This is a genomic window from Bacillus sp. IT-79MI2 (assembly GCF_949768135.1).
Classification (GTDB): Bacteria; Bacillota; Bacilli; order Bacillales; family Bacillaceae_G; genus Bacillus_A; species Bacillus_A pseudomycoides.
On the sequence record NZ_CATKPV010000011.1, the window covers coordinates 1 to 57671 of the forward strand.

General features: G+C 36.0%; 59 protein-coding genes, 1 other RNA gene, 2 pseudogenes and 1 riboswitch (1 of these 63 running past the window's edge). Of the genes and pseudogenes, 55 read left to right on the forward strand and 7 right to left on the reverse strand.

The window, feature by feature from the left end; all coding sequences use genetic code 11:
* Positions 1-309 precede the first annotated feature (309 nt).
* The 12 genes from aroA (at position 310) to ACM6HU_RS00135 (ending at position 10263) form a co-directional block, all read left to right on the forward strand.
* A complete protein-coding gene (aroA, locus tag ACM6HU_RS00080) occupies positions 310-1593 on the forward strand; it encodes a 3-phosphoshikimate 1-carboxyvinyltransferase (RefSeq protein ID WP_375337741.1) in 1284 nt (427 codons plus the stop codon).
* Between the two features lie 95 nt (positions 1594-1688).
* Entirely contained in the window at positions 1689-2951 is a 1263-nt protein-coding gene (locus ACM6HU_RS00085) for a tetratricopeptide repeat protein (RefSeq protein WP_016114100.1), read from the forward strand.
* 73 nt (positions 2952-3024) lie between these two features.
* On the forward strand, positions 3025-3561 hold the full coding sequence (locus tag ACM6HU_RS00090) for a ReoY family proteolytic degradation factor (RefSeq protein WP_003206504.1): 537 nt from the start codon (positions 3025-3027) through the stop codon (positions 3559-3561).
* 164 nt (positions 3562-3725) lie between these two features.
* Positions 3726-4187, forward strand: coding sequence for a YpiF family protein (locus ACM6HU_RS00095; protein ID WP_033671035.1), 462 nt, complete (start codon positions 3726-3728; stop codon positions 4185-4187).
* 139 nt (positions 4188-4326) lie between these two features.
* Positions 4327-4839 (forward strand): menaquinol-cytochrome c reductase iron-sulfur subunit, encoded by a 513-nt coding sequence (qcrA, locus tag ACM6HU_RS00100; protein WP_003196349.1) that lies wholly within the window; start codon positions 4327-4329, stop codon positions 4837-4839.
* A complete protein-coding gene (qcrB, locus tag ACM6HU_RS00105; protein WP_000932700.1) occupies positions 4840-5514 on the forward strand; it encodes a menaquinol-cytochrome c reductase cytochrome b subunit in 675 nt (224 codons plus the stop codon).
* Positions 5515-5571: 57 nt separating this feature from the next.
* A complete protein-coding gene (gene qcrC, locus ACM6HU_RS00110) occupies positions 5572-6339 on the forward strand; it encodes a menaquinol-cytochrome c reductase cytochrome b/c subunit (protein ID WP_016114102.1) in 768 nt (255 codons plus the stop codon).
* 124 nt (positions 6340-6463) lie between these two features.
* Positions 6464-7054, forward strand: a complete 591-nt coding sequence (locus tag ACM6HU_RS00115) for a DUF1405 domain-containing protein (protein WP_033671036.1) — start codon at positions 6464-6466, stop codon at positions 7052-7054.
* A gap of 27 nt (positions 7055-7081) precedes the next feature.
* On the forward strand, positions 7082-7768 hold the full coding sequence (locus ACM6HU_RS00120; protein WP_016114104.1) for a TIGR01906 family membrane protein: 687 nt from the start codon (positions 7082-7084) through the stop codon (positions 7766-7768).
* 78 nt (positions 7769-7846) lie between these two features.
* Positions 7847-8635: a sporulation protein YpjB gene (ypjB, locus tag ACM6HU_RS00125; RefSeq protein WP_088094036.1), complete on the forward strand. Its 789-nt coding sequence runs from the start codon at positions 7847-7849 to the stop codon at positions 8633-8635.
* 104 nt (positions 8636-8739) lie between these two features.
* Complete coding sequence (locus ACM6HU_RS00130; RefSeq protein WP_016114106.1) at positions 8740-9423, forward strand: zinc metallopeptidase; 684 nt, start codon at positions 8740-8742, stop codon at positions 9421-9423.
* Between the two features lie 201 nt (positions 9424-9624).
* Positions 9625-10263: a uracil-DNA glycosylase gene (locus tag ACM6HU_RS00135; protein WP_016114107.1), complete on the forward strand. Its 639-nt coding sequence runs from the start codon at positions 9625-9627 to the stop codon at positions 10261-10263.
* 105 nt (positions 10264-10368) lie between these two features.
* Here the strand turns inward: ACM6HU_RS00135 and ACM6HU_RS00140 are convergent, their stop codons facing one another.
* Positions 10369-11250 (reverse strand): YitT family protein, encoded by an 882-nt coding sequence (locus tag ACM6HU_RS00140; RefSeq protein ID WP_088094037.1) that lies wholly within the window; start codon positions 11248-11250, stop codon positions 10369-10371.
* Positions 11251-11640: 390 nt separating this feature from the next.
* Here ACM6HU_RS00140 and ACM6HU_RS00145 point away from each other — a divergent pair, with 390 nt between their 5' ends.
* From ACM6HU_RS00145 to ACM6HU_RS00225, 17 genes are all read left to right on the forward strand, one after another.
* The gene (locus ACM6HU_RS00145) at positions 11641-11982 is read left to right on the forward strand and encodes a nucleotide pyrophosphohydrolase (protein WP_044880798.1); all 342 of its coding nucleotides are present in this window, start codon (positions 11641-11643) and stop codon (positions 11980-11982) included.
* Positions 11982-12782 carry a 4-hydroxy-tetrahydrodipicolinate reductase gene (dapB, locus tag ACM6HU_RS00150; protein WP_003206495.1) on the forward strand — a complete coding sequence of 267 codons (801 nt, stop codon included), beginning with the start codon at positions 11982-11984 and terminating at the stop codon, positions 12780-12782. Before ACM6HU_RS00145 ends, dapB begins: the two co-directional genes overlap by 1 nt.
* Before the next feature lie 14 nt (positions 12783-12796).
* Positions 12797-13192 (forward strand): methylglyoxal synthase, encoded by a 396-nt coding sequence (gene mgsA, locus ACM6HU_RS00155; RefSeq protein WP_414847941.1) that lies wholly within the window; start codon positions 12797-12799, stop codon positions 13190-13192.
* 11 nt (positions 13193-13203) lie between these two features.
* Positions 13204-13908, forward strand: a complete 705-nt coding sequence (gene bshB1 / locus ACM6HU_RS00160) for a bacillithiol biosynthesis deacetylase BshB1 (RefSeq protein WP_016114110.1) — start codon at positions 13204-13206, stop codon at positions 13906-13908.
* A complete protein-coding gene (gene bshA / locus ACM6HU_RS00165; protein WP_016114111.1) occupies positions 13905-15050 on the forward strand; it encodes an N-acetyl-alpha-D-glucosaminyl L-malate synthase BshA in 1146 nt (381 codons plus the stop codon). The genes bshB1 and bshA overlap by 4 nt, the downstream gene beginning before the upstream one ends.
* Complete coding sequence (locus ACM6HU_RS00170; protein ID WP_414847942.1) at positions 15037-16230, forward strand: CCA tRNA nucleotidyltransferase; 1194 nt, start codon at positions 15037-15039, stop codon at positions 16228-16230. The genes bshA and ACM6HU_RS00170 overlap by 14 nt, the downstream gene beginning before the upstream one ends.
* A complete protein-coding gene (locus tag ACM6HU_RS00175; protein ID WP_016114113.1) occupies positions 16215-17195 on the forward strand; it encodes a biotin--[acetyl-CoA-carboxylase] ligase in 981 nt (326 codons plus the stop codon). Before ACM6HU_RS00170 ends, ACM6HU_RS00175 begins: the two co-directional genes overlap by 16 nt.
* Positions 17196-17573: 378 nt before the next feature.
* Positions 17574-18410 (forward strand): 3-methyl-2-oxobutanoate hydroxymethyltransferase, encoded by an 837-nt coding sequence (gene panB, locus ACM6HU_RS00180; RefSeq protein WP_003196375.1) that lies wholly within the window; start codon positions 17574-17576, stop codon positions 18408-18410.
* Complete coding sequence (gene panC / locus ACM6HU_RS00185) at positions 18410-19258, forward strand: pantoate--beta-alanine ligase (protein ID WP_088094040.1); 849 nt, start codon at positions 18410-18412, stop codon at positions 19256-19258. The genes panB and panC overlap by 1 nt, the downstream gene beginning before the upstream one ends.
* Positions 19259-19271: 13 nt before the next feature.
* Entirely contained in the window at positions 19272-19655 is a 384-nt protein-coding gene (gene panD, locus ACM6HU_RS00190) for an aspartate 1-decarboxylase (RefSeq protein WP_006094314.1), read from the forward strand.
* A 370-nt stretch (positions 19656-20025) separates the two neighbouring features.
* Positions 20026-22818, forward strand: a complete 2793-nt coding sequence (gene dinG / locus ACM6HU_RS00195) for an ATP-dependent DNA helicase DinG (RefSeq protein ID WP_088094041.1) — start codon at positions 20026-20028, stop codon at positions 22816-22818.
* Between the two features lie 413 nt (positions 22819-23231).
* Positions 23232-23402, forward strand: coding sequence for a YpmA family protein (locus ACM6HU_RS00200; protein WP_000412180.1), 171 nt, complete (start codon positions 23232-23234; stop codon positions 23400-23402).
* Between the two features lie 7 nt (positions 23403-23409).
* Positions 23410-23886 carry a DUF5590 domain-containing protein gene (locus tag ACM6HU_RS00205; RefSeq protein ID WP_088094042.1) on the forward strand — a complete coding sequence of 159 codons (477 nt, stop codon included), beginning with the start codon at positions 23410-23412 and terminating at the stop codon, positions 23884-23886.
* Between the two features lie 19 nt (positions 23887-23905).
* On the forward strand, positions 23906-25093 hold the full coding sequence (gene aspB, locus ACM6HU_RS00210) for an aspartate transaminase AspB (RefSeq protein ID WP_003206480.1): 1188 nt from the start codon (positions 23906-23908) through the stop codon (positions 25091-25093).
* A 144-nt stretch (positions 25094-25237) separates the two neighbouring features.
* Positions 25238-25945 (forward strand): DNA replication protein DnaD, encoded by a 708-nt coding sequence (gene dnaD, locus ACM6HU_RS00215; protein ID WP_016114116.1) that lies wholly within the window; start codon positions 25238-25240, stop codon positions 25943-25945.
* A 15-nt stretch (positions 25946-25960) separates the two neighbouring features.
* The gene (gene nth, locus ACM6HU_RS00220) at positions 25961-26608 is read left to right on the forward strand and encodes an endonuclease III (RefSeq protein ID WP_088094044.1); all 648 of its coding nucleotides are present in this window, start codon (positions 25961-25963) and stop codon (positions 26606-26608) included.
* 4 nt (positions 26609-26612) lie between these two features.
* Positions 26613-27131, forward strand: a complete 519-nt coding sequence (locus ACM6HU_RS00225; RefSeq protein WP_088094045.1) for a YpoC family protein — start codon at positions 26613-26615, stop codon at positions 27129-27131.
* 23 nt (positions 27132-27154) lie between these two features.
* On the opposite strand, the gene ACM6HU_RS00230 is transcribed toward ACM6HU_RS00225, so the two are convergent.
* Both ACM6HU_RS00230 and recU read right to left on the reverse strand, forming a co-directional pair.
* Positions 27155-29830 carry a PBP1A family penicillin-binding protein gene (locus ACM6HU_RS00230; RefSeq protein WP_414847943.1) on the reverse strand — a complete coding sequence of 892 codons (2676 nt, stop codon included), beginning with the start codon at positions 29828-29830 and terminating at the stop codon, positions 27155-27157.
* A 65-nt stretch (positions 29831-29895) separates the two neighbouring features.
* Positions 29896-30498, reverse strand: coding sequence for a Holliday junction resolvase RecU (gene recU, locus ACM6HU_RS00235; protein WP_016114118.1), 603 nt, complete (start codon positions 30496-30498; stop codon positions 29896-29898).
* 103 nt (positions 30499-30601) lie between these two features.
* Between recU and ACM6HU_RS00240 the strand changes: the two genes are divergently transcribed.
* From ACM6HU_RS00240 to ACM6HU_RS00250, 3 genes are all read left to right on the forward strand, one after another.
* Complete coding sequence (locus tag ACM6HU_RS00240) at positions 30602-31627, forward strand: DUF2515 domain-containing protein (RefSeq protein WP_016114119.1); 1026 nt, start codon at positions 30602-30604, stop codon at positions 31625-31627.
* Between the two features lie 427 nt (positions 31628-32054).
* Positions 32055-32297 (forward strand): hypothetical protein, encoded by a 243-nt coding sequence (locus tag ACM6HU_RS00245; RefSeq protein ID WP_003206610.1) that lies wholly within the window; start codon positions 32055-32057, stop codon positions 32295-32297.
* A gap of 33 nt (positions 32298-32330) precedes the next feature.
* The gene (locus tag ACM6HU_RS00250; protein ID WP_375337749.1) at positions 32331-32657 is read left to right on the forward strand and encodes a YppE family protein; all 327 of its coding nucleotides are present in this window, start codon (positions 32331-32333) and stop codon (positions 32655-32657) included.
* Positions 32658-32680: 23 nt separating this feature from the next.
* On the opposite strand, the gene ACM6HU_RS00255 is transcribed toward ACM6HU_RS00250, so the two are convergent.
* Positions 32681-32872, reverse strand: a complete 192-nt coding sequence (locus tag ACM6HU_RS00255) for a YppF family protein (protein ID WP_006094322.1) — start codon at positions 32870-32872, stop codon at positions 32681-32683.
* 175 nt (positions 32873-33047) lie between these two features.
* On the opposite strand from ACM6HU_RS00255, the gene ACM6HU_RS00260 reads away from it, so the two are divergent.
* From ACM6HU_RS00260 to ACM6HU_RS00350, 19 genes and pseudogenes are all read left to right on the forward strand, one after another.
* Entirely contained in the window at positions 33048-33572 is a 525-nt protein-coding gene (locus ACM6HU_RS00260) for a YppG family protein (protein ID WP_016114122.1), read from the forward strand.
* Positions 33573-33722: 150 nt separating this feature from the next.
* Complete coding sequence (locus ACM6HU_RS00265; protein WP_414847944.1) at positions 33723-34217, forward strand: CotD family spore coat protein; 495 nt, start codon at positions 33723-33725, stop codon at positions 34215-34217.
* Between the two features lie 61 nt (positions 34218-34278).
* Positions 34279-34833 (forward strand): DUF1273 domain-containing protein, encoded by a 555-nt coding sequence (locus ACM6HU_RS00270; protein ID WP_016114125.1) that lies wholly within the window; start codon positions 34279-34281, stop codon positions 34831-34833.
* 97 nt (positions 34834-34930) lie between these two features.
* Positions 34931-35266, forward strand: coding sequence for a cell division regulator GpsB (gpsB, locus tag ACM6HU_RS00275; RefSeq protein WP_016114126.1), 336 nt, complete (start codon positions 34931-34933; stop codon positions 35264-35266).
* 87 nt (positions 35267-35353) lie between these two features.
* Positions 35354-35745, forward strand: an RNA gene (rnpB, locus tag ACM6HU_RS00280) — RNase P RNA component class B.
* A 180-nt stretch (positions 35746-35925) separates the two neighbouring features.
* Entirely contained in the window at positions 35926-37065 is a 1140-nt protein-coding gene (locus ACM6HU_RS00285) for a THUMP domain-containing class I SAM-dependent RNA methyltransferase (RefSeq protein ID WP_016114127.1), read from the forward strand.
* 62 nt (positions 37066-37127) lie between these two features.
* Entirely contained in the window at positions 37128-37313 is a 186-nt protein-coding gene (locus ACM6HU_RS00290) for a DUF3921 domain-containing protein (RefSeq protein WP_003196411.1), read from the forward strand.
* Between the two features lie 133 nt (positions 37314-37446).
* Positions 37447-39384, forward strand: coding sequence for an ATP-dependent DNA helicase (locus tag ACM6HU_RS00295; protein ID WP_016114128.1), 1938 nt, complete (start codon positions 37447-37449; stop codon positions 39382-39384).
* A 97-nt stretch (positions 39385-39481) separates the two neighbouring features.
* Positions 39482-40999 carry a carboxypeptidase M32 gene (locus ACM6HU_RS00300; protein ID WP_016114129.1) on the forward strand — a complete coding sequence of 506 codons (1518 nt, stop codon included), beginning with the start codon at positions 39482-39484 and terminating at the stop codon, positions 40997-40999.
* 79 nt (positions 41000-41078) lie between these two features.
* A pseudogene (locus tag ACM6HU_RS00305) lies at positions 41079-41556 on the forward strand (GNAT family N-acetyltransferase).
* Positions 41557-41657: 101 nt separating this feature from the next.
* Positions 41658-42008, forward strand: a complete 351-nt coding sequence (locus ACM6HU_RS00310; RefSeq protein ID WP_016114131.1) for an SMI1/KNR4 family protein — start codon at positions 41658-41660, stop codon at positions 42006-42008.
* Between the two features lie 289 nt (positions 42009-42297).
* Entirely contained in the window at positions 42298-42768 is a 471-nt protein-coding gene (locus ACM6HU_RS00315; RefSeq protein ID WP_016114132.1) for a DinB family protein, read from the forward strand.
* A gap of 226 nt (positions 42769-42994) precedes the next feature.
* Positions 42995-43150, forward strand: coding sequence for a hypothetical protein (locus ACM6HU_RS00320; protein ID WP_016114133.1), 156 nt, complete (start codon positions 42995-42997; stop codon positions 43148-43150).
* Positions 43151-43430: 280 nt separating this feature from the next.
* Positions 43431-43622, forward strand: coding sequence for a hypothetical protein (locus ACM6HU_RS00325; protein ID WP_016114134.1), 192 nt, complete (start codon positions 43431-43433; stop codon positions 43620-43622).
* Positions 43623-43920: 298 nt separating this feature from the next.
* The gene (locus ACM6HU_RS00330) at positions 43921-44601 is read left to right on the forward strand and encodes a transcriptional regulator (protein WP_016114135.1); all 681 of its coding nucleotides are present in this window, start codon (positions 43921-43923) and stop codon (positions 44599-44601) included.
* Positions 44602-44662: 61 nt separating this feature from the next.
* Positions 44663-45943, forward strand: a complete 1281-nt coding sequence (locus tag ACM6HU_RS00335; protein ID WP_016114136.1) for a serine dehydratase subunit alpha family protein — start codon at positions 44663-44665, stop codon at positions 45941-45943.
* Between the two features lie 2 nt (positions 45944-45945).
* Positions 45946-46161: pseudogene (locus ACM6HU_RS00340) on the forward strand (DDE-type integrase/transposase/recombinase); the annotation flags it as partial.
* 300 nt (positions 46162-46461) lie between these two features.
* Entirely contained in the window at positions 46462-47106 is a 645-nt protein-coding gene (locus ACM6HU_RS00345) for a hypothetical protein (protein WP_016114138.1), read from the forward strand.
* Positions 47107-47523: 417 nt separating this feature from the next.
* A complete protein-coding gene (locus ACM6HU_RS00350) occupies positions 47524-47703 on the forward strand; it encodes a hypothetical protein (RefSeq protein WP_229161506.1) in 180 nt (59 codons plus the stop codon).
* A 112-nt stretch (positions 47704-47815) separates the two neighbouring features.
* Here ACM6HU_RS00350 and ACM6HU_RS00355 read toward each other — a convergent pair whose 3' ends face one another.
* Positions 47816-49465: a b(o/a)3-type cytochrome-c oxidase subunit 1 gene (locus ACM6HU_RS00355; protein WP_016114140.1), complete on the reverse strand. Its 1650-nt coding sequence runs from the start codon at positions 49463-49465 to the stop codon at positions 47816-47818.
* Complete coding sequence (locus ACM6HU_RS00360; protein WP_016114141.1) at positions 49462-49935, reverse strand: cytochrome c oxidase subunit II; 474 nt, start codon at positions 49933-49935, stop codon at positions 49462-49464. The genes ACM6HU_RS00355 and ACM6HU_RS00360 overlap by 4 nt, the downstream gene beginning before the upstream one ends.
* A 439-nt stretch (positions 49936-50374) precedes the next feature.
* Here ACM6HU_RS00360 and ACM6HU_RS00365 point away from each other — a divergent pair, with 439 nt between their 5' ends.
* The 3 genes from ACM6HU_RS00365 (at position 50375) to pbuX (ending at position 53374) form a co-directional block, all read left to right on the forward strand.
* Complete coding sequence (locus ACM6HU_RS00365; protein ID WP_033671064.1) at positions 50375-51121, forward strand: type I methionyl aminopeptidase; 747 nt, start codon at positions 50375-50377, stop codon at positions 51119-51121.
* 126 nt (positions 51122-51247) lie between these two features.
* Positions 51248-51349, forward strand: a riboswitch (purine riboswitch).
* A 106-nt stretch (positions 51350-51455) separates the two neighbouring features.
* Positions 51456-52049 (forward strand): xanthine phosphoribosyltransferase, encoded by a 594-nt coding sequence (locus ACM6HU_RS00370; RefSeq protein WP_016114144.1) that lies wholly within the window; start codon positions 51456-51458, stop codon positions 52047-52049.
* Positions 52050-52051: 2 nt separating this feature from the next.
* Positions 52052-53374, forward strand: coding sequence for a xanthine permease PbuX (pbuX, locus tag ACM6HU_RS00375; protein ID WP_016114145.1), 1323 nt, complete (start codon positions 52052-52054; stop codon positions 53372-53374).
* 16 nt (positions 53375-53390) lie between these two features.
* On the opposite strand, the gene ACM6HU_RS00380 is transcribed toward pbuX, so the two are convergent.
* A complete protein-coding gene (locus ACM6HU_RS00380; protein ID WP_016114146.1) occupies positions 53391-54554 on the reverse strand; it encodes a DUF418 domain-containing protein in 1164 nt (387 codons plus the stop codon).
* 491 nt (positions 54555-55045) lie between these two features.
* Between ACM6HU_RS00380 and ACM6HU_RS00385 the strand changes: the two genes are divergently transcribed.
* Positions 55046-57671, forward strand: the 5' portion of a protein-coding gene (locus ACM6HU_RS00385; RefSeq protein ID WP_016132666.1) for a dynamin family protein. 1034 nt of this gene lie beyond the right edge of the window; only the first 2626 of its 3660 coding nucleotides appear in the window; the start codon lies at positions 55046-55048; its stop codon lies beyond the right edge, outside the window.

The following is a 57671-nucleotide window of genomic DNA, read 5'->3' on the forward strand; positions in this document are numbered from 1 at the left end:
TTATAGGAGTCGTTTTCTTTTAGATTATACATATTTGCGCGATGAAGAAGGAAAGCAGTACAATAAAGATATATACATACAAATTGGAAAACTGCCATAAACATTTCTTTTTAGGAGGGAGAGAGGATCCGGTCGTGCATAGAAGTGGTTAGAGCTTTTTTCAGTCCCATGCCAAGTGAAAACAAAGAGAGAAAATGAGTGGGGATCTTCTTTTGTTTTCATAGCCGCGACTTATATGTTGGAAAATCAAAATGGATATATAGAGATGATATAGGTGTACAAAAGTATATATTATTTTTAATAGGGGTGATAAAAATGAGGAGACTCATAAGGCGGAAAAATGGTTTGAATGGAACGATTGCTGTGCCTGGAGATAAATCTATTTCACACCGCGCTGTGATGTTTGGAGCGATAGCAGAGGGAACAACAAAAATTTCAAATTTTTTATTAGGAGAAGACTGTTTAAGTACGATTGCTTGCTTTCGGAAATTAGGAGTAATGATTGAGCAAGATGGTAACGATGTCATTGTATATGGAAAAGGATTAGCTGGATTACAGGAACCGAAAGAGGTGCTAGATGTAGGGAACTCAGGAACCACTATTCGTCTCATGCTCGGTATTTTAGCGAATGCTCCTTTCCATTGTACTATAATTGGGGATGAATCTATTGGAAAACGTCCTATGAAACGTGTTACAGCCCCTCTTCGTGAAATGGATGCACAAATTGAAGGTCGGGAAGATGGACAATATACGCCGTTGTCGATTCGTGGAGGAAACATAAAAGGTATACACTATCATTCTCCTGTAGCAAGTGCGCAGGTAAAATCAGCTATTTTACTTGCAGGATTGCAAGGAGAAGGGGTGACATCAGTAATAGAACCGTTACAATCTCGTGATCATACGGAAAGAATGCTGCGTGCATTTGGTTGTGAAGTGAATGTAGAAGGGCGAACTGTTTCTTTACAAGGGGGGCAATCGCTTGTAGGAATGGAAATAGAGGTTCCAGGTGATGTCTCTTCAGCTGCCTTTTTCTTAGTAGCGGGTGCAATTGTACCAAATAGTAAACTTGTATTGAAAAATGTTGGTTTAAATCCAACAAGAACAGGGATTCTGGATGTGTTATCAGAAATGGGAGCGCTTATTTCAATTCGTAATGTTCGAAATGAAGAGTTTGAACCATGTGGAGATATTACAATTGAAACTTCTGAACTGAAAGGAATTGAAATTGGCGGTTCACTTATTCCAAGGTTAATTGATGAAATTCCTATTATTGCTTTACTGGCGACACAGGCGACAGGAACAACAATTATTAAAGATGCAGAGGAGTTAAAAGTAAAAGAAACGAATCGCATCAATACGGTTGTTGATGAGCTTCGAAAACTGGGAGCGAAAATTGAAGCGACACCAGATGGTATGATTATTAATGGGAATCAGAAGTTACAAGGGAATATTGTTAATAGTCATGGGGACCATCGCATTGGCATGATGCTTGCAATTGCGTCTTGTATAGCAGAAGGAGAAGTGCAAATGGAAAACGGTGACGCAGTCGCTATATCTTATCCGAATTTTTTTGAGCAGCTAGAATCTCTGTGAAGATTCTTTTCTGCTCCTTTGAGTTGCTTACATGACAACTGTTGTTTATGATTAATGAACAGAAGAGAATATTATAAGAATTAAAGGAGACATTTATGCAAAAGTTTGAACAGGCTGTTTCTTATATTGAAAATGGGGAAGCGGAAAAAGGATTAACACAATTAAAAGAATTGGTAAAACAAGGGACAGATGAAGAGAAGTATGATATTGCTCGCTACTATCATACGCTTGGATTTATTGATGAAGCGTTAGCGATTACAGAAGATTTACGTTTGTTATATCCAGAAGAAAGTGAGTTTACAATATTTTTAGCAGAATTATATATTGATTTAGATAAAGAAGATGAGGCAATTGAAGTGCTTCATGATATCTCTGAAGACGATGAACTGTATGTTCAATCTTTACTACTTGTTGCGGATCTATTTCAAATGCAGGGCTTCGATGATGTTGCAGAGCAAAAACTATTAAAAGCAAAAGAAATGATGCCAGAAGAGCCTGTTATTACTTTTGGACTAGCAGAACTTTATAGCAGTAAAGGTGAGGAGCAAAAAGCGATTGCTTATTATCAGTCATTACTTTCTGATCACAAAGTAATGGGAGGCGTTGTAATTGCTCTTCGCTTAGCTGAAACGCTAAGTGCAATTGGAAACTGGGAAGAAGCGATTACGTACTATGAAGAAGGATTAGAAGAACAAAAAGATATTCATTCTTTATTTGGGTATGCATTTACACTTTATCAAGGTGAAGAGTATCAAAGGTCGATTGGAGCTTGGAAAGAATTAAAAGAACTAGACCCAGAATATGCATCCTTATATATGTATTTGGCTAAATGTTATGAAAAAGAAGGAATGCTTCAAGAAAGCTATGAAACACTTCATGAAGGAATTAAAATTGATGAATTATCTGTGCCTCTTTATGCAGAACTTGCAAATATTGCAGCGAAGATAGGGAAATTAGCAGAAGCAGAAGAATTGCTTCAAAAAGCATTACAGATTGATCCAGGACATTTAGGTGCGATATTAAAATATGCATATATCTTAAAAGAACAAGAGAAATATGAAGAACTAATTGTTGTTGTAGAAAATGCAATGGATAGTGGAGAACAAGATACACAATTACTTTGGGATCTGGCATTTGCGAAAAAACAATTAGAAATGTATTCTGATGCATTAAAACACTATGAGAGTGCATATACTTCTTTTAAGAATCATTCGGATTTCTTGGAAGAGTACGGTTATTTCCTATTAGAAGAAGGATTGCGAAAGGAAGCGAAAGAAGTGTTTACACGCTTACTACAACTGGATCCAACACAAATTCACATCGAAGAATTGCTATATAATTTAGAGGATTTTTCATAAGTTGGAAGGAAAGTGAATGCTGCTTCTTGAATCTAAATAAGAAAAGAGAAAGACAGAGGAGGGACTGAGCGCTATGAATACCCCTGTTTCTGTAAACGAGAAGAAGGATTTTGTAAAATGGTTTTTAAACAATTATCAACTGAAACAGCGTGAATGTGTATGGATTTTAAATTATTTAATGAGTCATGATCAATTAATGCACAAAGTCCACTTCGTAGAACATGCAAAATATTGCCCTCGTGGTTTAGTGATGTCAGCAAATTGTGTGAAAGATACACCGTTTCACTTCTTTAAACAAAATGTTATGACGACGGATGCAGAAAAATCATTTCATGACATTCGTTTAAATCGAGATGAGGATATTTATATTCAACTTAATTTTAAATCATCGTTCCAAAATGCAAATTATGTAGCAGTATTAGAAGAAAATCCGTACTTGCCAAAGCATATTGAAGTAAATGAAAAAGATCGTTTACTTGCAGAACGATTTTTAGAAGAGAGTGTATTTTCATTTCGAAGAGATCGACTTTTAAAGCAAATTGATGAAGCGCTGGACAATCAAGATAAGGAAGCTTTTTGTAAGTTAACAGAGGAATTGAAAAGCCTGTAAGGAATGTTCATTTTATTTAATTTTGACAAATTTCTAACTATTTAAAGAAAAACTACCTAATATAGGTAGTTTTTCTTTTTTTACCTGTTTTAGTATGGTTTAATAGATATAAAGTGAAAGTTCTGTCATTTAGAATGGGATAATGGGCAAAGGAGGGAATTATGATGAAATGGGTTGTAAAAGATGCGGAGCAATTTGAACAAGCTAGAGAGTATGTGGATACTGGTATTATACCCCTTCTTTCTATTTCAGTAGCAAAAGAAATGAAGAGTGTTGTAGCGCAAGGGGAATTTATTGAAACTTTAAGCATGGAGTTAGAAAGAGAATATAAAGGAAGAGTGTTTTTGTTACCGCCGTTTACGTACTTAACGGAGCAGCAAAAGCAAGAGCAAGGGCGTTTACAAGATTGGACAAGTCATTTGCAGGAGCAAGGATTGAAACATATTGCTTATGTTACAAGTGACTTTGCATGGAAAGAGGGTGTAGATACGTTACCAGGTCATTTGTTTTGGTTACCTGCTTTATTGCTAGAGGAATTTAGTGATCAAGCGAAAAGAGAAGTAATTCATGCGCATGTAAAAAATATAATGGAATTATTGACAGAAAAGTGGGAAAATAAAAAATAAGCAGATAGTTCTTATGATTATGAGTAGTATGATATTGACCTGCGCATGTGGGTATTATATCATGATAGTGTCCTAGTTTTTATTTTTTTATACTGTTTTGTCACGAGGGGACAATTTCTGATAGAGGGGGGAAATTTTCGTGAGCGAGAAAGAACATCGTGTGTCAAGAAGACAATTTTTAAACTACACGCTTACAGGTGTAGGAGGTTTTATGGCAGCTGGAATTTTAATGCCAATGACGCGCTTTGCACTTGATCCAGTTTTAAGGAAAGAAGCGGGGGGAGAGATGGTTGCTGTTGCGCAAGTTAAAGAGATTACAACAGAACCAAAACGCTTTGACTTTAAGGTAAAGCAGGTTGATGGATGGTACAAGTCCGAAGAACCAAAATCTGCTTGGGTGCATAAAGATGAAAGCGGAGACATTGTAGCGTTTTCTCCAGTGTGTAAACATTTAGGGTGTACGGTTAACTGGAATTCAGACAAGTCGCATCCTAATCAATTTTTTTGCCCATGTCACGGGGGACGTTACACAAAAGATGGCATAAACATAAAGGGAACGCCGCCTCTTGCTCCACTTGATGTGTATGAATCCAAAGTGAAGGATGGAACGCTTTATTTAGGAAAAGCAAAGCCAAGAGGGGGTGCGAAATAGATGTTAAATAAAATTTATGATTGGGTGGACGAACGGTTAGATATTACACCGATATGGCGTGATATTGCCGACCATGAAGTACCCGAACATGTAAATCCAGCACATCACTTTTCTGCATTCGTCTACTGCTTTGGAGGACTTACGTTTTTTGTTACTGTAATTCAAATTTTGTCAGGAATGTTTTTAACAATGTATTATGTACCGGATATTAAAAATGCTTGGGAATCGGTTTATTATTTACAAAATGAAGTTGCGTATGGACAAATTGTACGTGGCATGCACCATTGGGGTGCCAGCCTTGTAATTGTAATGATGTTTTTACATACACTTAGGGTTTTCTTCCAAGGTGCATATAAGAAACCTCGTGAATTAAATTGGATTGTCGGTGTTCTTATTTTCTTTGTTATGCTAGGTCTTGGTTTTACCGGATATTTATTACCATGGGATATGAAAGCGTTATTTGCAACAAAAGTAGGGATTCAAATTGCGGAGCAAACACCGCTTATCGGCCCTTATATTAAAACATTACTTGCTGGTCACTCCGAAATTGTCGGGGCTCAAACATTAACTCGCTTCTTTGCTATTCACGTCTTCTTCTTACCAGCAGCACTTCTAGGCTTAATGGCCTTCCACTTCATCATGATTCGCAAACAAGGTATTTCTGGTCCGCTATAAGTAAGAGATTGCTAATTTGAAAGAATAGGAGAAAAACTGAATTGAAGGAGGGAGATTATGCATCGCGGCAAAGGGATGAAGTTTGTGGGAGATTCACGAGTACCTGTAGCACGTAAACCGAATATCCCGAAAGATTATTCTGAATACCCAGGGAAAACAGAAGCGTTTTGGCCGAACTTCTTGTTGAAAGAATGGATGGTTGGTGCGGTTTTTTTAATCGGTTATTTATGTTTAACGGTGGCGCATCCGTCGCCACTTGAGAGAATGGCGGATCCTACAGATGCAGGATATATACCACTTCCAGACTGGTATTTCTTATTTCTGTATCAGCTTTTAAAGTACTCATATGCATCAGGCTCATTTACTGTAATCGGCGCGTTTATTATGCCAGGGATTGCATTTGGAGCATTACTATTGGCGCCATTTCTCGATCGAGGTCCTGAAAGACGTCCATTGAAACGTCCAGTTGCAACTGGATTCATGCTTTTAGCAATTGCTTCTATCATCTTTTTAACATGGGAGTCTGTGGCACATCATGACTGGGAAGCTGCAAAAAAACAAGGTGCAATTGTGAAAACGACACCAGTAGATAAAAATGATGAAGGTTATAAATTGATGCAAAAAAATACATGTTTAACATGTCATGGTGATAACTTGCAAGGTGGTGCAGCGGCGCCAGCGCTGCAGAATTTAGCATTAAAACCAGAAGAAATTGCAAAGATTGCGAAAGATGGAAAAGGTGCGATGCCTAAAGGCGTATTTAAGGGCACAGATGAGGAGTTGAAGAAGCTCTCAGAATTTATTACGAAATATAATAAAAAATAATTGAAGGCTGACTACGAATTTGTAGTCAGCCTTTCTGTTTGTAACACAAAGTTTGCTATAATAAAAGCATAGCGTTTTAGAGAATAAAAAAGTTACTTTGTTTGAAAGGTGTTGTATATACATATTGGTCTACGTGTATGCGTTATTAAGACAGCGTTCGGTTTTACTACTTTTGTTCATCATTAACATTTTAGGGACAATATATGGTTTTATTTGGTATGGAGATCAACTGATGGAAACTTCATTGATATTCTGGCCATTTGTTCCTGATAGCCCTATTGCAAGTTTCTTCTTTGTTTTTGTATTACTAGCCTTTTTGTGTAATAAAAATTGGGGACTAATAGAAGCTTTGGCAATCGTTTCCTTAATGAAATATGGTATTTGGGCTGTTGTTGTAAATGGCATTATGTTTATGGTTAAGGGCAATCTTGAGTTTATAAGTTATATGTTGGTACTTTCTCATTTTGCAATGGCTATACAAGGTTTATTATATGCCCCGTTTTATCGTATAAAAAAGTGGCATTTTATTGTAGCAGGTATATGGACGTTACATAATGATGTAATCGACTATTTGTTTTGGCAAATGCCGAGATATGGTATTATGCATTTGTTTGTAGAACAGATTGGTTACTTTACATTTTGGCTAAGTATTGTTGTATTAGCTATTACATACTATTGTTGTTTGAGAAAAAATCGAAAACAGTTTTCGTTATGAAATTAAATGAGGGATTGGGGAAAGAAAATGAATAAAAATAAGATAGGTGTAAGAATATTCGATCGTTTGATAACTACTATTGTCTCATACTGTATAGCATTTTCTATTTTTGCTATTGCAACTACAATTGTTGTATATGGGAAATGGTTATATTATGCAGATATACATTTTTTAAATATATCAGATTTAGCAAATATGACAGAATCAGAAATTAAGAAGAACTATGATGTACTGATGACATACCTTTCTCCTTTTTATCATGAATCATTACAATTGCCTACACTAGATATGTCAACAAGTGGAAGAATTCATTTTGTTGATGTGAAAAATATTTTAGTGAAGATTCAATACGGGATGTGTATGGCGCTCAGTATTGCTTTATTGGGGGGGGGGTATTTATTGCGTAAACGAAAGATGAAGTTTTTATTACATGGTGCAATTTTGACCATTATATTTCCGATTGCGCTTACGTTGCCTATTGCAATTAATTTTGAAAAGAGTTTTGTACTATTCCATAAACTTCTTTTTAGCAATGATTATTGGCAATTTGATAGTGAAACAGACCCTATTATTTTAATGCTACCAGAACAGTTTTTTATGCATGCAGCATGTGTAATTTTAATATTGATTTTATGTGGGAGTGCTTTTTGTTATTGTATGTATAGATATTTATTAAAAAAGCGGAAGTCTTCAATGGAAAATCTTTATTCATAAAATATTTTTCGGTTTCGTTCTGTTCTATTCTTGTCCACCTTAACATATTTTGTACTAGTAGTTATAGGGGGGACCGGAATGAAGAGAGTCTTAATTGGAATGATAGCATTTCTGATTATATTGTTTCCAGTACGTATATACGCTGAAAAATGGAATGAGTTAACGGGGCTATTAGATGATTCCTTGCAACTTGTAAAACAAGAAGAATATAAGAAAGCAACGCAAGTATTGCAACATTTTTCAGAACAATTTGTATTGCGGGAGAATGAAAAGGAAAATAAACTAACACCCATGCATTTTCGGGTAATCTCTTTAGCGTATGACAGGGCACAGCGATCGCTTGGGGAAGAAAGTTTAGATCAGCAAATAAAAATAGATGATGTATTGGCACTACAATTGGTGGTAGATGCGGAAGTATCTAAGTATCAACCGCTTTGGATAGAACGAGAAGGACGTGTTATGGGGGCTTTTGCTAAAGTTGAAAAGGCACTTCAAACAGAAGATGATGAACGATTCCAACAATCATTAAATACATTTTTGCATGAATTTGATGTGATTTATCCAAGTTTAATGATTGCATTGCCGGAAAATCAATCACAGCGTGTAAATGCGCATTTATCGTATTTGGATGAATTTCGTAATGTGATGTTAAAAAATAAAAGTGGACAAATGCAAGTAGGGATTATAAAAGGAGATTTACAAAAAATATTTCAAACAGCAAAGAAAGATGAAGTGGACTCTTCTCTCATATGGTTTATGACAATTACAGGTGGACTTATTTTCTTTACATTAACGTACGTTGGTTGGAGAAAATATAAGGGAGAGAAAGCGAAGCGTACCAGTGGGATACATTCTAAAAATCGATAAGATCACTAATATAGACAAGGATTGTAAGGTTTCTTTATTGACAATATATAAAGAAGAAAATAGAATGGATAGTACTACAATTACGACTTCAATGGAGGTTCATAATGGCTTTTTATTTAGTTTATTTCGCGATCATTATGATCATACCGTTGTATGCACAGTCAAAAGTACGCAGTGCTTATAGCAAATATTCACAGGTGTATTCAACATCGGGTATGACAGGAGCGGAAGTAGCTCGGAAAATTTTAGATGAAAATGGTTTGTATAACATAGCTGTGGAAGAAACACCAGGGCATTTGTCAGACCACTATGACCCAACAGCCAAAACGGTTCGCTTGTCAACTGATAACTATTATGGTCATTCAGTTGCTGGAACAGCTGTAGCAGCTCATGAAGTAGGGCATGCGATTCAAGATGCGAAAGATTATAAGTTTATGCGTTTTCGTCATTCTTTAGTTCCAGTTGCAAGCTTCGGATCGAACATGTCATGGGTGTTCATTATGATTGGTATATTTGCATCGATGACAAAGCTATTGTTACTAGGGATTATTTTAATGGCAGCAGGTGTAGTTTTCCAGCTCGTTACATTGCCGGTTGAGTTTGATGCTTCCAAACGTGCAATGCAGCAAATTGAAGCACTTGGAATTGTATCAACAGACGAATATGGGCAAGCACGTAAAGTATTAAATGCAGCAGCTTTAACATATGTTGCAGCGGCGGCAGTAGCGGTATTTGAATTGCTTCGTCTAGTATTAGTTTATACAGGGATGCAGCGTAGCGATGATTAAAGACTATCGATTTCGATAGTCTTTTTCTTTATCCCGCTATTTGTGGACAGTAAGACTTAAGCCTTAAGTTTCAGAGAGAAGCGATGAATTTTGTTTTATAATTTGTTTATTATTGTAAATTGATAAAAAGTAGCATAATGAAATTTAAAGAGCAAGTTATAATAATAAGAAGCATAGGTAAAGTGATTATGAGTGAAGGTGATGGAAATGCAATATCCAGATTCATTAGTACTGCATGTGAAAAAACTTAGTGCTCCCTATCCATTAGAAGGTTTTTTATGTGGACAAGGTCCTGAAAATCCGAAACTAATGCTTGTTGGAGAAGCGCCAGGAGAAACAGAAATTCATAATGGCATTCCGTTTAGTGGAAGAGCAGGTAAGGAGTTAATGGGATTTTTAGAACGTATCGGCCTTACAAGGGAAGACGTATATATTACGAGCACTGTACGTAGCCGGCCTTATATATGGAGAGAGAAAAGAGAGCGGAGCGGGCAAGTTGCTCAGAAGAAATATAATCGAACCCCAAATCAGAGAGAAATACTTGTACATGCTCCTTTGTTAGATTATGAGATGGAACATGTGCAAGCACCGGTTATTGTCACACTTGGAAATATTGCATTAAAGCGTTTAGTGGGACCAGATAAAAAGATTACTGATGTTCATGGGCAATTATTGCAGCAGCCAGTACGAAGACTAAAAAATAATCAAAGTACAGATTTTATATGGACCGAGAAGATATATAATATTTTTCCGACATTTCATCCAGCATCAATTTTTTATAATAGAGGCTTGTTGGATTTGATTTATGAGGATTTAGAAAAATTAAGGAAGTATATATAGTAGAAGTTTTCTTTATAGTGGTTTACAACTTAAAGAGCTATCGGGTTCGATAGCTTTTTAAGTTGTGTATTTGGAAAGTGTAGTAATGTTAGAAATCTAGCATGTTTAATTATGTAATGGATTTTTATTTTCGTCTAATGTAAAGCCTTCACCAACTACATCATGTACATCACTTACTGCAACAAATGCATGAGGATCTACTGAAGTAATAATATTCTTTAGTTTTACGATTTCATTTTTTGCCACAACACAATAAAGTACGTTTCGCTCAATCTTTGTATAAGAGCCAACTGCTTTTAAAAAGGTTGCCCCGCGCTCCATCTCGGATAAAATCTTGGCAGCAATTTCGTCGTTTTTATCTGAAATAATGGTTGCCCCTTTTGCTGCATATGCTCCTTCTTGCATAAAGTCAATGACCTTTGCTCCGATAAAGACCGCAACTAACGTATACATGCCCTCGCGATAAGATAGATATGTAAGAATGGAGATGACAATGACAATAGCGTCAAACATAAACATTGTTTTTCCCATGCTCCAGCCAACATATTTATGAGCTAATCGAGCAATAATATCGACGCCACCAGTTGTTCCACCGTATTTGAATATAATTCCGAGACCAATCCCAATAAATGCTCCAGCGAACAGGGCTGCTAATGTCATATCATTTTGCAAATTTAAATGTAAATTTAATGATTCGTAGCGCTGAAAAATCCATAGAAATAAGGAGACGCTAAACGTTCCGATTAATGTGTATAAGAAAGTTGTTCGGCCGAGTAATTTCCAACCGACAAAAAAGAGAGGGATGTTTAAGATTAAGTTTGTATAAGATGGATCAAGCGAAAAGAGAAAATAAAGCAATAACGTAATTCCTGTAAAGCCACCTTCTGCTAAGTGATTTTCAATATTAATATTTACGATGCCAAAAGAAAAGATAGCGGAACCAATCAAAATAAATATAATGTTTCGAATCTTTAAGTTGGTTTTCATGTAGCAAGCCCCCTAATATGTAATTGTTACTTCGCTCCGTTGAAATAGCTAATGACGAAGAAACACGATAAGAATAGTAAGTCACTTGTATGATTGTAATTGGTAAGAGGTAACCTTTTACAGGAAGAACATTTGCAAAAGAAAGTTTCACTTTACCCCGCTCCAACGGTTGGTAGGAAGCGAAGGCGAGAAGAAAAGAAAAGACTAACCAACCGTAAGAGCCCGATTGGTTCAACTAATCTTTTGCAAGAAGAACATTTGCAAAAGAAAGTTTCACTTTATTATAGTCTATCCCAAAATACGTGGCAAATAGGGACGAAAGAGGAATAATATTTGTCAAATCGCCATGAATTGGCTAACATGAAAGAGGAAGGATTAGAGGTGAACAACATGGAACAAAAAACGATGAAAGATATGCAGAAAGAAGTAGATGCATATATTAGTCAATTTAAAGAAGGTTATTTCAGTCCGCTTGCAATGATGGCTCGTTTGACAGAAGAAATGGGTGAACTTGCAAGGGAAGTGAACCACTATTACGGTGAGAAACCGAAGAAAACGACTGAAAAAGAACGAACAATTGAAGAAGAACTTGGAGATGTATTATTTGTTATGATCTGCATGGCAAATAGCTTACATATTGATTTAGAAACAGCACATAACATTGTAATGGATAAATTTAATACACGTGATAAAGATCGCTGGACACGTATTGAAGAGGGAGAGAAAGAATAATGAAAGATATTAAAGTGATTATTGCTGGACCAAGAGGACGTATGGGACACGAAGCAGTACTTCTAATGGAAAGAACACCACATTTTCAATTAGTAGCAGCAGTTGATTATAAGCATGGTGGTGAAATGATTTCAAATCTTCCTGGAATGCCTACATTACATGCACCAATCTATGCGGATTTACATACTTGTTTAAATGAAGTAGAAGCGGATGTATTGCTAGATTTAACGACACCAGAAGTCGGCAAAGAACACGTTACACTCGCTGTTGAACATGGTCTTCGTTCTGTTATTGGTACGACAGGGTTTACAGAAGAAGAACTTCAGCATTTAACAGACACTGCGAAAGAAAAACAGGTAGGTACTATTATTGCTCCAAACTTTGCAATTGGTGCAATACTTATGATGAAGTTTTCTCAAATGGCAGCGAAATATTTCCAAGATGTTGAAGTGATTGAACTACATCATGATCAAAAATTAGATGCACCATCAGGTACAGCTGTAAAAACGGTAGATTTAATTCGTCAAAATCGTGAACCAAAACAACAAGGTCATCCAAATGAAACAGAACAATTAAAAGGAGCACGTGGTGCAAATGTAGATGGTATTCATATTCATAGCGTGCGTTTACCAGGGCTTATTGCGCATCAAGAAGTATTGTTTGGCGGAGACGGACAGATGTTAACAGTTCGTCATGATTCATTCAACAGAGCATCATTTATGTCTGGAGTAAAATTATCTATTGAAACAGTAATGAATCTTGACCATCTTGTATATGGATTAGAGAAGATCATCGATTAAAGGGGGGAAGACGGATGAAGATTGCCTTAATTGCACATGACAAAAAGAAAGATGATATAGTTTCGTTTGCATACGCATATAAACCAATTTTTGAACAACATGAACTTTTTGCTACGGGAACAACAGGCCTTCGCATTATGGAAGCGACAGGACTTACAGTCACAAGATATCAATCTGGTCCTCTTGGCGGCGATCAAGAAATTGGTGCAATGATTGCAAAAAACGATTTAGACATGGTGATTTTCTTTCGGGACCCACTAACAGTACAACCACATGAGCCAGATGTAAATGCATTGCTTCGTTTATGTGATGTGTATGCGATTCCGCTTGCAACGAATATGGCAAGTGCTGAGATGTTAATGCATGCATTAGAACGAGGAGATTTAGACTACCGAAAGTTACGAAAATGAGGGAACAAATTATGAGGGGATTACATATATTAGCGTTTGGTGCTCATGCCGATGATGTTGAAATCGGCATGGCTGGCACTATTGCCAAATATACAAAACAAGGATATGAAGTTGGCATTTGTGATTTGACAGAAGCCGATTTATCCTCAAATGGGACGGTTGAACTAAGAAAAGAAGAAGCGCAAGTAGCCGCTCGTATCATGGGAGTGACAGAGCGAATCAATTTAGCAATGCCAGACCGCGGTCTGTATATGAAAGAAGAATATATAAGAGAAATCGTAAAAATTATTCGGACATATAAGCCAACGCTTATTTTTGCACCATACTATGAAGATCGCCACCCAGACCATGCGAATTGTGCGAAACTCGTGGAAGAAGCTGTGTTTTCAGCAGGTGTTCGTAAATATATGCCAGAAATGTCACCACATCGCGTACAATCTTTTTATTATTATATGATTAATGGTTTTCATAAACCGAATTTCTGCATTGATATTAGCGAACATCTTTCTGAAAAGATAGCCGCGTTAGAAGCCTATGAAAGCCAATTTACAGCAGGAAGTGATGGTGTGAAGACACCTTTAACAGAAGGGTATGTCGAAACAGTAATCGCTCGTGAGAAAATGTTTGGAAAAGAAGTTGGAGTTATGTATGCTGAAGGATTTATGAGTAAAAAGCCAGTTTTATTACATGCTGATTTAATAGGGGGATGTAAATGAAATTGAAAATAGGTATAACATGTTATCCTTCTATTGGTGGTTCTGGGGTTGTAGGAACTGAATTAGGAAAACAATTGGCTGAACGAGGTCATGAAATTCACTTCATTACCTCTGGAGTTCCATTCCGATTAAATAAAGTATATCCAAACATTTATTTTCATGAAGTAACGGTAAATCAATATTCTGTCTTTCAATATCCACCTTACGATTTAGCATTAGCAAGTAAAATGGCAGAGGTTGCACAGAGAGAAAACTTGGATATTTTACATGTACACTATGCAATACCACATGCAATTTGTGCATACTTAGCGAAGCAAATGATTGGAGACGATATTAAAATCGTTACGACGTTACATGGAACTGATATTACTGTACTTGGTTCAGATCCTTCTCTAAATAATTTAATACGGTTTGGTATTGAGCAATCTGATGTTGTTACAGCTGTATCTCACTCGTTAATTCAAGAAACACATGAGCTTGTAAAGCCAAATAAAGAAATTCAGACTGTATATAATTTTATTGATGAGCGTGTCTATTTTAAGAGAGATATGTCCCAACTAAAAAAAGAGTATGGCATACGTGAAGATGAAAAGGTATTAATTCATATTTCGAATTTTCGCAAGGTCAAGCGTGTACAAGATGTTGTCCAGTCATTTGCTAAAATTGTAAAAGAAGTGGCAGCGAAATTATTACTTGTTGGTGATGGACCAGAATTTTGTACAATTTTACAGTTGGTGAAAAGCTTACATATTGAAGAACATGTTTTGTTTTTAGGAAAACAGGATAATGTTGCTGAGCTTCTTGCAATGAGCGATTTAATGTTGCTTTTATCAGAAAAAGAAAGCTTTGGCCTCGTTTTACTAGAAGCAATGGCGTGTGGTGTACCATGTATTGGTACGCGTGTTGGAGGTATTCCAGAAGTTATTCAACATGGTGAAACGGGATATATATGTGAAGTTGGAGATATCAAAGGTATAGCTAAGCAAGCGATACAATTGCTTAAAAACGACGATTTCCATCAAAATATGGCACAGCGCGCCATGGAAGCTGTATATGAGCAATTTCGTTCGGAAAATATTGTTTCACAATATGAGGCAATTTATTATGACATACTAAGGGATGACAAAAATGAAACGATTTAAACAAGCTGGAGCAATTATTGAGACATTGAAACAACATGGGCATGAAGCATATTTTGTTGGAGGAAGTGTGCGTGATTTTATTATCAATAGACCAATTGGTGATATTGATATCGCAACATCAGCTCTTCCAGAAGAAGTGATGCATTTATTCCCAAGACATGTCCCTGTTGGTCTTGAACACGGTACGGTTATTGTTGTTCAAGAAGGTGTTCCGTATGAAGTGACAACATTTCGAACGGAGAGTGGTTATGAAGATTTTCGCAGACCAAGTAGTGTTCAGTTTGTTCGTTCATTAGAAGAAGATTTAAAACGACGAGATTTTACTATGAATGCGATTGCGATGAATGAAGAAGGAAACATCATTGATTTGTTTGCAGGGCAAGAGGCAATTCGTAAACAAGAAATTGCAACAGTAGGGAATGCTGCGGATCGCTTTCAAGAAGATGCACTACGTATGATGCGGGGTATTCGCTTTGTTAGTACTTTAGGATTCTTTTTAGAGGAACAAACGAAACGTGCGATTGAAGAGTATGGGCATTTACTGGAACATATAGCGATTGAAAGAATTACAGTTGAGTTTGAAAAGCTGTTGACGGGTAAATATTGTGTAAATGGGCTTCAACAACTAGTAGAGACGAAACTAGTTACGCACTTACCATATTTACAAATGTCAGAAGAAAGAATTTTAAAAGCTATGCAATATAACTGGGATTCTTTTGAAACCGATATCGAGGCGTGGGCATTTTTCTTATATTGTATTGGTGAAGAACATCCAGCAGTTTTCTTACGTCAATGGAAATTTTCAAACAAAAAAATAAAAGATATTGTAGCTGTTATATTAGCAATCCGCTCTAGAAAAACAAAGTCTTGGGATGCAGTTTTTCTATACAAGACAGGTTTACATACTGCTTTAATGGCGGAAAGAGTATATCAAGCTATTATAAAAAAATATGATATATCTTCTGTAAATCAGGTACAGTCATTATTTGGTTCATTATCCATTCATAATCGTCAGGAAATGAAAGTAAGCGGCAATGATTTGTTAGGTTGGACAGAAAAAGCGCGAGGACCATGGGTGGCAGAAGTGTTGCAAAGAATCGAAGAAGAAATTTTACAAGAACGATTAGAAAATGAGAAAGAGAAAATAAGGGAGTGGCTACAAGGATGCAATCTACTATAAGAAAACAATTGCTGCAGATTTTTTCTGCAGCAGATGGCGAGTTTGTATCTGGTCAAACAATTAGTGACAAGCTTGGCTGCTCAAGAACCGCTGTTTGGAAACATATGGAGGATCTTCGGAGCGAAGGATATGAACTAGAAGCTGTGCGTCGTCTAGGATATCGGATTGCTAGTAAGCCAGATAAAGTAACAGCGAATGAAATTCAATTAGGCTTACAGACAGAATTTATAGGGAGAACTGTTTATTTTGAAGAATCTGTAGAGTCTACGCAGCATATTGCAGCAAAACTTGCTTATGAAGGGGCAGCGGAGGGAACAATTGTCGTTGCGGAAGAGCAAACAGCAGGACGCGGCCGTTTGAGTAGAAAATGGCACTCACCAAAAGGGACAGGGATTTGGATGAGTATTATTTTACGTCCAGCTATTCCCGTTCATCATGCCCCTCAGCTTACTTTATTAGCAGCTGTTAGTGTAGCGCAAGCAATTGAGAAATGTACAGGTGTGAATGTGGGGATTAAATGGCCCAATGATATTTTAATTGAAGGAAAAAAAGCTGTCGGTATTTTAACAGAGATGCAGGCTGACCCAGATAAGATTAATGCTGTTATTATGGGAATTGGAATTAATGCAAACCAAGGGCAAGAACATTTTGCAGATGAGATTAAAGAAATTGCAACATCTTTAGCAATTGAATCAAAAAAACCAATTGTGCGAGCAGAGCTTATGCAACAGATCTTTTTACAAATGGAAAAGTTATATCAAGAATATGTAAAGAATGGTTTTTCGGTTATTAAACTTCTTTGGGAAAGTTATGCAATAAGTATTGGAAAAGAAATTACGGCCCGAACGATGAAAGATACGATTACAGGTGTAGCAAAAGGAATTACAGCGGATGGTGTACTTATGTTAGAAGATGATAAAGGTCAACTTCATCATATTCATTCTGCTGATATAGAAATTAAGTAAAGAGAAGTTCCTGCTTGGGAGCTTCTTTTTATTTGTATATTGGATGACAGTAAGAATTGTTTACTGTTATATTCGTTGTTATTATTGAAATTTCACATACCGTAATAGAAATAGAAAATTATTTTTTCGAAAAAATGTAGCAATTTTATTTCTTAGTTTGCTATAATTAGTTCGAATATGGGCAGTATCTGAGTGAACTGCACCATTATTTCAAGCAATGAAGAAAAATAATTTGGATTCTGCCTTGATCCAACAACGGACTGGGACAGAGGGATGAATTTTGCCGACTAACACAACCCATCTGCCCTTTTTTGGTCAGATGGTTTTTTTATATGATTTCGGCCATCTCCTCTCTCCTGAATAAAGGAGGAGTAGTTTTTGAAAACGACAACAGATTTTTTAAAAATGAAAGAGAAAGGTGAGCCGATTACGATGCTTACTGCGTATGATTATCCATCTGCAAAGCTCTCAGAAGAAGCTGAAGTCGATATGATTTTAGTAGGGGATTCCCTTGGAATGGTTGTACTTGGATACGATTCAACCATTCCAGTAACGGTAGATGATATGATTCATCATACGAAAGCAGTGCGCCGCGGAGCAAAGGAAACTTTTATTGTAACGGATATGCCGTTTATGTCTTACCATGTATCTTTGCAAGAAACGATGCATAATGCGCGCCGCATCGTGCAAGAGAGCGGAGCACATGCAGTGAAAGTAGAAGGAGCGGATGAGGTAGTATCAATCATTCGCTTCTTAACGAATGCAGGAATTCCTGTTGTATCCCATCTTGGTTTAACACCTCAATCTGTAGGTGTATTAGGTGGCTATAAAGTGCAAGGGAAAGATGCTGAAAGTGCAAAGAAATTGTTAGAAGATGCTAAGAAATGTGAAGAGGCTGGTGCAATGGCAATCGTTTTAGAATGCGTACCAATGCAATTAGCAGAGCTTGTATCACAGCAGCTGACGATTCCTACAATAGGTATTGGTGCAGGTAGTAAAGTAGATGGTCAAGTACTTGTTTATCATGATCTCATTTCGTATGGAGTGGAACGTGTTCCAAAATTTGTGAAACAATATACATCAGTTCAAGAAGAAATTGTACGCGGAATCGCGCAATATGTTGCTGAAGTAAAAGCAGGACAATTTCCGGAAGAACAACATTCATTCACAATGAAAGAGGAAGAATGTGTAGCATTATACGGAGGGAAACAGTGATGAAAATTGTAACAACAGTGCAAGAGATGCAGCAAATTGCTAGTGAAATTCGTGCAAGTGGTAAAGATAGCGGTTTTGTTCCAACGATGGGATATTTACACGAAGGGCATGCAACTTTATTACGTCAAGCAAGGGAAGAAAATGAAGTTGTTATTTTAAGCGTATTTGTAAACCCATTACAATTTGGACCAAATGAAGATTTAGATCGCTATCCTCGGGATATCGAGAGAGATGAGAAAGTAGCAAAAGAAGCCGGGGTGGATTATTTATTTTATCCGAGCGTAGAAGAAATGTATCCTGCAGAACAGACAACAAAGGTTGAAGTTATAAAGCGTACAGACGTATTATGTGGTAAGCAAAGACCGATTCATTTTGCAGGTGTTGCGACTGTATTGATGAAACTATTTAATATTACAATGCCAAAGCGTGCCTACTTCGGTATGAAAGATGCACAGCAAGTCGCTGTTATCCAAGGATTTGTACGTGATTTCAATATTCCAATCACAATTGTACCTGTTGATATCGTTAGGGAAGAAGACGGATTAGCAAGAAGTTCTCGTAATGTATATTTATCAGAAAAAGAACGTGAGGAAGCACCACATTTATATCAAAGCTTATGTATAGCGAAAAAACGAATTGAAGCTGGAGAGCGTAATCCGCAAATCATTACACGTCTTGTGAAAGAATATATTGAGGAAAATACACAAGGTATCGTCGATTATGCAGATCTATATGCGTACCCAACTTTGACGGAAGTTGAAACAATTGGTGAGCGTATTATTCTTGCAATTGCAGTGAAGTTTGATAATGCACGTTTAATTGACAATATTACATTAACGGTTGAATAAGGGGGAGTCATCTATGTTTCGCACAATGATGAGAGCAAAGTTACATCGCGCGACTGTAACAGAAGCAAATTTAAATTATGTAGGTAGTATTACAATTGATGAAGATTTAATGGACGCAGTGGAGATTGTAGAAAATGAAAAAGTACAAATTGTAAATAATAACAATGGAGCTCGCTTAGAGACGTATGTAATTAAAGGGGAACGTGGCAGCGGTGTTGTTTGTTTAAATGGTGCAGCTGCAAGGCTTGTACAACCTGAAGATAAAGTTATTATTATTTGTTACGGTCTCGTAGCGACAGAAGATGTAGATAAACAAGTACCAAAAATTGCGGTGTTAGATGATAACAATCAAATTGTTGAAATGTTAGGTGCTGAAAAAGCAGGTACGATTTTATAAAATGAAAAGCTATCTCATATGGGATAGCTTTTCATTTTATCTTGCTATCACGGCAGTAAGAGATCTACCTCAAGATTCAGAGAGGCGCGGCAAATAGGTGAGTGGGGATAATAGCATGAAAAATCCCGCAGATGGAAGCTTACTTTATGTAAATATACGTAAAAAAGCAGTTCGGAAAAATTATTCATTAATAAAGAAGATTAAAGATTTTTTTGAAACTATATACTTGAATGAATAGAAAGAGTCCTTTTTTCAACACCAGGCTCTTCTATTTTTTGTCCATCTTTTCATTAAGATGATATAAAACGTGGTATAGTAACAATATATGAATTTTTGTTGTTTGAAAGGGTAAGAAATTGAGGTGTTACATATGAGTAAGCGTTATGTCGTTGTCGATTTAGAGACGACAGGGAACTCCTGGAAAGATGGGAAGGACAGAATTACACAAATTGCAGCTGTTGTAGTAGAAGATGGAGAGATATTGGAAATCTTTTCGTCTTTTGTTAACCCGAAGAGAGAGATTCCTCCATTTATTACAGAATTAACAGGGATTGATGAAAATCTCGTGAAACAAGCCCCGCTATTTTGCGATGTAGCGCCGATGGTAGCCGAACTATTACATGGTGCTTATTTTGTTGCACATAACGTTCACTTTGATTGGAATTTTTTGAAGGAAGAATTAAAACAAGCTGGATATGGAGAAGTAAACTGTCTAAAAATTGATACGGTTGAATTGGCACAAATTTTATTGCCGACAGCTGATAGCTATAAATTGCGTGATTTAGCAAAAAAACATGAATTGGAACATGATCAACCGCATCGTGCAGATAGCGATGCTCTCGTGACAGCAGAATTATTTTTACAATTTCTAAATCAATTAGAAAAACTACCGCTTGTCACATTACAATCTTTATATGAGCTAAGCGATGTATTCCAAAGTAATATAGCGAATATCATTTCAGAAAATATTTTAAATAAAGTGATGCTTGGTACAGAAGATGCAAAGGAATATGAAGTATATCGAAATATTGCGCTTCGAAAACGAAATTATTCATTAGAAATCGGTGATGATTGTTTATCTAAATTTGATGCTTTTTTACATAAGTCAATGGAACAACTTGAGCTAAAGATGCCAAATTTTGAACAAAGAGAAAGTCAGCAGCGAATGATGAAGGAAATATATACAGCATTAAGAGATTCTCGCTTTTCATTAATCGAAGCAGGAACAGGTACAGGGAAGACACTTGCTTATTTACTTCCAAGTATTTATTTTGCAAAGAGAAGAGAAGAGCCAGTTGTTATTAGTACGCAAACGGTACAACTGCAACAACAAATGATTGAAAATGAAATTCCTTTATTGCAAAGTATATTACCATTTCCATTCGAAGTGGCTCTTTTAAAAGGAAGAAAACATTATCTTTGCTTACATAAATTTGAATATGCATTGCAAGAAGAAGAGAAGAACTATGATGCTGCGCTTACGAAAGCAAAAGTATTAGTATGGTTATTGCAAACGGAGACTGGTGATCGTGACGAGCTTAATATTCCAGAAGGCGGGAAGTTACTGTGGGATCGCATTTGTAGTGATACGTACAGTCCGGGCGGCATGCAAAGCAACTGGTTTAGTCGCTGCTTTTATCAACGAGCAAAAAATAAAGCGTTATTTGCAGATATTGTTATTACAAATCACGCTTTACTATTTCAAGATTTTGTTAGTGAAGATCCACTTTTGGCATCTTGTGAACATATTATTTTTGATGAAGCTCATCACATCGAAGAAACAGCGACTAGGACACTTGGAGAGCAGTTTTCATGCATGTACTTTCAATTAATCTTATCACGCTTTGGTACGTTAGAAACGGACGATGTGCTATCAAAGGTATATGAATTGATGAAAAAATCTCATCATTCGTCACGTTCAGCTTTTCGAATGGTGAGTCATAGGTTGAAGGAAATTAAATTTGATGCTGATGAATTATTTCAAATGTTACGTACATTTATATTTCAGCAAACAAAGCAAGAACAAGGGGCAAATAATATGCCGCTTATTTATCGATATAACGCGGACCAAGAGGATGGAAAGCTATGGAGAAGTATAGCTGAGTTAACAAATCGCTTCGTATACGAATTGAGAAAAATACTTACTGCGCTAGAGCAACAAGCGGACTTATTACAAAGTAAAATCGAATGGGAGATGCATGTTGTTACAGGCGAGTTTATGCATTTAATTGAATTATTGCGTAAAATGGTCGACTCATTGCAGCTGCTTATATTAGAAAAAACAGAGTATGTGACATGGATGGAAACGGAAACGAAAGGTACCATTCATTCCACTGTGTTATATGCACAACCTGTCCATATAGGAGAGAGGTTTGCGGATGAGTTCTTAACAAAAAAGCGAAGCGTTATTTTTACTTCTGCGACTTTAACTGTTAATAATACATTCGATTATATACAGGAACAACTTGGATTATATGACTTTGCACCAGACACATTAACAGTTCCATCGCCGTTTCATTATGAGGAACAAGTAAAGCTAATGGTTTCTACTGATGTTCCTCTCATTAAGCAAGTAAGCGAGGATGTGTATATAAGAGAAGTATCACATCATATTATGAAGATTGCTAAAGCTACAAATGGGAGAATGCTCGTTTTGTTTACATCCTATGAAATGCTAAAGGAAACATATACAAATTTAAAACAAGCGGATGAATTAGAAGGCTTTGTATTACTAACACAAAGTGTTCATAATCGTAGCCGAAGTCGTTTAGTTCGGAAATTTCAAGAGTTCGACAAAGCAATTTTGTTAGGAACAAGTAGTTTTTGGGAAGGGATTGATATTCCTGGAGATGCATTAAGCTATCTTGTTATTGTTCGGTTACCATTTACACCGCCTCATCAGCCAATGATGGAAGCCAAAAGTGAATGGTTGAAAAATAAAGGAGAAGATGTATTTACGAAACTGGCACTTCCGCAAGCAATTCTTCGTTTTAAGCAAGGGTTTGGACGATTAATTCGTGCGATGTCGGATACTGGAACGGTGTTTGTTTTAGATCGTCGTTTAACCAACTCTTTCTACGGAAAAAGATTTATGCAATCTATTCCAAATGTTCCTCTTTATGAAGGGTCGTTAGAAGAACTGTTAGATCACTTAGAAGAATAAAGCGGATAAAGTGAAACTGTAATCACTGAGGGTTCCTTCATTTCTCACTGATTCTTCGTCTTCGCCAATCGTTTTTTGACGGGTAGTATATCCTACCTCACTTTTGTTATTTTTTAGATAACTTTGAGGTAGGTGGAATTACTATCGGTAAATAGCTAAAGGAATAACAGTAAGTGAAAAAATATGCCTGAAGTACGACGTACTTCAGGCATGAAATGTGGGTAGGAGGAAATTTATTTTTTCTTACTTCTTGTATACAAATGTTTCGGTTTTCAATTTGAAACCTTTTTTTGCTGAACATGTCCTGCTATAATAGATGGGTGATGAAGCAGGGGTTGTAAAGAATGTACTCTTATTGTAACCGTATTGCGTTCTTCTATAATTAGAAATTTTTGTGTAACGGAGGAGTTTTCATGGAGAAGAAAATCGAAGTGCTATCAACGACGCGTATTAAATATTCGTCTGACTTATATAAAATTGTTGATAGTTTGAATCGCACTTTAAAAGAGCAGGACCTCATGTTCGGATTGGCATTAGACGAAAACGAAAAAGAAACAGCAGTATTTACGATATACAGAACGTAGTGATACAATGAAAAAATGGATTTTTACCATCATTATTGTTATCGTTGCCATCGGGTTATATGGGGTGCATGTATATAATGCGACAATGGAAAAGAAAATTCCGAAAGAGTCAAAAGTTGTAGAAATTGCAAAAGAAAAAGCAAAGCTTACGAAGGTAAAAACGGTTGATTATTATAACGGAAAATCTTCATATGCAGTCGTACAAGGTGTAGATGAAAAAGGAGAACAAATCATTGTTTGGGTACCTGAGAAAAAAGGGAATGTTCTAGTACGTAAAAAGAACGAGGGCATTTCTGAAAAGAAAGCTTTACAAATTGTGGCTGGGGAACGCAAGCCCAAAGAATTGGTAAAGGCAAAATTAGGTGCTGAAAACGATGTTCCGTTGTGGGAAATTACATATATTGATCAAGAAGGTCGTTATACGTATTATTATCTAGAATTTCAAGATGGGAAATATGCTGGATATTACAGCATTGAAAAATAGATGCAGGGGGAAACCACAAATGAAATTAGCAAAGCGAGTAGCTGCTTTAACACCGTCTTCAACTTTAGAAATTACAGCAAAGGCACAAGCATTGAAAGCTGAAGGCCATGATGTAATTGGATTAGGAGCAGGAGAACCTGATTTTAATACGCCAGAGCATATTATGGATGCTGCACATAAAGCAATGTTAGAAGGACATACGAAATATACACCAACTGGTGGATTAGCAACATTAAAACAAGAAATTGCGAAGAAATTTACTCGCGATCAAGGATTAGCGTATGATCCAACTGAGATTATTGTATGTAATGGAGCAAAACATGCACTTTATACACTATTTCAAGTGCTACTTGACGAAGGGGACGAAGTTATCATTCCGACTCCTTATTGGGTAAGTTATCCAGAACAAGTAAAGCTTGCTGGTGGTAAGCCAGTTTATGTGGAAGGACTAGAAGACAATCAGTACAAAATTAAGCCAGAGCAGCTACGTGAGGCAATTACAGAGAAGACGAAAGCTGTTATTATAAATTCACCGAGCAATCCGACAGGGATGATTTACAGCAAAGAAGAATTACAGCAGCTTGGAGAAGTATGTTTAGAGCACGACATTTTAATTGTTTCTGATGAGATTTATGAGAAATTGGTTTATGGCGGCGTGGAATATACTTCAATTGCCCAGCTTTCTAATGCATTAAAAGAACAAACACTTATTATTAATGGTGTATCTAAATCGCATTCCATGACAGGATGGCGTATTGGCTATGCAGCAGGAAATAAGCAGCTTATTAAAGCGATGACGAATTTAGCAAGTCATAGTACGTCAAACCCTACTTCAATCGCTCAATACGGCGCAATTGCTGCGTATGCTGGGTCGCAAGAGCCTGTGGAAATGATGCGTCAAGCATTCGAAGAACGACTAAACATTATTTATGATAAATTAATACAAATTCCTGGTTTCACTTGTATTAAACCACAAGGTGCATTTTATTTATTCCCGAACGTAAAAGAGGCTGTGGCGTTAGCTGGATATGAAACAGTTGATGAGTGGGCAAAAGCATTGTTAGAAGAAGAGAAAGTAGCTCTTGTTCCAGGAACAGGGTTTGGTGCACCAAACAATGTTCGTTTATCCTATGCGACATCTCTTGAACAATTAGAGAAAGCGTTAGAGCGAATTAATACGTTTATGAGAAGTAAAGTACAGGCTTAAAAAGCTAATTACTTTCATTTTTACCACATAAGTTACTTTGAACAAATGAAGATGACCTCCCTATCTATAGGGAGGTTTTTTGACGAATTGTGGTAAAAGAAAATTATAATAGGTGTGTTATACTAGAAAGCGAGGTGTATGGTCATGAAGAAAAAAATGATGTTACAATGGTTTGAACAAGGCAGCGTCGCAATTCCAAAATTACTTATGATGCATTATAAAAAATTAGGCTTAAATGAGATGGAATTTATGGTTGTACTCCATGTGCATACTTTTCTAGAATCGGGTAATTCTTTTCCAACTCCTTCAGAGATTGCAGAACGAATGACAATAACAGAAATGAAATGTATGGAAATCATTCAAGCGTTAATTCAAAAAGGCTTTTTAGCATTAGAAGGTAGTCAAAAATCTGAAGCGATGATGTGTGAAAGTTATTCATTACAACCGCTTTGGGAAAAAATCTTGCATTTTTTAATGAATGAAACAATAGAAGAAGAAAAAGAAGAACAAAAGAAACTTCAAGTGAATTTATATACAATTTTTGAACGGGAATTTGGGAGACCATTATCGCCTTTTGAATGTGAAACATTAGCGATGTGGCAAGATCAGGATCAACATCATCCAAATTTAATTCAAGCAGCTCTTCGAGAATCTGTAATGAGTGGGAAACTTAACTTTCGGTATATTGATCGTATTCTCTTTGAGTGGAAAAAGAATGGAATTAAGACAGTTGATCAAGCGCAAGATCAAGGGCGGAAATTTAGAGCGAATCAACAGCGCTCGCAGCAAGTAACAAAACAAGAGACAAAATATACAGGGAAAGTGCCCTTTTATAATTGGTTAGAGCAGTGATATAGGAGGAAAGGTATGTTAAACAAGACACAAATTCGTTATTGTTTAGATACAATGACAGAAATGTATCCAGAAGCACATTGTGAATTAAATCATGACAATCCATTTGAACTTGTAATTGCAGTTGCATTATCTGCACAATGCACAGATGTCCTTGTAAATAAAGTAACGAAAAGTTTATTTCAAAAGTATAAGACACCTGAAGATTATTTAAATGTGTCCTTAGAAGAGTTGCAACAAGATATTCGTTCAATTGGATTGTACCGGAACAAAGCGAAAAATATTCAAAAGTTATGCCGAATGTTGCTTGAAGACTATAATGGAGAGGTACCACAGGATCGGGATGAACTAACAAAACTACCAGGGGTTGGTAGAAAAACTGCAAATGTAGTTGTTTCTGTAGCATTTGGTATCCCAGCTATCGCTGTTGATACACATGTGGAACGTGTAAGTAAACGTTTGGCTATTTGCCGTTGGAAAGATTCCGTTCTAGAGGTAGAGAAAACATTAATGAAGAAAGTGCCAATGGAAGAGTGGGGAGTTACGCATCACCGAATGATTTTCTTTGGACGTTACCATTGCAAAGCACAGCGGCCGCAATGTGAAGAATGCCGGCTACTAGAAGTGTGTCGTGAAGGTAAGAAGCGAATAAAGGGGAAATAAAAAGATGGAACAAGTTGTACAAGTACCGGATGAGTTTCGATGTAATCCCTTTTTTGAAGGGGATATAGACAAGATTATATATCATACAGATGAATCGTTTGTGCAATTGCTAGAAAGTCATTATTTCTTATTTGATATAGAAAAACAATATGAGCCATGGAATGAAATAGAAATGGGAATTCCAGCTGTATTAGATATATGGAAAGACAAAAAAGAGGATATCTCGATATTTTTTCGGGATCGAAAGCGAAATGAAGCAAAAAGGCCAATGATTCACTTTGCAGCTCATTTATTATCGAGTTTATATTGGTTAAACGGAAAACCAGTGTCAGGGTTAAAGGATATTAAAAACATGATTGATGAGCTACAAATAAAACCGATTAACTTTATGGAACGTTATTCATTTATTACAAAGCAACCACATCACTATCATTCCTATATTCAATTGGCACAGTTGTATGTAGAAATAGAAAAGCTGTATGCAAAAAAAATAATACAAAAAAAGAAGTCACCATCTCGTTAGAGAAAGGTGACTTCTTTTTTGTATTATTGTACTGGATTAACCTCTGGTGTTGGATCTGGTTTTGGTTTTGGATCTGGATCTGGTTTTGGTTTTTTAGCATCCTCATCAGCCTTTTTCTTAGCATCCTCATCAGCCTTTTTCTTAGCATCCTCATCAGCCTTTTTCTTGGCTTCCTCATCAGCTTTTTTCTTGGCTTCCTCATCAGCTTTTTTCTTGGCTTCCTCATCAGCTTTTTTCTGTGCATCTTGTTGTTTTTTAGCTTCCTCATCGGCTTTTTTCTGTGCATCTTGTTGTTTTTTAGCTTCCTCATCGGCTTTTTTCTGTGCATCTTGTTGTTTTTTAGCTTCGTCTTCAGCCTTTTTCTTAGCATCTTCTTCGGTTTTCTTCTTAGCTTCTGCGTTCTCGCCAGGAACAGTAAAGGATACGCCAGCGGCATCACTTGTTCCCGTTCCTTTTTTCGCTACTACTGAGAAGCTGTAAGTGACACCTGGCTTCACACCGCCAAGGGAAGCATTTGTACCGCTCACGGATAGGCTACCACTAGAACCGTCGTTTGCTTTATAGCTTGCAGAGTAAGCTTCAGCGTCTGAAGGACCAGCCCAGCTTAATGTAATCGTATTAGATGCTGCATCATAAGATGGCGTTACACCAGTTGGTGGATCTACTTTGATTTGCTTAACAGTATCTTTTTTCGCACCTTTTACATAAAGTTCTTCATTTAGACGTTCTACAGAAGAAGGTTGTTCAAAGCGAGATGTATCTGTAGCAAACTTACTCATCATTTCTTTGAATATTTGCTGTGCAATTCGGACTGAAGGTGATTTATCTGCAATATAGTTTTCTTCAGAATCTTTTTCATATCCTGTCCATACTGACATCGTATATTGCGGTGAATAACCTGCAAACCAGCTATCTCTGTTGGCACTTTCTGGAATGTTATATTTTTTTAATGCATCTGCATCATAGTTCTGTGTTCCTGTTTTACCAGCAACATCAATTCCTGATACATAAGCAGTTGGACCTGTACCACCAGAACCTGGTTTTACAACATCACGAAGAACATCCGTAATCATATATGCTGTGTAGTCTTTCATTGCTCGTATTTCTTTTGGTTTCAAGTTTTTTTCTTTTCCATCAGGAAAGACAACTTTTGTTACGAAATGTGGCTTGTTATAATTTCCTTCGTTACCAAAAGCGGCATATGCACCAGCTACTTGTAATGGAGAAGCCTCATTACTACCAATCGCATCGGCTTCGACTGCTTTTCTAGAGAAAGTCATTCCAAGTCCTTCAGCAAATGCTTGTGATTTGTCTAATCCAACTGCTTGTGCTGTTTTTAAAGCAGGGATGTTTAATGATTTTTTCAATGCCTCACGTAAAGATACATCACCTTTATAGCTGTTTGTAGCATTTCGGATTTTCTTTCCGTTAGAATACGTATATTCTGAGTCATTTAATTGATGGTATGTAGACCATTGCATATATTCAATAGCAGGACCATAGTCAAAAAGTGGTTTCATAGTCGAACCTACTTGGCGCTGCATATCAACGGCCATATTATGTCCTTTAAATGCCGTTTTATTTTCTTTACGGCCCGCACCAATTGCACGAACTTCACCAGACTGTGTATCCATGAATACGAAAGAACCTTGGAAACGATCGTTTGGATAGTTAATAATATCTCCATCTAGTAATTGTTCAGCGTATTCTTGTGCCTTTGTATCAATTGTCGTATAAATCTGTAATCCGTCAGATCCAATATTTACATCGGGCATTTCTTTTTCGATTTCTTTTACGACTGCGTCTAAAAAGGCTTGATAAGGCATTTCGGTTACATCTTTAGATGGAAGAAGTCCTTCTGTTACAGGGATTTTTATCGCTTCATCCATTTCTTGCTTTGAAATAAAGCCATGTCGATTCATTAACGTTAATACAACGTTACGACGTTTTGTTGCTCGATCGATATTTTCTTTCTTTGTTGGATCATAAATGTTTGGACCTTGAGGTAATCCAGCAAGCATCGCTGCTTCGTGTAATTTTAAATCTTTTAAGTCTTTCCCATAATAGTTTTTCGCTGCTGTTGCAACCCCGTAGGAGCGATTACCAAGGTTGATTTTGTTTAAGTACATTTCTAAAATTTCATGTTTGGAATATTGTTGCTCCAATTTATAAGCTAAATACCATTCCTGTACTTTACGTTTTGATGTTTTTTCCATCGTTAGAAAATAGTTTTTAATTACCTGTTGGGTAATTGTACTACCACCTTGAGAACCAAAACCGCCTGTGACATTTTCAAGGATTGCCTTTCCAGTACGCTTAACGTCGATTCCGTTATGTTGATAGAAGCGAGCATCTTCTGTCGCTAGGAATGCGCTTTCTACTACTTTCGGAACTTGATCGTAAGTAATATTCGTTCGCTTTTCGGCACCATATTCATAAAAGAAATTCTTGTCTTTATCATAAAATTTAGTTGATAGCGGATTGACAAGTTTTGCTTTATTTAGCTTTGGAGCATCTTGTACCATTACAAAAAAGGCGGAAACTCCAGCTATAAGACCAACAATGCCAAGAAGTAGGCAACCAATTAAAAATTTCTTGAAAAAGGAACCTTTTTTCTTTGGTTTCTCCGGTTTGTTTGTTTCTTGTTTTTGATGTTGTGCATGTTTTCGTTCTGTACGAGAACGATAATTTTCTGACATTATACTTTCTCCTACCTTTCATTTTCTCCCCAAAAGTCGAAAAAAGAGCCTTATTGTTGACTCTATCACGAAAAATAAGCCATGTCTAGTACACGAATATAATCAATTCGAGGATGATAACCGCATGATAACAAGTATCCGTGCTCTTCGATTTCCTGTTTCGTAATCGATTTGCGTCCACCAGCATCTTGGCGATTCCAAAATGAAACGACATGTTTTGCATCAAGTAAATAAAACTCGTCATAAAGTGTAAATTTAATAATAACAAATGCAATTCCGTTATGAGCTATTACTTGTTCCATATGCTTAATTTGATGAAGATGGAAATTTTGCAGCGGAAAACTTGTTTTATTTTTTGTTTCTTTCGCTTCGAAGTCAATGTATTTCCCCTTGTATACACCGTTGTAGTCTGTTGTAGAAGGCTGTTTAAAATAAGCTTCTTTCACAACCGCAGCACTTCGAGCGGGGTAATCCACTTTTACAATTTGAAGAGGAGTGGGTTTTTTATGTACGCATGCAATATTATGGGTTAAATAATATTGATTTGTTTCATTTAGTTCCTCTTCCAGAGACATACCTCTATTGCTATAAGTATGTTTTTTAGATTGTGTTTTTTGGGGTTGTAACGCTTGATTATACCTTTTTCCGTTTGGATAACGAATGGTCATAGTTTGTCCACTCCAACTTACCTAGAATTACTTACAAAGGTGATTATATCAAAAAAAACAAAAAAGATGCGATTTTTTTCAAGAGAGATGTGGTGATTCCTGTATGCATATGCAGAATGAGTATGAGAAAATAAATAGAGAGCGCAGTGGACTTTCTTGTACAATAGAAGAGAAGCAATTAATAGCGTATATGAAACAACAGACGGCTCTAGCAAATATAGATAATATTTCACGCACACAGGCTTATCAAGAATATTACTTGAGAAATAAAGAAATCCGGTGGTCATTTTTGGCGAGTATGGTTTCGAGAAATTCTGGGTGGAATATGACAGATTTAGCAGGGGAATATTATCCGAATATTTTATCTGAAAGAATGAGGAAGCAACTGTTCCTTACTTATGAAAGTGCAAATTGGCTTATTTTTTCAGATGCATACCCACAATTGTTGTTATACGAGTACAGTAAGAAAATGAATAAACCAATTTTTCACTTATTACAGTTTTTTAACGTATCTATTTTTATGGAGAAGGAATGGAATGATTTTTGGAATAAAAGAGACCTCACGCGTCTTATTACAGCACTTATTATTAATGAACAAAATAGGATTCAAAAACCGATTATTGAACACCCATATTTTCAAAAGCACGTATTCCAAACTTTACTGTTTAAATTTCAAGAGCTCTTTCATTTTAGTGCTGTAATTTTTCCGACTACAAAAGGGCAACTATATGGTTTTTCGGTTTATCAATTTGAAACAGTACAAAAACGCATAGAACTCGGAAAGAAATTAGCTTGGTTATTATTTCATCCTAAATATGAAACGTTATTTTACGATTTTTCCTTGCGAACGTTTCCTACAGGATCAAGAATGGATTACGAGCGGTACTTTATAATTCCAAAAGAAAAAGATACACCGCAGTTAAGAGATGCTTTCTCAATTGTTTTACATCACCATAACGTAACGAAAGATTGGTTCCATAAAAAAATGGATATTGAGGCATTGTTTTTCTTTCAGGAACTGAAAGAAGAAGTTAATATTACAGAATGGTTTTTACAAAAACAACAACAAATACATCTTTTTTCTTCATTGAATAGCTTTTTTAAAAGGAACAATGACTTCATGATATAATAAGAAAAGTCCCGCTCTCTGACAGGGAGTCGGGACGAATGGATTACATAAATCGATTCAAGTTTTTATACAGTTTCAATAGGGCATTATAATTCCAATTGAAATGTAGGGAAAATTGAGGAAGCTAGGTAAGAGAAATAGACCCGCCGATTAAAGTTTTACTTTATGTAGCAGGAAAGTTCGGACCATCTAGCTTCGGATTTCCAGTTTCAGGTTTATTTTGCTGTGTGTTTTGTTTTTTCTTCTTCTCATTTTTATTTTTAGCCATGGTAAACACCTCCCTTTTGTATTGTTACCACTTCTATAAAACTCATACAAACCGATTTCTTTGCCGAATATCAACTAGTTTTGTCAGTCGTGCAGGAGTGGTAAGTGAACCGTCGAAATAACATGACAAAGGAAAAGCAAAGAAGGAGGCGTTTTATAAATGGCGATGGTTCAGAAGGAAAATGTAATGAAAAAAATGGATCAAATGTTAAGTGCTCTTGATTTGCTGGAAATGAATGTTTCACTTAGAGTTAATCATTCTTTAAAAGATAAGCGTGAAGATATATGTAATCGAGGAGAAATAACAGAAATGCACATTCAACATATGGAGGATAAATTATTACATCACGAAGAAAAAGGAAGTTGGCTTCAAACGTTTCAAAACGTCATAGTAAGTGCATAAGAGGGTGGAAATAAATTGGATTATGGAAAATTAATGCAGTCTTCAATAAAATTAATACAGTACAATGATGAAACGATTATAAAAAAAAGAGAAGAGAAAGAGTTTGATTTTTATCAAGATATGAAGCCTTTTGTGGATATGGTTGATCAGGAGTTAGAAGTGTGGAAAGAATTAGCTTATCAATGGATAAAACATGAAAAGCCTAAGTATATACATGTGCAACAAATTGACCAAGTGTATGAGAATTTACAAAATAATGCACTGCAATGTTTTGTAAATAAGGGAAAAGGTAAGCGGTTTTATGAAACACATCAGGCGATTTTATATACGTTGCAGAATATAGTAGAACAATATAAGTGACAAGAGGGGAAACCCTCTTGTTTTTATGATTCTACAGTTGTATGTGTGGGTTTCGCCCCATTTATTTCTAATTCACGTATTAATACTCGGTATTCTGAGATGCAGATTTTTCCTTCTAAATAGTGATGTCTAGCAAAATCAAGTAACTCATTCATATCCTCTGTAGAGTACCCCTTTTTTTGAGCGAAAGCTTGTTTTAAATCCCCTAATATCATGTTGATTCCTCCCCAATGAGAATCTTCTTCTTCATTATCATAACATGAAAAGGCTTACTTTCTTATTTTTTTAAAAATTTAAACTTCCGACAAAAACAGACATTTATAAGGTTACACATTTTATTTTATAGGTACATATTCTATATGTAGAAACTTAGTTAGAGGGGGGAAATACATGTTTCAACAGCAGAATGCCTATTCGCAGCCAAATGCATATACACAGCCAAATGCATATATACAACCCAATGCTTATCAATATAATGAGGATACATATTTACGTTATAATATGTATCCATTCGCTCCTTATTACGGAAATCAAATGGATTATTATCAGCCATTTGAGGTATCTTTTATGAATCAGCAACCACAGGCTCATATGAATCAACAACCTTATGTACCGCAGCAACCACAGGCTCATATGAATCAACAATCCTATGTACCGCAGCAACCACAATCCTTTATGAATCAGCCATCAATGTTTTACCCACCGAAACAGCCTTTTCAACCATATCCAACGATGAATAAACAAAAGCAACAACAGCAGCCAAGTCAATTTTCTAGTTTCGTATCTCAATTTAAGACGTCAGATGGTAACTATGATGTGAATAAAATGATGAATACAGCAGGCCAAATGATGAATGCGATGAATCAAGTCACTGGGATTGTAAAACAAGTTGGAGGCTTTTTTGCTAAAGGATGATAGTTGTGTGTCCAAGTCATGGTATGTAAACAGCTGTCATATAGACAAATTTCCATTAAACAAATGGGTATATATAACAAGCGGCTTTTACTCCTTTCTCATATTGTAAAGTGTAGTCAGATTTTTTTATGAGAGAGGAGAGAAAAAACTATGTATCATTGTCATCCTTGTTTTGGAGGGCATAAACCTGTAGGACCTATTTGCACAACACCTCCTGTCGTTCATCCAACAAAACAATGTGTAACGAACACTTTTTCCACAACGGTGGTCCCACATATTCACCCAACTCATACAACACATGTTCATCATCAGCAAGTTAAAAGTCAACATTTCTTCCCGCAAACAGTTTCAAATGTGAATGTTGTAGAACCTGTTGCTCCAGGATTCGGCGGACCTGGAGTTGGCGGATTCGGCGGACCTGGAGTTGGCGGATTCGGCGGACCTGGAGTTGGCGGATTCGGCGGGCCTGGAGTTGGCGGATTCGGCGGGCCTGGAGTTGGCGGATTCGGCGGGCCTGGAGTTGGCGGATTCGGTGGACCTGGAGTTGGCGGATTCGGCGGAGCTTGTGGCCATGGCCCGCAAGTATCTCCATTCGGACCAGGACCAAATGTAGGACCAAACGTCGGTGGAATGTTTAAAAAGTAAATGTTATGTTAGAACTAGCAAATTGCTAGTTCTTTTCTTTTGAAAAAAATGGAGTGTTGATATGAAAGTTGTAGCTGTAACAGGATATAAACCATTTGAACTTGGGATTTTTAAAAATGATCATCCGGGTGTTTCTTGTATAAAAAAAGCAGTACGTCGTAAATTACTTGCTTTTGTAGAGGAGGGGTTAGAGTGGGTCATTATAAGTGGACAATTAGGTGTAGAACTATGGGCTGCTGAAGTGGTTTTTGAAATGCAGTTAGAATATCCTGATTTAAAACTTGCCGTGTTTACCCCTTTTTTAGAACAAGAAGAAAGTTGGAAGGAAGGGAATCGAGAATATTATGAATCTATTCTCGCACAAGCAGACCATGTTGATAGTATTACGAAAAGAAAATATGAAAGTCCTGAGCAATTTCGGTTGAAAAATCAATTTTTCATTGAAAAAAGTGAAGCTTTGTTGGCTGTATACGATGAAGAGAAGCCGGGAAGCCCCAAATATATTGTGGAAGCAGCAAAGAAAAAAGGTGAAATAGAAAATTATCACAGTTATTTCATTCTTTTTTCTGATTTACAAGATATAATAGAAGAGGAACAGTGGAATAATGCAGAGTAATATGTAATATAGCTCATGTATATAGGATTGACAAAAGACATTGTTTCTGAAAAAATTTAGTTAATGAAAGTTTTGGTAAAAATTTGAGGTGAAGAAAATGATTTCGGATAAAATTAAATTAACAGCGAAAGATATTTTGGAAAAAGAATTTAAAACAGGTATGAGAGGTTACCAACAAGAAGAAGTAGATAAGTTTCTTGATATGATTATTAAGGATTATGAGGCATTTCATAAGGAACTTGAGCAATTACAGCAACAAAATGTTCGTTTGAAACGTGAATTAGAAGAGCAAAAAGTAGCGGCAGTGCAAGTACCGCAACAACCAGCTCCAACACCGGTTGCACAACCTGTATACAACAATACGAACACGGATATTTTAAAGCGTTTATCTAATCTGGAAAAAGCTGTATTTGGAAGTAAGTTATACGAGTAATCTAGGGATAGAAAAAGATTAAAGCATTTTACATATAAAAAAGCATTGCAAAATCTTTTTGTTTCCACTATACTAATGTTTGTCATAACGTTTGGGTAATCGCTGCAACGCCAACGTTGTAGAGGAAAGTCCATGCTCGCACGACCTGAGATGGTTGTAGTGTTCGTGCCTAGCCAATTCATAAGCTAGGGTATTCTGGCCGAGAGGCTGGTTTAACGGCAGGGAAAAAACCTAAGTCCTTTTGGATATGGTTTGACTACCTTTAAAGTGCCACAGTGACGAAGTCCTTGAAGAAATGATAGGAGTGGAACGAGGTAAACCCCACGAGCGAGAAACCCAAATAATGGTAGGGGAATCTTTTCCAAGGAAATGAACGATGGAAAAGGACAGGTTCGAGTAACCTGTAGATAGATGATTACCACCGGAGTACGAGGCGTGGGCCGTTTGCAGTACAAAGGAACAGAACATGGCTTACAGAACGTTATGAACCAATTATGGAATGACTCAGCTCTCCTTTGTAAGAGGAGGGCTTTTTATTTGTATGAAGTTATAACTTGTGAGTTAAAATGGTAAATAAGAAAATACTTCGTAATATTTAATAATTAATAGAAGGAAAAGCTATTAATTATTGTTTGATTATACATAAGAGGTGAATGCAAATGGGAAAAGTTACTTTAATTGCAACAGCAGCAATGGGAATTGAAGCTTTAGTTGCAAGAGAAGTTCGCGATCTTGGTTATGAATGCCAAGTAGAAAACGGAAAAGTAACGTTTGAAGCGGATGCAAAAGCGATTTGTCGCACTAATTTATGGTTACGCACTGCAGATCGTGTAAAAATTAAAGTTGGTGAATTTAAAGCAACAACATTCGATGAATTGTTTGAAAAAACAAAAGCATTGAACTGGGGAGATTACATTCCAGAAAATGGAGAGTTCCCTGTAATTGGGAAGTCTCTAAAATCAACATTATTTAGTGTTTCAGATTGTCAACGTATTGTGAAAAAGGCTGTTGTTGAGAAATTAAAGACAACATATAGACGTACAACTTGGTTTGAAGAAGATGGTCCTTTATTCCGTATCGAGATTGCGATGCTAAAAGATATTGCAACATTGACAATTGACGCGAGTGGCGTTGGTCTTCATAAACGTGGATACCGCGTTGACCAGGGGGAAGCGCCTTTGAAAGAAACATTAGCGGCATCTCTAATTAAACTTACAAATTGGAAGCCAGATCGTCCGTTTGTTGATCCGTTTTGTGGATCTGGAACAATTCCGATTGAGGCAGCTTTAATTGGTCAAAATATTGCTCCTGGTTTTAACCGTGGGTTTGCATCAGATGCATGGGGTTGGATTGGGAAAGAAAATTGGCGTGAGGCTCGTCAAGAAGTAGAAGATTTAGCGAATTATGATCAACCATTGCAAATTATTGGATCAGATATCGACCACCGTATGATAAGAGTTGCACAGGAGAATGCCGATGAAGTTGGACTGGGTGACTTAATTTCATTTAAACAAATGCAAGTAAAAGATTTTACAACAAAAGAGGAATATGGCTATGTTGTAACGAATCCTCCATACGGAGAACGTTTAAGTGAAAAAGCGCTTGTTGAAAAATTATATAAAGAAATGGGAGAAGTATTCCGCCCATTAGATACGTGGTCACTGTATTTATTAACGAGCTATGAAGCGTTTGAAAAATGTTATGGAAAAGATGCATCGAAAAAGCGTAAACTATTTAACGGTTTTATTCGTACAGACTATTACCAGTACTTTGGTAAACGCCCACCTCGTAATTCATAGTATAAAACCTCTTTGACGCGCATATACTGGCTATTATGTAATGTGCAAAAGGAGGAATAAATATGGATGGTTTCCAATTGTCAATGATTCAAAAGGCCATTCATCGTACGTATGATGAGCTTGGAAAAGAAATTAATCTTCAGGGTGTAGTTGCAGATGAAATACAGAAAGCACAGGAAGAATATTTATCTGCATTATCATACGAGACATTGATTGATAAGCGTTACTTAAAGTCATTAATAGAGTGAAAAATTTTCCTTTATATAAAGGGAAATTTTTTTCGCTCATTTCTATGTATTGCAACAGGGGAAAGCAACTGCTATTTAGATATAGCAGTTGCTATATCTTTTTATAGAAAAACTTTTTGGTTGGAGGCTAAGGATGTTTACTGAGAAGAGATTACCATTTGAAGTAGGGAAACAAGATAATTTTTATGATAAGTTGAATGAGTGGATTGGAGATGTGTTTTACGATATCCTCCCAGAAAAAGGTTTTGAAGAACGCGATGAACAAATTTTTATGGCATTCCAATTAGAACGAGCGTTTCAAGAGAAGAAAGTTATGTTCGCAGAGGCGGGTGTAGGAACGGGAAAAACGATTGTGTATCTTTTATATGCAATTTGTTATGCGCGTTATACAGGAAAGCCAGCTATTATTGCTTGTGCAGACGAAACGCTAATCGAGCAGCTTGTGAAAGAAGAAGGGGACATTGCGAAATTATCAGAAGCATTAGGGTTATCTGTTGATGTACGTCTAGCGAAATCAATGGATAATTATTTATGTTTACGTAAACTTGAAGATGTAATGAGTGGACGAGCTCCAGAAGTAATTGAAGATCTATATTATGAATTACCTCAGTTTGTGTTTGATCATGGAACAATGCAAAACTTTACGCATTACGGTGATCGAAAAGAGTTTCCATTATTAAATGACGAAGAATGGTCAAAGGTATCTTGGGATTATTTCCAAGACTGCTTCACATGTGATTCTCGTCACCGTTGTGGTCAAACGCTCTCTCGTGAACATTACCGTAAAGCAGCAGATTTAATTATTTGCTCTCAAGATTTCTATATGGATCATATTTGGACATATGATGCTCGTAAACGCGAAGGGCAAATGCCGCTTTTACCAGAAAGCAGTTGCGTTGTTTTTGATGAAGGACACCTTGTGGAATACGCAGCGCAAAAAGCACTGACGTATCGATTAAAGCAAACGATGATGGAGCAACTCTTAACAAGATTATTACAAAATGATATTCGAGAAGAGTTTGCTCATTTAGTAGAAGAGACAATTTGGCAAACAGAGCGTTTCTTTGATGTATTAAGAGAAAGTAAAAAAGAAATTGCTGGATCAGATCGTTTAAAAATTACAGTAACAGAAAAAGTGATTACAGAAGCGAAACGACTTTATGCAAAAATTGCTGAAGTTGGTGATGCTCTTGTATTTGAAAGTGAAATGCATACAGTAAACACTTATGATTTAAATATCGTTGATGAGCATTTAGATGTACTGGAACATTCACTTCGTCTCTTTATGCATGAGAAAAATGTAATTACATGGGGAGAAGAAGGTGATGGTGCCTTTACGTTAGTTATTATGCCACGTGCGGTAGAAGAAGTACTACAGGAGAAAGTATTCTCGAAAAAGATTCCGTATATCTTCTCTTCTGCTACATTATCTGAAAATGATTCATTCGCATTTACAGCAAATAGTTTAGGGGTAAAAGATTATTTATCATTCTCAGTAGCTTCTCCATTTGATTATGAAGAGCAAATGAAAGTATACTTACCATCGTATAACCAGGAAAATGAATGGGAACGAAAATGTCAGTATACGCTTGAGAACATTCAAAAAACAAATGGGCGTACGCTTGTATTATTCCGCACAACACAAGAACTTGCGGCGTTCAAAGAATATGTGAATAAAGAACAAATGTCTGTTCCGTTCTTATATGAAGGAGATCAAGAGATTAGTCAGCTTGTTTCCCGCTTCCAAAATGAACAAGAGACTGTGCTTTGCGCTGTCCATTTATGGGAAGGTTTAGATATTCCGGGTTCTTCACTATCACATGTCATTATTTGGTCGCTACCATTCCCTCCAAACGATCCTGTGTTTGAAGCGAAACGTAAGCATGTTAATGATCCGTTTTGGGATGTAGATGTACCATATATGATTTTACGTCTTCGTCAAGGAATTGGACGTTTAATTCGTACGAGCGAAGATAAAGGTGCTATTTCGTTATTCTTATCAGAGAATGAAAATGAAAAGGTTATTGAGGCTGTAAAGAAAGTACTTCCAGTAGAAGGTAAGGTGTTGTAAAAGCTTAGCGTTTGCTAAGCTTTTTCTTTCTATATGGAAAGGACTTTATATCTTTATGTCGAAATATAGGTGAGGTAGAAAAAGGAGGCAATAAAATATGACAATCGCTACATATGAAGTAGAAAAAGAGTTTTTAGCACACGTGAAAAAGATAAATAATTATGGGGAAGCATTAAGCCTAATATTTTGGGATTTACGTACAGGAGCACCGAAACAAGGTGTGGATCAACGCTCTGAGGTAATAGGAATGCTTTCATCAGAGGTATTTTCATTATCAACTTCTGATGAGATGGAAAGATATTTAAAAGAATTAGAACAGCTAATAGTAGATAATAAAATTTCCGAAACAACAAAGAAAATTGTAGAAGAGTGCCGCAAAGCGTATGATCGAAATAAAAAAATTCCACAGGCCGAGTATGAAGAGTTTGTTAAATTGCAAGCAAAATCAGAAAGTGTTTGGGGAGAAGCACGTGAAAAATCTGATTTTGAAATGTTCCGACCATACTTAGAAAAAATTGTTGAATATAAGAAAAAATTTATTACATATTGGGGTTATGAAACTTATAAGTATAATACGCTTTTAGATATGTATGAGCCAGGTATGACAGTAGAAGTGTTAGATCATGTATTTGGACAACTACGTGAGCGTATTGTTCCACTTGTAAAAGATATTGGTGAATCAAATAAAGAATTAAAAACAAATGTCTTATTTGAACATTTTTCAAAAGAACAACAAAAGAATTTTACTTTAGAGTTACTAAAGCAATTAAATTATAATTTCGAGGCTGGCCGTCTTGATGAAACGATACATCCTTTTGAAATTACATTAAATAGAGGGGATGTTCGCATTACAACTCGTTATGATGAGAATGACTTCCGCATGGCAGTTTTCGGAACAATTCATGAATGTGGACATGCTGTATATGAGCAAAATATTTCAGAAGAATTAGAAGGAACACCGCTGTGCAGTGGTACATCGATGGGAATTCATGAATCGCAATCGCTATTCTTTGAAAACTTTATTGGACGTAATAAATCGTTCTGGAAGAAAAATTATGATACATTGAAACAATTTAGTGATGGGCAATTTGAAAACGTATCTGTAAATGAATTCTATGATGCGATTAATGAATCAAAGCCTTCCTTTATACGTATTGAGGCAGATGAACTTACATATCCGCTTCACGTTATGGTTCGTTATGAACTGGAGAAAGAATTATTTGATGGAACATTAGAAGTAAAAGACTTGCCGGCAGCATGGAATGACAAGATGGAGAGTTATTTAGGTATCCGTCCAGAAACGGATGCACAGGGTGTGCTACAAGATGTACATTGGTCAGATGGATCTTTTGGATATTTTCCATCTTATGCACTTGGTTATATGTATGCAGCGCAATTTAAACATAAGATGTTAGAGGAAATTCCAAACTTCGATGCATTGCTAGAAGAAGGAAATGTGACACCAATTCGTGAATGGTTAACAAGAAATATTCACCAATATGGTAAAACGAAAAAACCATTACAAATATTAGAGGATGTAACAGGTGAAGGGTTAAATGCAAATTATTTAGCGGATTATTTAGAAGCGAAATATAAAGAGATTTATGAGTTATAAAAAGGAGTTGCTTTAATGCAGCTCCTTTTTATAAATTAACATTTTACTGTATATGTGCGTTGCTTAAGGAGGAAGAGAAGTGAATTATACTTTTGAAGTGATGACACAAGAGCAAGCAGAAGAAATTGCGTTTAAATGGCACTATGAGGATAAGTATTCTTTTTATGATATGGAAGCCGATCAAGAAGATTTAGTGGAGTTTTTAGATCCTAAAATACGCGGAGAAATGACTTTTGCTGTTAGTGAGAATAATAGGCTTGTTGGATTTTTTAGTTTTAACAAAGTAGATATACATACAGTGGATATTGGACTTGGAATGAAACCAAACCTGACTGGAAATGGATTAGGTTTGGTATTTATAAAGGCAAGTCTGGTTTTTTGTGAAAAAAAGATCAACCTAAGTATATAACGTTATCAGTGCAACATTTAATCAAAGAGCAATTAATGTTTATAAGAAAGCAGATTTTGAAGCAGTTGGAACTTTTATTCAAGAGACAAATGGAAGTCGCTTTGAATTTTTAAAAATGATGTATGTGACTTTATGTCCATCAAGATAAAATAGTTTTGAAACGATTTGCTTAGTAGTGATTTATATTTTTTATGGATTCTATCGTATATAAAAGTACATTTTTTTTGGAATTTAGGGAGGGATATGGAAGTGGTTTGTTTTGATAATTTTGATTTTAATAACTTTTGGGATGACAGCGAATATGCAAGAGATGAATATATTTCTGAATATCCTACAGATGAAATGATTTCTAAACTAGAAAATGAATTAGGGTATAAGCTACCTGAATCTTATATTTGGTTAATGAAGAAGCATAATGGGGGAATTCCAATAAACGATTGTTTTCCTACAGATATTCCTACAAGTTGGGCAGAGGATCATGTTGCTATAACTGGTATTTATGGTATTGGATATAAAAAAAGTTCTTCATTAGGTGGAGAATTTGGTAGTGAATTTTGGATTGAAGAATGGGGATATCCTGAAATAGAACTCGTCTGTTAGCTGTCGTTCGCTTATAACATTCAAGAGTCGCCAAAAGAAAAAACATCAAAATTATGGCATGAAAACCAAGTGTCAAACTGAAAAAAAGACTGAAAGACCATACGAATTTCATATCAACCGTAGGGACTACGGGGGTAGCCTTCTAAATAACTAGCGGTTACGCTGGTGTTCGTAGGAATCCCACACTTCAAGCGTAGCTAAGTGGGGGTAGTTCAATTCATGTTACTTCTAATTTATCCAGATTTTTAATACGCTAATGTATGAGAGGGATTTGAAAGGGGCGTAAAGTATGAATAAACTAATATTTAAACAATTTGCGATGACAAGAAGTTATTTTATTAAAAACGTAGAATCATTTTCGAAGGAAATAACAAATGTACAGCCAGACGGTTTTAACAATACGATCCAATGGCATATTGGCCATGTATTAACGGTTACTGAACAGTTTATGCTCGGCTTTCCACATAAAACGACGCATCTTTCTACAAATTATATCGAATTATTTGGAAACGGTACAAAGCCGGCTGATTGGAAGGGAGATGTACCCACTGTAGATAAACTCATTATAGAGTTGAAAGATCAATTAGTTCGTCTTCAACAAATTCCTGCTGAACAGTTAAATGAAACGCTGGAAAAACCATTTATGGGTTTTGAAACTTTTGGAGAATTAGCCGGCCTTACATTAATGCATGAAGCAAATCATTTGGGGCAAATTCAAGCGATGAAGCGCATTATTGAACACGCGGGAATAAAGAACTAACAAAATCCCAAAAAATAATTTGATGACTTTCAAAAGGAGTTATTCTCAGATGAGATAGCTCCTTTTGATTTTGCAAAAACACTTATATGATTCTTTTTGTATGAATTTTAGGTATAAATTCATCTTAGATTGATAGTAAGGTTCTGGTGCAAATATATGAAGAAGAACATGGATATTAGAAAGTTTTACAGACGACAAAAGAAACTATTAATAGGAGTATAAACCTATGAAGATATTCATGATATGTTTAGGGTTGATAGGTGCGTGTTGTTTAGGGGTAGTAAAACACCGTAGGTCAGGTACTACAGATGATATACCACTCTTAGTAATCGGTATGATACTTATGATGGTATTCTTAGTTTATGTAGGAATGACAGATTAGAAGTAGGAAACTACTGTAGCTTTTAAATAAAGTTGTACTGTTTTAAATAAAGTAATACCGTTTGCAAAAAAGTTACATTGTTTTATTCCTTTTCGATTAAAGAATTCTAAATGAGTTTTAATCAAACTTTTTTATAAAAATTGTATAATGCTTCACAAAGTAGTAATCCGTTTTGATCAATCTTTTTTCAAAATGGATTACTTTTGTCTCTTATCAAATAAGGATTTATAAAACATTTCTGATTAAACTTTATTCCAAACCAATAATAGGAGGCGTGTCTATGAAAAATCATATAAAAGTGAATGGACAGATTCGTCAAACAAATAAAAAATGGTCACATCTTAGACAACAACAAAAAGAACGCATTTCTAATTGGCTTCGTAGGGAGTATACAAAATTTGTACAGGTAAATCATAGAAGACCTAAAAAATATGAGCATGATGTGATTCTTGGGGAAGAATGTGTTTCTTAACTTGATAGCGATGTGGCGAGCCCCCTTTATAAATAAAATTTGGATATAAACGTTGAATTTTAAAATTAACCCCTTTGTTTTATATTTATTTTCCAGAATGCCCCTCATTCCTTGAATCGTTTCCGTACCCCTTAAAGGCTTGCTTGCAATGCGAATATCTAGGGATAGAAAAAAATGTTAAAAGGGTTCAGATTTTTTGTTACCGCTTACATATTGTGATACTATTAAATTGTAATAATAAATTATCATGATAATTTATTATTACAATTTAATACAGGAAGTATAGGAGTAATGAAGGATGAAGAACGAAACATTATTACAGCAATACTATCCGTTCGTTACATTTCTTTCGAAGGTAATGGGAAGAAATTGTGAAGTCGTATTGCACGATTTATCAAGGCCGGAAAGTTCTGTCATTGCTATTGAGAACGGGCATATAACTGGTCGTAAGATCGGGGACGCACCTACAAACTTAATGTTAAAGGTACTTCAAGAAAAAACATATTTAACGCGTGATTTTATCGCTAATTACAAAGCAGTAAATAAGGATGGAAAGGTCTTTCGCTCCTCTAGCTTTTTCATTAAGAATGATAAGAAAGAGTTAGTGGGGATTCTATGTGTAAATGCTGATGTGGCACATTATGCAAAGATAAAAGAGATGATGGATCAGTTTTTATCATTTTCTGATGAGATGGTTAATCTTGAAGCTAAACAAGCGGAAGAAGAGACACTTGCATTTGAGCAATTGCATGGAAAAGTGGAAGATGTTCTATCTACAATTATTATTCAAACGATGGAAACATTTGACGTGCCTCCGGAGAGGCTGTCAGCGAAAGAAAAGATGAATGTTGTACGTGATTTACATGACCAAGGAACATTTCTATTAAAAGGTGGAGTATGTGAGGTGGCGAAAATTTTAAAAACATCTGAGCCAACTATATACCGTTATTTACAGAAGATTAAAGATGAAAACAATTAATTTTTGCGAAAACTTATTCATCATTTCACATGATGGGTAGTTGAAAGATAGGGGGAAATTTGTGAACAAGAATAGTATATTACGTGTGTTAGAGAAAGAATTAGTCGTTGCTTTAGGGTGTACAGAGCCAGTGTCGATTGCGTTAGCCGCAGCTACTGCAAGAGATTATATGAAGGGCGACGTACAGTCAATTGAAGTACTTGCAAGTATAAATGTCATTAAAAATGCAATGGCGGTTGGTATACCAGGAATGAAGGCTACTGGAATTGACTTTGTTGCTGCTTTAGGGGTGTTAGCAGGAGATAGCAAAAAAGATTTAGAAGTGTTAGCTGGAATCTCAGAGGAAGATGAAGAACAAGCAATCTCTTTAGTAGAAGCGGGGAAAGTGTCTGTAGAATTAGCAGATACGTCTAAAAAGCTATACATTGAAGTGAAGTTTACGACAGACGAGGGATATGCAAGGGCTATTATTCAGGATAATCACACATTTATCGCATTAGTAGAAGCGAATGGGAAGCTTGTTTATAAGAATGGATGTGGAAATACACACTTTGCCACTTCTGAAGAAGAACGTGATGAACTAACAATTCCAGAAATATATGAATTTGTTACGACTGTAGATGTAAAGGAATTGGTACTTGTAAAAAAGAGTATTGAACTGAATCGTAATGTGGCATTAGATGGTTTGTCGAATGAATATGGCTTACAAGTTGGAAAAACATTAAAGGAAAATGTATTGAAAGGAATTTTATCAGATGATTTAACAACTCATGCGATGGCATTAGCAGCTGCTGGTTCAGATGCACGTATGGCCGGTTCGACAATGCCAGTAATGGCTAACTCAGGAAGTGGTAATCAAGGGATTGCCGTAACGATGCCTGTAGTAGCCGCAGGTGAGAAATTAAATGCTTCGGAAGAAGATCTAATTCGTGCTGTTACGTTAAGTCATTTATTAGCGATTTACATTAAAAATCAGTTTGGACGTTTGTCTGCACTTTGTGGTGTAACAGTTGCTGGTGCAAGTGCATCGGCTGCTATTACGTATTTATTAGGTGGAGATATTGAAAAGATAAAGTATGCAATCCAAAATACACTTGGAAATGTGACAGGGATGATTTGTGACGGAGCAAAAGCAGGATGTGCGATGAAGGTAGCAACTTGTTCAAGTGCAGCTGTACAATCTGCACTGTTAGCCTCACAAGGAATGTGTATCTCTGCTACAGATGGATTTATCGAAGCAGATGTTGATAAAACAATTGAGAACTTTTGCCGATTAGGAAATGAAGGTTCATCGAATATGGATAAGATCATGCTAGAGATGATGATTAATAAAAGAAAATAGTAGTGATGTATCTCAATAATATAGTAGAACAAGATCACCGGTTTATTAAAAGGAGAGTTCGCTCTATGTTAGGATTCAAGTCATTTAAAACAGCAATTTCTATATTGAGTGGTGTTGAAGCTAGGCATATGATGAAAAAAGGACAACTTGTTTTACTGGACAAGTCTGTCCAAAATCAAAAACAATTTATTCATAAATTGTTTAGTTTAGCTTCATAAGCTAAAAATGTAGAGGAAATTGCTACTCTATGTTTCTAACTAACATTTTTGCACCAGAACCAATAAATCTTATTCAGCTAAAGGATGCTTTACTTGAGAAAGTCACTAGAAGAGTTGAATGATAACTAAGGGAATTGACTATTTTAAACTGAAATTAGTTCAACCTTGAAGAATAGTAGTGTGAATATTCATTCTGTATAAGGTGAGGGCAGAATTCTTTTCATATTTATGATGAAATAAAAGTGAAATTATAAATTCTGAATGGGTAATAATATTATAAAAGTTTCGGAGGGGAAAACGGTGAAAGGGAATAAAAAGGAGATACACATAAACGACAAAGTGATTCGTTATACACATATAGAGAAAGGTTCCAAAACGATTTGCTTTATGTTTTCAGGTTCAGGCTACAATTATGATAAACCTTTGTTTTATTATTCGACGATGGTAATGCTCCAAAACAAAATCGATGTTGTACATATCCATTACTCCTATGATGAACAAATAATGAAAAATAATATAGAAGAAATAACTAAAATAATGATGGATGATATTAATCCTGTAATTTTTGAAGTGTTAAAAAATGGGCAATACAACAATTCGATGTTTTTAGGAAAATCACTCGGAACAATCCCAATTGCGAATGACTTAATGAAGAGAGAGGAATACTTACAGTCAAAAATGATATTACTTACCCCTCTAATGACGTTTGATGCGATTTTAGACTCAATCTTGAATAGTCATCAGGAAGGGTTTTTAGTTATAGGGGACAAAGATCACCAATACAATTCAAATCAAATTGACCAATTAAGTAAAATGAATTTAAAGATTGATGTTGTCAAAAATGCAAACCATTCTTTAAATGTTGGGGAATTTGAAACAGCAAATTCTATTTTAGCTTTATCAAGGGTAATGGAAAAACTCCAAGAAACCGTTAGGACAAATTAGTGATAAACTGATATTATCAAAAGCTCACCAATTTGGGTGCTAATTTAATTGCTAAAATAAATACAAAATAGGTGTTAATTGCACCTATTTTTAAATGGTTATATTGTAAATAATTATATAGCAAAGCAAGAACATAAAAGAGTCGATTCCTTAGCGTATAGGTAATCGGTTTTTTGTTAATCGTGAGGTAGATATTTTTAGCTAAAAAACTAATAATGGAAATATAATACAGCTTATGACTCGTTTTTTCACGTATCTTGGCTGAACCCCATGCCCATCAAGCTAAAAAAGAAAAACACCCCATTGCTATCAAGCTAAGAAAGACAAATACTCCAAAATGAGAGAATTGACATCTCTAGGTAAAAATGTACAATTTTTTTTGTTTTGGGGATAATTTAAAACTTTAGATTGATGGGCATGGGGCAATACCCTAGTAGTGAAATATATTGGTTTGGGAAGTTTCCAGAAGGGTACGAATTAAATGGCCTTACACCAAAACAATATTCACTAGAACTTTTATTAGATGAATTTAAACAAGAGCCAGATGAAGTTTATTTAGTTCAAGTAGAACCAAATGGTTATTATGCTTGTAGCTGAGAAGAATACATTTTTAAAACAGATAAAGGAATATACTTATTAAGCCTGCAGGTGCAGGATTAAATAGCTATTCTCGAAATAAAGCAGAGGGGATATCCCCTCTGCTTTTCACTTACCATAATTTAAACCCTTTTGAACCGGGCGGAGCATTTTGAATCATATCGATAAACGGAATAGTATAAGCAAATAGAATGAGTAGAGCTGTAATACCAATCCAAAGCTTCCAATTATCAAAAATCATCGGTGTACGTTCAGATGCATCGGCTACTTCACCGATTGGAAACTCTGTTTGTCCTTTTGGGGCAAAGAAGACAAGATCTAAGTAAATAATGATAGCAATTACAATTCCTACAAATAAAATGGCTCCTCCGACTGCTTGAGCAATTTGATATGGAATCCATTCAAGTGCTTGCTGTGAATTTCCATATGTAGAAAAAGCAGAACGCCGAGGTGCTCCGAGTAACCCGGCAAAGTGCATACCAGCAGACATAAAGAACATACCGATAGCCCACACGCAAGTTTGAATCATGGCAAGCCGGTTCATTTCCTTTGTCATGACGCGTCCTGTTAGATGTGGAATTAACCAATAGGCGATTCCGAAAAATGTTAATACAACAGATGTTGCTAATGTTAAGTGGAAATGCCCAGTTATCCATACAGTATTATGAACGACCTGGTTTAGTTGGTTACTTGCATTGACAAGTCCACCAGCACCAGCTGGAATAAACATTAACATACCGACGAATGGAGCGAAAAATCTAGCATCTCCCCATGGGAGCATTCGAAGCCATCCGAATAGTCCAGTAGCTCCTTTTGAACGCCCGAACTGTTCAAAGGTTGCAAATAAAGAGAAGGCGGTCATTAAAGATGGAATGACAACCATAAATGTTAAGACAACTTGTAAGTATTTCCACCCAGGGTCAATACCTGGTTCTGTTAATTGGTGGTGGAATCCTACAGGCATAGAAAATAGTAAAAATAAGATGAATGACAAACGAGCTAGCGAGTCACTGAAAATTTTACCGCCAATAATTTTCGGTATAATGACATACCAAGCCATATAGGCAGGAAGAAGCCAAAAATAAACGAGCGGATGACCGAAGTACCAAAATAGTGTTCGGCTGACCAGGACGTCAATTTTATCAATAAAGCCTAGGCTCCATGGAATAAATTGAATAAGTGCTGCTGCCGCTACACCAAGTGTTGCAACAAGCCATAGTGCCATTGTCACAACAGCCATAAAGCTTAACAGAGGACCTATTTTTCCTTTGTTATGTTTTTTCCATGTACGATACTGAGCAAACATTGCAAATCCGCTGAACCAACTTCCAACAATAACAAGGGTAAGGCCAATGTAAAATCCAGGATGTGCTTTTAATGGAGCATAGAACGTATAGAGTACAGTAGCTTTATTGAGTAGGATAAAAATTGCAGTAATTGTTGTTCCAATTGTCATAAACCAAAAACCAATCCAGCCTGTTTGTCGGGCACCTTTTGAGAGGACACCAGTTGTTTTACTCATACAAGCAAATAAGAAACCGATAATAAAGAACGTTGTTAAGACGAGCCCGAGTAAAACACCGTGTGTTGTTAACACTTGATAATAACCAATACCAGCAGGTAAATTGAATTTTCCTGAACGGACAAGAACTTGTAGTAATCCGCATAACCCACCTAAAAACAGGGCGATAAATGCGATGTGAATATGAGCCATTGCTAATTTTGCATCTCGTTTGCTTATTTTATCCTGCAGTGCAATCATTTGTCGGTCACCTCTACTTTCGCGCTCATCATATGATGGCCAGTACCACAATATTCATTACAGACAATTAAATATTCTCCAGATTTTTGGAAAACTTGTGAAGCGGTACTTACATATCCAGGTTCAATCATCATGTTGACATTTGTCCCTGCGATTTCAAAACCATGTACAACATCTTTTGTCGCAGCGACAAAATCTACTTTTGCCCCTTTTGGTACTTTAATTGTATTTGGTGTGAAAGAAAAAGCTTGTGAGACAATCGTCACTTGATAATGATTTTTTCCAACTTGTTTAACGCCGGGTTGATCAAATGGTGCGGTTGCTTGAACCTTTTCTGGGTCAATTGTTGTTAAACAACTCGGTGGTTTGTTACCCATATAAAAAGCACTAATCCCTAAAACAGCCAAAAATACGAACAATGAGCCGACGCCGAAAATGAGCCAAATTTTTTCGTATTTATGTAAGTGCATATCTCCATCTCCCTTTTCAAAACTATATATTAGAGCCGGTTAACAAAAATTTGATAGACGCTAAACCACGTGAAAATAATGAAAAAACCAATAAAAAAAACAGAGATTAAAGTTCCTTTTAACGAACTTTTTTGAGTGTTTTCAGTTTCTGTCTGATGTAAATTATGTTCCCCCATGATACCCCTCCTTGGATAAATGAAATCTTACATTTTTATAATACAAAAAATTTAGATAATTTTATCGCGTCCGAATGTGCTTTCAAAAAGTGTTCATTGATACAATAAAAACTATGTTAATGATGAGAACTTATAAAGTCGCGGATTCTTACAAGTTTTGGAATGTTAATTTGTGAAAAAAATGTGAAATGAATGCTCTTTTGAAATTGTTGAGGAGGATGTGTATGATTGAATTTGGAAAGCTTTTATCGAGGGGAGATTTCATGAGTACAATAAAAACGAAAAAAGAAATAAATTTGATGCGCGAATCGGGAAATTTACTAGCTTCGTGTCATCAAGAAATTGCGAAAATAATAAAACCAGGTATCACGACATTGGAAATTAATACATTTGTTGAAACGTATTTAGAAAAGAATGGTGCGACACCTGAACAAAAAGGATATAACGATTATCCATATGCAATATGTGCATCTGTGAATGATGAAATGTGTCATGGTTTTCCGACTACTGACCCATTAAAGGAAGGTGATATTGTTACGATTGACATGGTAGTGAACTTAAATGGTGCTCTTGCTGATTCTGCATGGACTCATAAAATAGGGGATATTTCTAATGAAGCAGAAAAGTTATTACTAGTAACGGAAAATGCTTTATATAAAGGAATTGAGCAAGCGATAATCGGAAATCATGTAGGTGATATTGGATATGCGATTGAAAGTTATGTAGCTTCGGAAGGGTTTTCTGTCGCAAGGGATTTTACAGGGCATGGAATTGGTAAAGAAATCCATGAAGAACCAGCAATTTTTCATTTTGGAAAGCCAGGTCAAGGATCAGAACTACAAGAAGGAATGGTAATAACGATTGAACCGATTGTAAATGTAGGTATGCGATATTCAAAAGTAGATTTAAATGGATGGACTGCACGGACGATGGATGGAAAATTGGCAGCGCAATACGAGCACACGATAGCAATTACAAAGGATGGACCAGTTATTTTAACGAGCCTCTAGTAGAAGAATACAAAATGTAAGAGGTTTCAAAACTCGAACGAAAAAGATGTTTTTGAAAAATTTGTACGTGTTTTTTTCTAGGAACGCTTTTCAAAGTAAAAAAAGTGCGTTATAATCCTTCTATAAAATAAATAGGTTAGCTACACTCATATAATCGCGGGGATATGGCCTGCAAGTTTCTACCGAAGTACCGTAAATACTTTGACTATGAGTGAGGACGAACATATTGCTGGTTTAGCATTCTTTTTTGCGAAACTCCAAAAGCACGTCTCTCACTTGTAACGAGTGGTGGCTGCTTTTGGAGTTTTTTATTTGCATAAGAGGGGGAAGAAACATGAAAGTATTACAAGAAAAGATTTTAAACGAAGGAAAGGTTTTATCTGGTGATGTGTTAAAGGTAGATGCCTTTTTAAATCATCAAATTGATCCAGTACTTATGCAAAAAATAGGAAAAGAGTTTGCACAGCGTTTTAAGGAAGATAATATTACAAAAATCGTGACGATTGAGTCTTCGGGTATTGCACCAGCGGTTATGGCAGGTTTAGAGCTTGGAGTAAAAGTGGTTTTTGCAAGAAAGCGGAAATCGTTAACGTTACAAGATAATATGTATGTTGCAAAAGTATACTCATTTACAAAACAAGAAACGAATGAGATTTCATTATCTAGAAATCATATCCATGAAAATGATCGTGTATTAATCATTGATGACTTTTTAGCAAACGGTCAGGCTGCTTTAGGCTTAATGAGTTTAGTAGAGCAAGCCGGTGCAAGTATTGCTGGGATTGGAATTGTTATTGAAAAAGCATTTCAAGACGGAGGAAAGAAACTACGTGAGAACGGTGTTCGTGTAGAATCACTTGCAGAAATTGCATCACTTGATAACGGTACTGTTACATTTGTTCAGCATGAGACTGCGGAGGTGAAATAGTCATGAAGCAACACCCATTTAAAATCGCATCCCTTGGCGTGCAACATATGCTTGCGATGTATGCAGGAGCAATAATTGTTCCACTTATTGTTGGCGGAGGACTTGGCTTAAATCAACGAGAATTAACATACTTAGTATCCATCGATTTATTAATGTGTGGTGTCGCAACAATTTTACAAGCTTTATCGAACCGATTTTTTGGAATTGGCCTTCCTGTTGTACTTGGTTGTACGTTTACAGCAGTTGGACCGATGATCGCCATCGGTAAACAGTACGGTGTTTCTTCGATATATGGAGCAATTATTGCAGCAGGATTGTTCGTTGTTATTTTTGCAAAATTATTTGGAAAGCTTGTGAAACTGTTCCCGCCTGTAGTAACGGGTTCTGTTGTTACAGTTATTGGAGTTACATTAGTTCCAGCGGCTATTAATGACATGGCTGGAGGAGTTGGAAGTAAGGATTTTGGAAGTCTAGAAAACTTAGCGTTAGCATTTGGTGTTTTACTATTTATTATAATTATGTACCGCTTCTTTGATGGTTTTATCCGTTCTATTTCTATATTACTTGGTCTTTTATTTGGTACGATTATTGCAGCATTTATGGGAAAGGTGAGCTTACAGGCTGTTGGAGAAGCAGAGTGGTTTCACGGTATTCAACCGTTTTACTTTGGCACACCAACATTTGAGTTAACGCCGGTTATTACGATGATTCTCGTTGCTTGTGTTGGGATTGTGGAAGCAACTGGTGTGTATTTCGCTTTATCCGATATATGTAACAAAAAGATTGGTGAAAAAGAGCTAACAAAGGGTTACCGTGCCGAAGGATTAGCGATGATCTTAGGCGGTATTTTTAATGCATTTCCATATACGACTTATTCGCAAAACGTAGGTCTTGTTCAATTAACAGGTGTACGAAATCGCGTCATTATTTATACGTGCGGTGGTATGTTAATCGTTCTTGGTTTTATTCCAAAAATTGCAGCTATCACAACGATTATTCCAAAGCCAGTACTTGGTGGTGCCATGCTAGCGATGTTTGGGATGGTTATGGCATACGGTATTAAAATGTTAAGTAGTGTAGACTTTGCAAAACAAGAAAATTTATTAATCGTAGCATGTTCTGTTGGAATTGGCCTTGGCGTAACAGTCGTTCCAACGTTATTCTCTCAGCTTCCAGAAAGTATTCGTATTTTAACAGATAACGGAATTGTACTTGGAAGTGCGTCAGCTGTACTTTTAAATATTGTATTTAATATGGCTCCGCAGCGCAAAGCGAGATCAAAAGAAGAGCAAGTTCCAATGCAAAGTGCTGTAAGGGAAGCATAAAAAAGCAAGGTTCTCATTATGAGACCTTGCTTTTCTTTTTGAGGGGCATCAACTTTCCGTATGTACCAAGACGCCAAATATATTCGAGCGGACCATATAGATAATGAGAAAGCCACCAGCGGCTAATTAAGATTTGGAGTGTATAAATACCGATACAAAAAATTGTCCCTATCCATAATGGTACCGGTAAAGAACTTCTAAAGAATAGACCGAATACGACTAGTGTAATAATCGTTTGTGAAATATAGTTTGTCAGTGCCATACGTCCTACAAATTGAAACGGACGTAATATTTTTTGCCATCTTTCTTTCTGTAATAAACGCATAAGTGTGAAAATGTAAAAGATAAATAAAGTTTTACCACTAAACATTGTAAAACCACTCATGTAGATTGGCTCATAAGGTTGTTTTGTTACAAAGTAACGAATCATAAAGAACCACATAGGTAATGTTAAAATAAACATAATAATTTGCCATTTTTTTAGTTTTGGATCTAATTCTTTTGTTCGACGAAAAATATCTTTTTTACCAGCGTATAGGCCAAGTAAGAATAACCCAATTGTTTCGGGAAGGAATGAAATGTTTAATGCAACTGCTTCAGAATAAAAAGCAGTAAAGCGCTCTTGTACTTGAAAACTCCAATTCTCTAAAGGAATAATAGGTAGAGAAGTTCTTAATTCTCCGATTGGTAAAAAAGCAATCGCTATACTAGTTAACAACATCATGAATTGAAATATACCTAGTAAAATAAAAGCCCATATAAGGATAGTCTTAGGCTCTCTTTTGTAAAATAGCAATAAGAAAAATCCTGCGATTGCATAGCTATGTAAAATATCTCCATCCCATAAAAGGACGTAATGTATAAATCCGAATAATAATAAAATGAGGAGACGACGAATAAATAATGTTTTGGGATGAGTTGTTTTTTTCTCAGCACGCTGCATAAAAATGTAAAAACCTAATCCGAATAAAAATGAGAAAATAGTATAAAATTTTGTTTGAATAAACATGTCATAAAACAGACGAATGTAACGATCTATTCCTTCATAACTTCCTGTAATATCACTAGAGTCGACACCAGCAATAACAGGCCAGTTAACAAGAAAAATACCAAATACAGCAATTCCCCTAATAATATCAATAGAATGAATCCTCTCGCTTTGTGAAATGTTTTGTGTCATTGATTTCCTCCTTTAAGTAAATTTCTTTTATTATACAGTAATGTAAAGAAAAGGAGGTGGTGGGATTTCCAATTTTTGAAACTGTTAAGATGTTTGTTATGAGATATAATAAGGATGCACAGCAAGTTTTTCACTCCTTTAAGACAGGCAGTAAAGAAGCTCCTTATTTTTAAGGAGCTTCTTTTTTAGAAATTAATATTGATAATGATTCTCTTTAATGATAAAATATACTCAAAAGTGATAATCATTATCAAAAAAAGGTTGGTGTGCTAAATATGGTATATGCATTAGTTGCAGGAACGGTGGCTGTGTATGCTGTCGTTACAAAATATGTGTTAAATGGAGTCGGAGCAACAAAATGAACAAACTTACATAAAATCCCTTTCATCTGTCAAAAGAATGAAAGGGATTTTTTATTTTTAATGAGAATATCCTGAAAATTTAGTATGATAGTAGGGTATATACATCTTGGAATAAAGGGGAACAAGGGGATGACAAACATAGTACAGACAAACAGTATGAAAAAGCTTGTTTGTTTTTATGAAGAATGGCAGAAGCATGGTGATACGGAAAATAGTTTGAAGTTGTTTGAAGTGATTCAAAAATATAAGCAAGAACAGCTTATGATTGCTTTTTGCGGTCACTTTTCTGCTGGAAAATCGACAATGATGAATCACTTATATAAAGCACAGTTATTACCAACAAGTCCGATTCCGACAAGCGCGAACGTTGTTAAAATTGAAAAGGGACAGGACCGTGTTGTTGTGACAGTGAAATCTGGAGAGCATTATGAATATGATGGTGCATACTCGGCGGAAGAATTGAAACAGCTTTGTAAAAATGGTGATGAAATAATTGGCGTTCATATTTATCGAAATGATGCGCCAATTCCTGATGGCGTTATGCTCGTTGATACACCTGGAATTGATTCAACAGATGATGCGCATCAATTAGCAACAGAATCAACACTCCATCTTGCGGATGTTATTTTTTACATGATGGATTATAACCATGTTCAGTCAGAAGTGAATTTGCAGTTTGTGAAAGAATTAAAGCAGCGTAATAAAACAGTTTATCTTGTTATCAATCAAATCGATAAGCATAAAGAAAATGAGCTATCATTTGAAGATTATAGGCAAAGTGTGAGTCAATCGTTTTCTAACTGGGATATTGAAGTAGATGGTATTTTTTATACTTCTTTACGAATGATGAACCATCCGTATAATGAAATACAAAGATTAGAGAAATTGCTTTCTTCGATTATGAAAGAGCGTGAGCAGTATGTGAGCAATGGTATGGAAAGAGAAACGGCATATTTATTACAAGAACATTTTTCATTTATTCTTTCAGAAAATGAAAAACAATTAATGCCCTACCAAAAAGAATTAGCATCACCTCTATCGCTTACAGGCGTAATGGAAAAGAAAGAAGAGCTTATTGAAAATAAACGACGTGTGGCTAGTAAAGAATCGGACGTGAAAAATGAATTTATAAAAGGATTGCAAGCAATATTAGACAATGCTTACTTAATGCCATTTGAAATGAGAGAGCTAGCAAATCAATATTTAGAAACGAAGCTAACGAAGTTTAAAGTTGGTTTGCTATTTGCAAAAGGAAAAACAGAGCAAGAAAAACAGCGGCGTTTAGATGCATTTTATTCAGCACTAGGGAAGACCGTTGAAACACAGATTGATTTTCATGTGAAAGAGTTTATTGTGGCTTTCTTAAAAGATGAAGGGATGTTTACAGAAGAAGTCGGAAAAGACATATACGCACTGCGAATTTCTTTTGGCCCAGAATTATTAGCAGAAACCATTAAACAAGGTGCAGGATTTACAGGAGATTACTTGCTTCTTTATACAGCGGATGTTGCGAATGAGCTGAAGAAACGCTACTTTATGAAAGCACAGCAAATTTTTGAGCAAAGCACGGGCGTTTTACGGAAAAAGACGGAGAAAGAGATTGCTCATATTGAACAAGAAATTGAGCAATATACTATGTTACAGACAGCAAAAGAAACAAAATTACAATATATTGAGGCGTATGATAAATACGAGAATTACTTACAAGGTATTTGGAGCGATCATGTACCGGTGCCAAATGAATTGCAAGTAGAAAAAGTATTACAAGGGAAGAAACAGGTTGTAAACGAGAAGTTTACATTACAAGAACAAGAGGTACAAAGTGATAGTATTTCGTATAAGGAAGAAAATATAAAAACAACAGCAACATTAAATATTCATCGTATATTAGAACAAGTAAAAGGTGCGGAAATGATATTAGAATTTCTTCCTACACTTAAACATTTGCATCAAGAAGTTGTTGGGAAAAGAAAACGTGTTGAAACAAAGCAATTTACAGTAGCGTTATTTGGAGCTTTTAGTGCAGGGAAATCATCATTTGCAAATGCATTACTTGGTGCGAATGTACTCCCGGTATCACCAAATCCAACAACGGCGACGATTAATCAGATTTTACCGATTACAGAAGACAAACCTCACGGCACAGTAATTGTTCAGTTTAAATCGAAGCAGGCGCTATTAGAAGATATGAAAGCAGTTTATAAATTGTTTCATTATGAAATAAAGACATTTGAAGAAGCGTTATTACAAATAGATACAATCCTACAATACCCGTCACCAAGTGGAAAGCAGAAAACAACATTTAGTTTTTTACGTGCAGTGCAGAGGGGATATCAAGCAGTTTCTAATCATTTGGGAGAACAAGTGCAAGTTACGTTAGAAGAATTCTCCGATTATGTAGCGAATGAAGAGAAATCATGTTTTGTTGAATATATGGAATTATACTATGATTGTGCTTTAACGAGACAAGGCGTTGCACTTGTTGATACACCAGGAGCAGATTCTATTAATGCTCGACATACAGACGTTGCATTCCAATATATTAAAAACGCTGATGCGATTTTATTTGTAACATACTACAATCATGTCTTTTCAAGGGCGGATCGTGAATTTTTAATTCAACTTGGCCGTGTCAAAGATACATTTGCGCTTGATAAAATGTTCTTTTTAATTAATGCAGCGGATTTAGCTCAGTCTGAGGATGAGCTTGAAATGGTAAAAGGCTATATAGCAGACCAGCTCCTGCAATACGGTA

What these genes read in the sequence shown, in the direction of transcription:
- ACM6HU_RS00085 (WP_016114100.1), top strand. Translation starts at nt 1,689, where the DNA reads ATGCAAAAGTTTGAACAGGCTGTTTCTTATATTGAAAATGGGGAAGCG.
- ACM6HU_RS00090 (WP_003206504.1), top strand. Translation starts at nt 3,025, where the DNA reads ATGAATACCCCTGTTTCTGTAAACGAGAAGAAGGATTTTGTAAAATGG.
- ACM6HU_RS00095 (WP_033671035.1), top strand. Translation starts at nt 3,726, where the DNA reads ATGAAATGGGTTGTAAAAGATGCGGAGCAATTTGAACAAGCTAGAGAG.
- qcrB (WP_000932700.1), top strand. Translation starts at nt 4,840, where the DNA reads ATGTTAAATAAAATTTATGATTGGGTGGACGAACGGTTAGATATTACA.
- qcrC (WP_016114102.1), top strand. Translation starts at nt 5,572, where the DNA reads ATGCATCGCGGCAAAGGGATGAAGTTTGTGGGAGATTCACGAGTACCT.
- ACM6HU_RS00120 (WP_016114104.1), top strand. Translation starts at nt 7,082, where the DNA reads ATGAATAAAAATAAGATAGGTGTAAGAATATTCGATCGTTTGATAACT.
- ypjB (WP_088094036.1), top strand. Translation starts at nt 7,847, where the DNA reads ATGAAGAGAGTCTTAATTGGAATGATAGCATTTCTGATTATATTGTTT.
- ACM6HU_RS00130 (WP_016114106.1), top strand. Translation starts at nt 8,740, where the DNA reads ATGGCTTTTTATTTAGTTTATTTCGCGATCATTATGATCATACCGTTG.
- ACM6HU_RS00135 (WP_016114107.1), top strand. Translation starts at nt 9,625, where the DNA reads ATGGAAATGCAATATCCAGATTCATTAGTACTGCATGTGAAAAAACTT.
- ACM6HU_RS00140 (WP_088094037.1), bottom strand. Translation starts at nt 11,250, where the DNA reads ATGAAAACCAACTTAAAGATTCGAAACATTATATTTATTTTGATTGGT.
- ACM6HU_RS00145 (WP_044880798.1), top strand. Translation starts at nt 11,641, where the DNA reads ATGGAACAAAAAACGATGAAAGATATGCAGAAAGAAGTAGATGCATAT.
- dapB (WP_003206495.1), top strand. Translation starts at nt 11,982, where the DNA reads ATGAAAGATATTAAAGTGATTATTGCTGGACCAAGAGGACGTATGGGA.
- mgsA (WP_414847941.1), top strand. Translation starts at nt 12,797, where the DNA reads ATGAAGATTGCCTTAATTGCACATGACAAAAAGAAAGATGATATAGTT.
- bshB1 (WP_016114110.1), top strand. Translation starts at nt 13,204, where the DNA reads ATGAGGGGATTACATATATTAGCGTTTGGTGCTCATGCCGATGATGTT.
- bshA (WP_016114111.1), top strand. Translation starts at nt 13,905, where the DNA reads ATGAAATTGAAAATAGGTATAACATGTTATCCTTCTATTGGTGGTTCT.
- ACM6HU_RS00170 (WP_414847942.1), top strand. Translation starts at nt 15,037, where the DNA reads ATGAAACGATTTAAACAAGCTGGAGCAATTATTGAGACATTGAAACAA.
- ACM6HU_RS00175 (WP_016114113.1), top strand. Translation starts at nt 16,215, where the DNA reads ATGCAATCTACTATAAGAAAACAATTGCTGCAGATTTTTTCTGCAGCA.
- panC (WP_088094040.1), top strand. Translation starts at nt 18,410, where the DNA reads ATGAAAATTGTAACAACAGTGCAAGAGATGCAGCAAATTGCTAGTGAA.
- panD (WP_006094314.1), top strand. Translation starts at nt 19,272, where the DNA reads ATGTTTCGCACAATGATGAGAGCAAAGTTACATCGCGCGACTGTAACA.
- dinG (WP_088094041.1), top strand. Translation starts at nt 20,026, where the DNA reads ATGAGTAAGCGTTATGTCGTTGTCGATTTAGAGACGACAGGGAACTCC.
- ACM6HU_RS00200 (WP_000412180.1), top strand. Translation starts at nt 23,232, where the DNA reads ATGGAGAAGAAAATCGAAGTGCTATCAACGACGCGTATTAAATATTCG.
- ACM6HU_RS00205 (WP_088094042.1), top strand. Translation starts at nt 23,410, where the DNA reads ATGAAAAAATGGATTTTTACCATCATTATTGTTATCGTTGCCATCGGG.
- aspB (WP_003206480.1), top strand. Translation starts at nt 23,906, where the DNA reads ATGAAATTAGCAAAGCGAGTAGCTGCTTTAACACCGTCTTCAACTTTA.
- dnaD (WP_016114116.1), top strand. Translation starts at nt 25,238, where the DNA reads ATGAAGAAAAAAATGATGTTACAATGGTTTGAACAAGGCAGCGTCGCA.
- nth (WP_088094044.1), top strand. Translation starts at nt 25,961, where the DNA reads ATGTTAAACAAGACACAAATTCGTTATTGTTTAGATACAATGACAGAA.
- ACM6HU_RS00225 (WP_088094045.1), top strand. Translation starts at nt 26,613, where the DNA reads ATGGAACAAGTTGTACAAGTACCGGATGAGTTTCGATGTAATCCCTTT.
- ACM6HU_RS00230 (WP_414847943.1), bottom strand. Translation starts at nt 29,830, where the DNA reads ATGTCAGAAAATTATCGTTCTCGTACAGAACGAAAACATGCACAACAT.
- recU (WP_016114118.1), bottom strand. Translation starts at nt 30,498, where the DNA reads ATGACCATTCGTTATCCAAACGGAAAAAGGTATAATCAAGCGTTACAA.
- ACM6HU_RS00240 (WP_016114119.1), top strand. Translation starts at nt 30,602, where the DNA reads ATGCATATGCAGAATGAGTATGAGAAAATAAATAGAGAGCGCAGTGGA.
- ACM6HU_RS00245 (WP_003206610.1), top strand. Translation starts at nt 32,055, where the DNA reads ATGGCGATGGTTCAGAAGGAAAATGTAATGAAAAAAATGGATCAAATG.
- ACM6HU_RS00250 (WP_375337749.1), top strand. Translation starts at nt 32,331, where the DNA reads ATGCAGTCTTCAATAAAATTAATACAGTACAATGATGAAACGATTATA.
- ACM6HU_RS00255 (WP_006094322.1), bottom strand. Translation starts at nt 32,872, where the DNA reads ATGATATTAGGGGATTTAAAACAAGCTTTCGCTCAAAAAAAGGGGTAC.
- ACM6HU_RS00260 (WP_016114122.1), top strand. Translation starts at nt 33,048, where the DNA reads ATGTTTCAACAGCAGAATGCCTATTCGCAGCCAAATGCATATACACAG.
- ACM6HU_RS00265 (WP_414847944.1), top strand. Translation starts at nt 33,723, where the DNA reads ATGTATCATTGTCATCCTTGTTTTGGAGGGCATAAACCTGTAGGACCT.
- ACM6HU_RS00270 (WP_016114125.1), top strand. Translation starts at nt 34,279, where the DNA reads ATGAAAGTTGTAGCTGTAACAGGATATAAACCATTTGAACTTGGGATT.
- gpsB (WP_016114126.1), top strand. Translation starts at nt 34,931, where the DNA reads ATGATTTCGGATAAAATTAAATTAACAGCGAAAGATATTTTGGAAAAA.
- ACM6HU_RS00285 (WP_016114127.1), top strand. Translation starts at nt 35,926, where the DNA reads ATGGGAAAAGTTACTTTAATTGCAACAGCAGCAATGGGAATTGAAGCT.
- ACM6HU_RS00290 (WP_003196411.1), top strand. Translation starts at nt 37,128, where the DNA reads ATGGATGGTTTCCAATTGTCAATGATTCAAAAGGCCATTCATCGTACG.
- ACM6HU_RS00295 (WP_016114128.1), top strand. Translation starts at nt 37,447, where the DNA reads ATGTTTACTGAGAAGAGATTACCATTTGAAGTAGGGAAACAAGATAAT.
- ACM6HU_RS00300 (WP_016114129.1), top strand. Translation starts at nt 39,482, where the DNA reads ATGACAATCGCTACATATGAAGTAGAAAAAGAGTTTTTAGCACACGTG.
- ACM6HU_RS00315 (WP_016114132.1), top strand. Translation starts at nt 42,298, where the DNA reads ATGAATAAACTAATATTTAAACAATTTGCGATGACAAGAAGTTATTTT.
- ACM6HU_RS00320 (WP_016114133.1), top strand. Translation starts at nt 42,995, where the DNA reads ATGAAGATATTCATGATATGTTTAGGGTTGATAGGTGCGTGTTGTTTA.
- ACM6HU_RS00325 (WP_016114134.1), top strand. Translation starts at nt 43,431, where the DNA reads ATGAAAAATCATATAAAAGTGAATGGACAGATTCGTCAAACAAATAAA.
- ACM6HU_RS00330 (WP_016114135.1), top strand. Translation starts at nt 43,921, where the DNA reads ATGAAGAACGAAACATTATTACAGCAATACTATCCGTTCGTTACATTT.
- ACM6HU_RS00350 (WP_229161506.1), top strand. Translation starts at nt 47,524, where the DNA reads ATGGGGCAATACCCTAGTAGTGAAATATATTGGTTTGGGAAGTTTCCA.
- ACM6HU_RS00355 (WP_016114140.1), bottom strand. Translation starts at nt 49,465, where the DNA reads ATGATTGCACTGCAGGATAAAATAAGCAAACGAGATGCAAAATTAGCA.
- ACM6HU_RS00360 (WP_016114141.1), bottom strand. Translation starts at nt 49,935, where the DNA reads ATGCACTTACATAAATACGAAAAAATTTGGCTCATTTTCGGCGTCGGC.
- ACM6HU_RS00365 (WP_033671064.1), top strand. Translation starts at nt 50,375, where the DNA reads ATGAGTACAATAAAAACGAAAAAAGAAATAAATTTGATGCGCGAATCG.
- ACM6HU_RS00370 (WP_016114144.1), top strand. Translation starts at nt 51,456, where the DNA reads ATGAAAGTATTACAAGAAAAGATTTTAAACGAAGGAAAGGTTTTATCT.
- pbuX (WP_016114145.1), top strand. Translation starts at nt 52,052, where the DNA reads ATGAAGCAACACCCATTTAAAATCGCATCCCTTGGCGTGCAACATATG.
- ACM6HU_RS00380 (WP_016114146.1), bottom strand. Translation starts at nt 54,554, where the DNA reads ATGACACAAAACATTTCACAAAGCGAGAGGATTCATTCTATTGATATT.